This window comes from Streptomyces sp. NPDC104381 (assembly GCF_055583745.1).
In genome coordinates this window covers 339,599-394,745 of record NZ_JBVJNK010000008.1, presented here as the reverse complement: position 1 = coordinate 394,745, position 55,147 = coordinate 339,599, and the positions used below count along the sequence as shown (strand labels likewise).

Here is a 55,147-nt window from a genome sequence, read left to right as displayed (position 1 = left end):
CACGTCCGCTTCGCGGTGACCAGCAGGCCGATTCCGGTGCGTACGGGGTCGAAGACCTTCCGGTCCTGGACGTGCACCTGCACCCCGCCCACCGTCTTCCCCTCGAACTTGGAGAACGTCGGCGCGAAGTACGCCTCGCGGAAGGCGACCCCGGGCAGCTCCAGAGCGTTCGCGGCGGCCGCCCACCGGTGGTCGACGCCCTCGGCGCCGAGCAGCTCGAACGGCCGTGTGGTGCCCCGGCCCTCGGAGAGGTTCGTCCCCTCGAACAGGCACGTCCCGGAGTAGACCACCGCCGTCTCCGGTGTCGGCATGTTGGGACTCGGCGGCACCCACGGCAGGCCGGTCGCGTCGAAGAAGTCGTCACGGCGCCACCCGGACATCTTGACGACGTCCAGCTCCACCGGCCGGTCGCCCAGGAACTCCGCGTTGAAGAGCAGCGCGAGCTCCGCCACCGTCATCCCGTGCGCCTGCGCGATCTCCCGGCGCCCCACGAAGGACGCGAAGGCACGGTCGAGCACGGGCCCCAGCGCCGCCCGGCCGGTGACCGGGTTCGGCCGGTCCAGGACGACGAACCGCTTGCCCGCGAGCGCGGCCGCCTCCATGCAGTCGTACAGGGTCCAGATGTACGTGTAGAAGCGCGCCCCGGCGTCCTGGATGTCGAAGACCACCGTGTCCACACCGGACGCCGTGAAGATGTCGGCCAGCGGCTGCCCGCTCTTCAGATACGTGTCGTAGACCGGCAGCCCGGTCGCCGGGTCGTCGTACCGCCCCTCCGAACCGCCGGCCTGCGCCGTCCCCCGGAAGCCGTGCTCCGGGCCGAAGACCGCGGTCAGGTCCACCCGGTCGTCCGGGTGCATCACGTCGACGATGTGCTCCACGTCGGTGGTGATGCCGGTCGGGTTGGTGACGATCCCCACCTTCTGCCCGGCCAGCAGCCGGTAGCCGTCGGCCGCCAGCCGTTCGAAGCCGGTACGCACCCCGCCCCGCCCGGCCCCGTGCCCCCGGCCGGCCGCGGCGGCCGTCCCCGGTGCGGCGGCGGTCGTCGCGAGGGCTCCCATCGCACCGCCGACCGCCAGCAAACCACGCCTGGACAGGGTCATCCTGCTACCTCCATGATCGCGTCGACCGTCATGGTCACGCACGCTAGCGCGGGTACCGGCCGTACGGAACGCCCATGACTGGGCAGATTCCCAGTCCTGCCCCGGACCCCTTCCCCGATCACATACCGACTGGTTAGTCTGCCGTGGAAGACGGCTGAGAGAGGCGGGACCGATGAGTACGGTGCAGGGCGCTGGCGTAGTGGTGACGGGAGCCGGAGGCGGCATCGGGGCCGCCCTCGCCCGGAGATTCGCCGCGGAGGGCGCCCGGGTCGTCGTCAACGATCTGGATGCCGCCCGGGTCGAGGCACTGGCCGAGGAGATCGGCGGCACGGTGGTGGCCGGCGACGCCTCCACCGTCGTGGACGCCGCACGCGACGCGCTCGGCGGCACGGTGGACGTCTACTGCGCCAACGCCGGCCTCGCCTCGGGCGGGGACGCCTTCGCCGAGGAGGACGTCTGGGCACGGGCCTGGGACGTCAACGTGATGGCGCACGTCCGCGCGGCGAAGGCGCTGCTGCCCGACTGGCTGGAGCGCGGCAGCGGCCGCTTCGTCTCCACCGCCTCGGCGGCCGGCCTGCTGACCATGATCGGCGCGGCCCCCTACAGCGTGACCAAGCACGGTGCCGTCGCGTTCGCCGAGTGGCTCTCGCTGACCTACCGGCACCGCGGGATCAAGGTCCACACGATCTGCCCCCAGGGCGTGCGTACGGACATGCTCACGGCGGCCGGCTCCGCGGGTGAGCTGGTGCTCGCCCCCACCGCGATCGAGCCGGAGGCCGTCGCCGAGGCCCTGTTCGACGCCATGGAGCAGGACCGCTTCCTGGTCCTGCCGCACCCCGAGGTGGGCGGCTACTACCGCGCCCGTGCCAAGGACCCCGACCAGTGGATCGGCAACATGAACCACCTGCAGCAGAAGTGGGAGGCGGCCGGAGCATGAACGGGTCGATCTACGCGGCGAAGCCCTGGACAGCCCTGCTCAGCGAGGCCCAGCTCGCCCCCGTCCACCCCGCCGAGACCGTGGTGCACGCCTTCCGCGCGGCCGTCGGCCGGGCCCCGGACCACACCGCCCTCGCCTACTTCGACGGGCGCCTCACCTACCGGGACGTGGACACGCTGTCCGACTCCGTCGCCGGCCACCTCGCCGCCGAGGGGCTGCGGCGCGGCGACCGGGTCGCGATCATGCTCCAGAACACCCCGCACTTCGTGCTGGCGCTGCTCGGGGCGTGGAAGGCCGGCGCGACCGTCGTCCCGCTCAACCCGATGTACAAGTCCGGTGAGGTCGGCCATGTGCTGAAGGACGCGGAGGTGACCGCGCTGATCTGCTCCGACCGGGCCTGGGAGGCCTATCTGCGGGCCACCGCCGAGGCCGCGCCGAGCGTGACGATCGCGCTCACGGCCTGCGAGCTCGACCTCCAGACCGCCGACGACCCGCGGGTGCTCGGCTTCGAGCGGCTCCCCGCGCCCGGCGCCGGCGCGTGGGCCCGCGACCTGGTGGAGGTGGCCCGGCGCGGACTGCCCGCCCCCGGCGACCGGGAGCTCACCGCGTCGGACACCGCCCTGATCAGCTACACCTCCGGGACCAGCGGCACCCCCAAGGGGGCCATGAACTCCCAGGGCAACATCATGGTCAACGCCGAGCGCCAGCGGGCCGGCCACCCCATCGAGGAGGGCTCGTCCTACTTCGCGCTCGCCCCGCTCTTCCACATCACCGGCATGGTGTGCCAGCTCGCCGCCTGTATCGCCAACGCGGGCACCCTGGTCCTCGCGTACCGCTTCGAGGCGAGCGTCGTCCTGGAGGCCTTCGCCGAGCACCGGCCCGCCTACACGGTGGGCCCGTCGACCGCCTTCATGGCGCTCGCCGCGCACCCGGACGTCACCCGGGAGCACTTCGCCTCCTTCAAGGTGATCTCCTCGGGCGGCGCCCCGCTGCCGCCCGCGCTGGTCGAGAAGTTCCGCGAGGGCTTCGGCCCCTACATCCGCAACGGCTACGGGCTCACCGAGTGCACCGCGCCCTGCGCCTCCGTACCGCCGGAGCACGAAGCGCCCGTCGACCCGGTCTCCGGGACCCTGTCCGTCGGCGTCCCCGGACCCGACACCGTGGTCCGCATCGTCGACGAGAGGGGCGACGACGTCCCCTTCGGCGAGCAGGGCGAGATAGCCGTACGCGGCCCCCAGGTCGTCTCCGGCTACTGGAACCTGCCCGAGGCCACCGAGGCCGCCTTCCCGGACGGGGAACTGCGCACCGGGGACATCGGCTTCATGGACGCCCAGGGCTGGCTCTACGTCGTCGACCGCAAGAAGGACATGATCAACGCCTCCGGCTTCAAGGTCTGGCCCCGCGAGGTGGAGGACGTCCTCTACACCCACCCCGCCGTCCGGGAGGCGGCCGTCGTGGGCGTCCCCGACGCCTACCGGGGGGAGACCGTACGGGCCTACGTCAGCCTGCGGCCCGGCGCGGAGACGGAGCCCGCCGAGCTCAGCGCGTACTGCAGGGAGCGGCTGGCCGCCTACAAGTACCCGCGCGAAGTCGAGATCCTGGCCGAGCTCCCGAAGACGGCGAGTGGGAAGATCCTCAGGCGGGAACTGCGTTCCCCCCGTTAGAACAGTTCACGCACGGTACGAGAGGGCAGGTGGCGGCAATGGCCAAGGCGACGGACGGGAACGGTACGCCCGTCCCCCAGAGGCTGCTGGCCGCCGCCACCCGGCTCTTCGCGGAACGCGGTTACGACCGTACCTCCGTCCAGGAGATCGTCGAGGCGGCGGGCGTCACCAAGGGGGCGCTCTACCACTACTTCGGCTCCAAGGAGGACCTGCTCCAGGAGGTCTACGCCCGGGTGCTGCGGCTCCAGCAGGAGCGGCTCGACGCCTATGCGAACGCCGAGGCGCCGATCGAGCGGCGGCTGCGTGACGCGGCGGCGGACGTGGTGGTCACCACCATCGACAACCTCGACGACGCCTCGATCTTCTTCCGCTCGATGCACCACCTGAGCCCGGAGAAGAACAAGCAGGTCCGGCTGGAGCGCCGCCGCTACCACGAGCGCTTCCGCGCCCTGATCGAGGAGGGCCAGAAGGCCGGGGTGTTCTCCACCGCGACCCCGGCCGACCTGGTCGTCGACTACCACTTCGGCTCGGTCCACCACCTGTCGACCTGGTACAGCCCGGAGGGCCCGCTCAGCCGCCAGGAGGTCGCCGACCACCTGGCCGACCTGCTGCTCAGGGCGCTGCGCCCCTGACGGCGTCGGCCCCGCCGCCGGACAACTGATCCAGGAGCGCCCTGGCCGCCGGATTGCGCGGTGCGGGGGCCCGGCCCACCAGCACCACCGTCCGCCCCGGATCCGGCTGACGGATGCTGACGCAGGGCAGTCCGGCCTCCTCCCCGATGCGGCGCGGAACGATCGCCACCCCGATGCCGGCCCTGACCAGGTCGACGAGCAGCCGGATCTGGGTGACGTCACACGTGATCCTGCGCTCCAGGCCGCAGTGGTCGGCGAGCCTGCGCACCGCGGTCTCCAGGCCGGTGCCCGCCCGGAAGTCCACGAACGGTTCGTCGGCGAGATCCTTGATCAGGGTGCGGCCGGCGCTCGCCAGCGGGTGGCCCGGCGCGGTGATCAGTACGAGCTCCTCGTGCCAGGTGGCGAACGCGCCGATGCCGTCGGGGAGTCCGGCGGCGTCCGGGGCGAGATAGGCGAGGTCCAGCTCACCGGCGCGGACGGCCTCGATCAGGTCGGGAGTCGTCGCCTCCCGCAGCGAGATCTGCACACCGGGGCGCAGCCGGTGGAAGGCGGCGAGTTCGGCGGCCAGGTCCACACAGGTCAGCGTCTGGATCGTGCCGACGCGCACTCGGCCGGTGTGCAGCCCCGACACGGCGGAGACCGCGTCCCGGGCGGCCTCCGTGCCCGCGAGCACCGCACGGGCCGCGGGGACGAGGGCCAGGCCAGCCTCGGTCGGAACGACGCGCCGGCCCGTCCGGTCGAACAGCTCGGCGCCCAGCTCGCGTTCCAGGTTCTTCACGGAGGTGCTCAGGGCCGACTGCACGATCAGCTCGGCGCGGGCGGCGGCGGTGAAGCTCCCGTGCGCGAGCACGGCCATGAAGTGCCGGAGCTGGCGTATTTCCACGTATCAACCATAGCGATGGCTGCCATCGAAACCATCTGTTGGACCGAACGGGCGCCGCGGAGGAGCCTGAGGACATGACAACTCCACCGCCCCGCTTCGCGATCCGGCCGCTCCGGCGCGCCCTGGCGTTCCTCCGCGCACTGGCCCTGACGGACCACCAGCCTTCGGGAGGCTACTGAGGTCCGGCCGGCTCGCCGGGAGCCGGCGCGCGCCTCCGACCGCACCCATTTGTCCGATATACGGACGGGCCTGTCCGAATTCCACTCTTGACGGTACGCGGCCATCCCCGCCAGCATCGGTCGCGCACCGCGCACCGCCCGCTCCAGGCCCCGGTCGTGCACGGCCGGGGACCCCCGCACGTTCCGTCAGTCCCCGAACGGAATCCGGAGCCCCCGATGAGCCCTGCCCGTCCCAGATCCCTCTCCGTCGCCGCGCTCGCCGTCGCGGCCCTCCTGGCGGCCGCCGCCCCCGCGGTCCAGGCCGCGCCCACCGCCGAGACCGCCCCCGCGCCCCTCGCCGCGGCGCCCGACATCCCGCTCGCCAACGTCAAGGCGCACCTCACCCAGCTCCAGTCGATCGCCACCGCCAACAGCGGCAACCGGGCCCATGGAAGGGCCGGTTACAAGGCGTCCGTCGACTACGTGAAGGCCAAGCTGGACGCCGCCGGATACACCACGGCGCTCCAGCAGTTCACCTCCGGCGGCGCCACCGGGTACAACCTGATCGCCGACTGGCCGGGCGGCGACCCGAACCAGGTCCTCATGGCCGGCTCCCACCTCGACTCGGTGACCTCCGGCGCCGGCATCAACGACAACGGATCGGGGTCGGCCGCCGTCCTGGAGACGGCCCTCGCGGTCTCCCGGGACCGGCTCACCCCCGGCAAACACCTGCGCTTCGCCTGGTGGGGCGCCGAGGAGCTGGGGCTCGTCGGATCCAAGTACTACGTCAACAACCTGGCCACGGCCGAGCGTTCCAAGCTCGCCGGCTACCTGAACTTCGACATGATCGGCTCGCCGAACCCCGGCTACTTCGTCTACGACGACGACCCGGTCATCGAGCAGACCTTCAAGGACTACTACGCGGGCCTGTCCATACCCACGGAGATAGAGACCGAGGGCGACGGCCGCTCCGACCACGCCCCGTTCAAGAACGCGGGAGTCCCCGTCGGCGGGCTCTTCTCCGGCGCGGACTACACCAAGACGAGCGCCCAGGCCCAGAAGTGGGGCGGCACGGCGGGCCAGGCCTTCGACCGCTGCTACCACGCGTCGTGCGACACGACGGCCAACATCAACGACACGGCGCTGGACCGCAACAGCGACGCGATCGCCCACGCCGTCTGGACCCTGTCCGCGGGCACCACCACCCCGCCGGCCGGGACCGTGTTCAGCAACGCCGCCGACGTCGCGATCCCCGACAACGGGGCCGCCGTCACCTCACCCGTCTCCGTCACCGGCCGTACGGGCAACGCCCCTTCGGCCCTCAAGGTGGCCGTCGACATCAAGCACACCTACCGCGGTGACCTCGTCGTCGACCTGCTCGCGCCCGACGGCACCGCCTACCGGCTGAAGAACTCCAGCGGGAGCGACTCGGCCGACAACGTGATCGCGACCTACACCGTCAACGCGTCGGGCGAGACCGCCAACGGCACCTGGAAGCTCCAGGTACGGGACGTCGCCGCGCAGGACACCGGCTACATCGACAGCTGGGGGCTCACCTTCTGACCGGGCCGGGGAGGCGGCCGGCCGGCCGCCTCCCCGGACGGGATCAGAGGTACTTCTTGATCTCGCGCCGCGCCAGCGAGCGCTGGTGCACCTCGTCCGGCCCGTCCGCCAGCCGCAGCGTCCGCGCCGACGACCAGAGTTCGGCCAGCGGGAAGTCCTGGCTGACCCCGCCGGCGCCGTACAGCTGCACCGCCTGGTCGAGGATGTCGCAGACGGCGCGCGGAGTGGCGATCTTGATCGACTGGATCTCGGTGTGCGCCCCCCGGTTGCCCACGGTGTCCATCAGCCAGGCGGTCTTCAGCACCAGCAGCCGCAGCTGCTCCACCGTCACCCGGGCGTCCGCGATCCAGTTCTGTACGACGCCCTGCCGGGCCAGCGGCTTGCCGAAGGCCGTACGGGCCACCGCCCGGCGGCACATCAGCTCGATCGCGCGCTCGGCCATCCCGATCAGCCGCATGCAGTGGTGGATCCGGCCCGGGCCCAGCCGCGCCTGGGCGATGGCGAAGCCGCCGCCCTCCTCGCCGATCAGGTTCGCCGCGGGCACGCGCACATCGGTGAACACGACCTCGGCGTGGCCGCCGTGCGAGTGGTCCTCATAGCCGTACACCTGCATCGCACGGCGCACCTCCAGGCCCGGGGTGTCGCGCGGGACCAGGATCATGGACTGCTGGCGGCGGATGTCCTCACCGTCCGGGTCCGTCTTGCCCATCACGATGAAGACGGCGCAGTCCGGGTTCATCGCCCCGGAGATGTACCACTTGCGCCCGTTGATGACGTAGGAGTCGCCGTCCCTGTCGATCCGGGTCTCGATGTTCGTCGCGTCCGACGAGGCCACCTCGGGCTCCGTCATCGCGAACGCCGAGCGGATCTCGCCGGCCAGCAGCGGCTCCAGCCACTGCTTCCTCTGCTCCTCCGAGCCGAACTGGGAGAGCACCTCCATGTTCCCGGTGTCCGGCGCCGCGCAGTTCAGCGCGGTCGGCGCCAGGTGCGGGCTGCGGCCGGTGATCTCGGCCAGCGGGGCGTACTGGAGGTTCGTCAGCCCCGCTCCGTAGGCCGCGTCCGGGAGGAAGAGGTTCCACAGGCCCTGGCGGCGCGCCTCCGCCTTCAGGTCCTCCACGATCTGCGGGGTGTCCCACGGCGAGGCGAGCCGCGCGCGCTGCTCCTCGGCGACCTCCTCGGCCGGATACACGTGCTCGTCCATGAACGTGAGCAGCTTGGTGCGCAGCTCTTCGGTACGGGCGTCGAATGCGAAGTCCACGGAGTGATCAGCCTTCCTGGAGGGTGGTGAGGCCGTGCGCGATGAAGACGGGGACCAGGTCGCCGATGCGGTCGAAGCCGGCGCCGACGGTCTGTCCCAGCGTGTAGCGGTAGTGGATGCCCTCCAGGATCACGGCGAGCTTGAACCACGCGAAGGCCGTGTACCAGGAGATGGCGGAGGTGTCGCGTCCCGACCGGGCGGCGTACCGCTCGATCAGCTCGGCGGGAGAGGGGTGGCCCGCGGCGTTGCTGGTGGTGGAGACGGGCGACTCGGGCAGACCCAGGTCGGAGCTGTACATCGCGAGCAGACCGAGGTCGGTCAGCGGGTCGCCGAGCGTGGACATCTCCCAGTCCAGGACCGCCCTGATCCGGTCGTCCTCGCCGATCAGCACGTTGTCCAGGCGGTAGTCGCCGTGCACGACGGTGGGCGCGGGGGAGACGGGCAGCTCCCGGCCGAGCGCCGCGTGCAGCTCGTCGATGCCGGCCAGCTCACGGTTGCGGGAGGCGTCCAGCTGCTTGCCCCAGCGCCGCAGCTGCCGGTCCAGGAAGCCCTCCGGCCGGCCGAAGTCGCCGAGGCCGACGGCCGCGGGGTCCACGGCGTGCAGGTCCACCAGGGTGTCCACCAGGCCCAGGACGGCCGCCCTGGTGCGCTCGGCGCCCAGCGGGGCGAGCTGGCCGGCGGTGCGGTACGGCGTCCCCTCGACGTACTCCATGACGTAGAACGGGGCGCCGATGACCGCGTCGTCCTCGCAGAGCAGCAGCGTCTCCGGCACCGGGACCGCCGTGGGGTGCAGCGCGCTGATCACCCGGTGCTCGCGCTTCATGTCGTGCGCGGTGGCCAGCACATGGCCCAGCGGGGGCCTGCGCACGACCCACTTCCCGGAGCCGTCGGTGACGATGTAGGTGAGGTTCGAGCGGCCGCCCTCGATGACGCGGGCCTCCAGCGGGCCGTTCACCAGCCCCGGCCGCTCACGGTCGAGATGGCCGCGCAGCAGGTCGAGATCGAGACCTGGCGGGTGGACTGGGCTCATGGGGCGCACCTCCGGGGCGTGGAACGGTCGGGACCATGATGCCGACCAGTCGGTATGTCGTCCAGTGTCCGCCCGGAATCCGAGAAGTGATCTCCGGCTCCCCGGTCAGTCGTCCCAGCCCTGCGCCGCCACGAAGGCGTCGCCGTGCGTGGCGGACCAGCGGCCCAGCGCCTCGATCGGCTCCAGCAGCGTCCGGCCGAGCGCGGTCAGGGAGTACTCCACGCGCGGGGGCGCCTCGGCGTACGCCCGGCGCTCCACCAGCGCGTACTCCTCCAGTCTGCGCAGCGTCTCGGTCAGCACCTTGGAACTGATGCCACCGATCTCCGCGCGGAGTTCGCCGGGCCGGCGCGGGCCCGCCCCGAGCGCGTACAGCACCACCGGATTCCAGGTGTTGCCCAGCAGATCGAAGCCGAGCCGCGCCCGGCAGTCGGCCAGCAGCCGGTCCATGACATCCCCTTCCCCGCCCGTCGGGCACCGAACGGTGCGCGACGGAACACCTAACGTCCCCTGCGGTACGACGCTACGTGACGGACGTTCAGGGGAGAGGGACATGGACATCGGCATCATCGGGACGGGCTCCATGGCGGAAGCACTGGGCGGGCGGTGGGCCGCGGCGGGCCACCGCGTGCTCTTCGGGGGCCGCTCCCCGGACCGGGCCAGGGCCCTCGCGGACCGCACCGGCCAGAGCGCCGGCACCCTCCGGGACGCGGCCGGCTTCGGTGACGCGGTCCTGCTCGCCGTGCCGTACGACGCCGTGGCGGGCGTCCTGGCGGAGCTCGGCGCGGCCGGCGGAGCGCTGCGGGGCCGGCTGCTCGTCGACTGCACCAACGCCGTCGGCCCCGGCTTCCGGCTCACCACCGGCACGGGGCCGGGCGCCGCCCGTACGATCGCCGACGCCACCGGGGCGCGGGTCGTCAAGGCCTTCAACCACCTGCCCGACGCGGTGTGGCGGCTGCCCCCGCCCGCCTTCGCCGAAGGCCCGGTCGCCGTCCCGCTGTGCGGGGACGACCCGGCGGCCCTGGAGACGGTCGCGACCCTGGTCCGGGACCTCGGATGCGTCCCCCTGCCCGTGGGCGGGCTGGACCGGGCCCCGTATCTGGAGGCGGCCACGGCGTTCCTCATCGGCCTCTGGCACTCCGGCCACGACCCCCGGTCGCTGCTGCCGCCCTTCGAGGTGGTCACGGCCCCGTCCCCGGGCTGAGTTGCGGGGACCCCGGCCCGCCCCGATCGTCGGAGGATGAAGGCGATCAGCTACAGCAGCTACGGCTCGGCCGACGTCCTGGAGTACGGCGAGCGGCCCGACCCCAAGGTGGGACCCGACTCGGTCCTGGTGAAGGTGCGGGCCGCGGCCGTGAACCCCGTCGACTGGAAGGCCCGCGAGGGCTACCTCCAGGCCGGACTGGAGGCCGTGTTCCCCGTCATCCCCGGCTGGGACGTCTCCGGTGTCGTGGTCCAGCCCGGCGCCGCCGTGGACGAGTTCGCGGTGGGGGACGAGGTCATCGGCTACGTACGCGAGGACTTCCTCTCGCGGGGCACCTTCGCCGAGTACGTCGCCGCCCCCGTGCGGACCCTGGCCCGCAAACCGCTGAGCCTCAGCTTCGAGGAGGCGGCGGGCCTTCCGCTGTGCGGCCTCACCGCGTACCAGGTGCTGCACCGCGTCCTGGGGGTCCAGGAGGGCGAGACCGTCCTCGTCCACGCCGCCGCGGGAGGGGTCGGTTCGCTCGGGGTGCAGCTCGCCCGGCACGCGGGCTGCCGCGTCGTCGGCACCGCGGGCCCCCGCAACCACGACTACGTACGCCGGCTCGGCGGCGAACCCGTGGAGTACGGCGAGGGGCTGGCCGCCCGGCTCCGGGAGCTGGTCCCCGAGGGCTTCGACGCCGCCTTCGACACCGTCGGCGGGGAGGCGCTGCGGATCTCCGCCGAGACCCTCGCGCCCGGCGGCCGGCTCGCCTCCATCGCCGACGCCGAGGTCTTCTCCTACGGCGGGCGCTACGCCTTCGTACGGCCCGACGCCACGGACCTCGCCCACCTCGCCGGACTCGCCGAGCAGGGCATCGTCTCCGTCCACGTGGACCGGGTCTTCCCCCTGGAGGAGGCCGCCGACGCCTACCGGCTCAACCAGGAGGGACGCACCCGGGGCAAGATCGTCGTCGCCGTGCCCTGGGACAACTGAGCGGCCACCCGCCGCCCGCGCGGCCGGGTCAGAACAGCGTCGCCACGGCGAACACCGCGAGCGCGACCGTGCACCCGGCCGCCGTCAGCGCGTGGCGCGGCGCCAGCGCGGCGGGCGGCCGGGCCGATCCCATGCCCGTCACCCGGCGGTGGGCCACCGCGAGGAAGCCGAGCCAGGCCAGCAGGCTCAGGGCCACCGCGACCACCCCGGCCGTGGTCGCCCCGGCGTGCAGGGCCTGCCGGAACGCGAGCAGGGCCACCACCGTGCACGACAGGGTGGTGCGGCGCCAGGCCAGCCGGGTCCGCTCGGGCTGGAGACCGGGATCGCGTCCGGCGGCGGCGGTCACCGGCCCTCCCAGCCGAACAGGACGACCACCACCATCGCGACGGCCACCACCGCGACCACCAGGCTGAGCAGCGCGGGGAAGCGCGACACCGGCAGATCCTGCCCGCGCCGCATCGCCCGCTCGCACCGCACCCAGTGGTTCACCGCCCGCAGCGCGCAGAGCACCCCGGCGGCCAGCAGCCCGAGGGCCAGGCCGGCGCGGACGCCCCAGGCCAGCTCCGGCAGGAACTGGTCGACGGCGAAACCGCCGCCGATGAGCGCGAGAGCCGTCCGGATCCAGGCGAGGAACGTGCGCTCGTTGGCGAGGGAGAAGCGGTAGTCCGGGGTGTCGCCCTCCTCGCGGATCCGCTCCGGGGCGAACCACAGCCGCAGACCGCGTACGAACGCACTCACGCGGTGGCCCCCGCCACGTCGCCCGCGCGGTACGCCCGCAGCCGGTGGTACGTCTCCAGCCCGTCCGGCACCCACGTCCAGTCGCCGAGCCGGGCCTCCAGCTCGGCGTCGGTGAGGAAGGTGTGCCAGGCGACCTCCTCGGCCTGGGGCCGCACGGGCGGCTCGCAGCGCACTTCGTACACGTACGACCACCAGCTGTGCGCGGGACTCTCGTAGAGGAACTTGAAGAGCGGTGTGGGGCGGGGGAGGCCGGAGACCCCCAGCTCCTCCTCGGCCTCCCGGAGCGCCGCCACGTCGTACGGCTCGCCCGCGCCCACGACCCCGCCGACGAACATGTCGTGGTGCGAGGGGAAGACCAGCTTCGTGGCCGTCCTGCGGTGCACGAACAGCCGGCCCGCCGGGTCCCTGGCCTCGATGAAGACGCAGCGGTGGCGCAGTCCGCGCGCGGTGGCCTCGCCACGTGGCGCCTGCCCGACGACCTCGTCGTGCGCGTCGACGATGTCCAGGATCTCGTCAGCCGGAGTCATGCGGTCCATCCAACATCAACCGGTCGGCGGCCGTTGACCCGTGCCTCTCCTTGCCCTCCGGCATCGCCGGGTGCAGCCCCAGCAGCACGATCCCGGCCACGATCGCCGCCAGCCCGGCGGCCTGCCAGGCCAGGGCCCCGGTATCGGTGCGCACCTGGTCGCCGAGGAAACCGATCCCGCAGAGGATCCCCGCCAGCGGCTGCGCGGCGGTCAGCGCCGGCAGGGACATCCTCAACGGCCCCGCCTCGAACGCGCTCTGGACCAGGATCAGCCCGGTCACCCCCAGGACGAGCACGGTGTACGGCTGCCAGCCCGTCAGCAGCGCCGACCAGCCGCCGTCGGCCAGCCGCTCCCCGCTGATCCTGGTCAGCGCGTCCTGGAGCCCGTACAGCAGCCCGGCCGCCAGACCCAGCAGGACGGGCGTCCCCCGGGTCCTGGGATGCCGGGCGCAGGCGGTCAGGACCACGGCGAGTCCCGCCACCGCCCCGATCACCAGCCAGTGCCGCAGGGGAGCCGTCACCGCCTCACCGCCGCGCGGCTCACCGGCCAGCAGGAACGCGGTGACGCCGCCCGCCAGGAGACAGAGACCGCCCCAGCCCTGCCGGCCCAGCGACTGGCCCGTGCGATGCCGCGACAGGGCCATCGCGAAGAGCAGATTGGTCGCCAGGAGCGGCTCCACGACCGACACCTCGCCCTGGCCGAGCGCAAGGGCCCCGAGGGCCATCCCGCAGACCATCAGCCCGAGCCCGGCCAGCCAGCTCGGCACCCGCATCAGGTCGAGCAGCAGCCGGGGCGAGAGGAAGTCGCTCAGGGGCGCGCGCCGGGCGGCGTCCTGCTGGAGGACGAATCCGAAGCCCAGGCAGCAGGCGGCGCCCACGGACAGCAGGAGTACCAGCACCGACACGGTCCGACGATAGCCCGGCGGACGTACGGGATCGGTGAGGGCGAGGCCGACCGGACGGTTGACGTGGGCGCGGCCCGTACCGAAGATCTGACCCACAAGTAACTTCGCCCGGCCGCCGCCGCCCGCACCGCCCCGAAGGATGGAACCCATGGCGTACGACGCTGATGTGATCGTGATCGGGGCGGGGCTCGCCGGACTGGCGGCCACCGCCGAGCTCGCCGAGGCGGGCCGCACGGTGATCCTCCTCGACCAGGAGCCCGAGCAGTCCATCGGCGGCCAGGCGCACTGGTCCTTCGGCGGGCTCTTCCTCGTCGACTCGCCCGAGCAGCGCCGGCTGCGGATCAAGGACAGCCACGAACTGGCCCTCCAGGACTGGTACGGCACCGCCGGCTTCGACCGCGACGAGGACCACTGGCCCCGGAAGTGGGCCGAGGCGTACGTCGACTTCGCGGCCGGGGAGAAGCGGTCCTGGCTGCGCGCCCAGGGGCTGCGGCTCTTCCCCGTCGTCGGCTGGGCCGAACGCGGCGGCTACGACGCCAACGGCCACGGCAACTCCGTCCCCCGCTTCCACATCACCTGGGGCACCGGGCCCGGAGTCGTCGCCCCCTTCGAGCGGCGGGTCCGCGAGGGCGTCGCCAAGGGGCTCGTCCAACTGCGCTTCCGCCACCGGGTGACCGGCCTCGGCCGCTCGGCCGGAGCGGTCGACACGGTCAGCGGGGAGATCCTCCGGGAGAGCGGCGCCGAGCGGGGCACGGCGAGCAGCCGCGAGGCCACGGGCGCCTTCGAGCTCCGCGCCCAGGCCGTGATCGTCACCTCCGGCGGCATCGGGGGCAACCACGACCTGGTGCGCGCCCAGTGGCCCGAGCGCCTCGGCACCCCGCCGGAGAAGATGCTCTCCGGGGTCCCCGCCCACGTCGACGGGCTGATGCTGGGCATCGCGGAGAAGGCCGGCGCCCGTCACATCAACCGCGACCGGATGTGGCACTACACCGAGGGCATCGAGAACTGGAACCCGATCTGGGACAAGCACGGCATCCGGATCCTGCCCGGCCCCTCCTCCCTCTGGCTGGACGCCCGCGGCAAGAGGCTCCCCGTGCCGCTCTTCCCTGGCTTCGACACGCTGGGCACCCTCGAACACATCATGCGGTCCGGCCACGACTACACCTGGTTCGTCCTCGACCGGAAGATCATCGGCAAGGAGTTCGCCCTCTCCGGCTCCGAGCAGAACCCGGACCTGACCGGAAAGTCGGTGCGCGACGTGATCGGCCGGGCCCGCGCCGACGTCCCCGGGCCCGTGCAGGCGTTCATGGACAAGGGCGTGGACTTCGTCGTCGAGAAGGACCTCGGCGCACTCGTACGCGGGATGAACGCGCTCACCGGGGAGTCCCTCATCGACGAGGAGGCCCTGCGCCGCGAGATCACGGCCCGGGACCGCGAGATCGCCAACCCCTTCACCAAGGACCTCCAGGTCACGGCGATCAACGGCGCCCGGTCCTACCTGGGCGACAAGCTGATCCGCACCGCGAAGCCGCACCGCATCCTCGACCCGGCCGCGGGCCCGCTCATCGCCGTACGGCTGAACATCCTGACCCGCAAGTCGCTGGGCGGGCTGGAGACGGACCTCTCCTCCCGCGTCCTCACCGAGGACGGCACCCCGCTGCCCGGGGTGTACGCGGCGGGGGAGGCGGCGGGCTTCGGCGGCGGCGGGGTGCACGGCTACCGGTCCCTGGAGGGCACGTTCCTCGGCGGCTGCATCTTCTCCGGCCGGACGGCCGGGCGGGCGGCGGCGAAGGCCCTGGGCTGAGCCGGCCGGTCACCTCTCCGGGGCGGGACCCGGCCGCTCGGCCCTCCGGGGCCGAGGAGCGGCCGGTCACTCCAGCCGCTCCACCACCCGGAAGCGCTCCGCCACGATCATCGTGTCGTCGTCCACGGTGAACGCCGGGTCCCCGAGCGCCTCCCGCATCTCCTCGCTGTGCCAGAACGCCTCGTGCCCCGCCCGCCACCCGGCCACCGAGGTGTACCCCTCGCCCTCGTCCAGCGCGTGCCGCAGCCCGACCGACCCCAGCGGCAGCACCCGTACCTCCGTCAGCTCGACCACGGCGACCTCCCGCCCGTCGGAGTCGATGAGCGCGGACCGCTCGCCCACCGGCGGGAGCTCCTCCCGCTCCGCCTCGTACTCCGCCAGCAGACCGGAGGTGGAGACCTTCTCGCCGGAGAGCACCGCCGCGACCAGCCGGTCGCGCAGCGGCCCGGGGAACGCGAGGAGGAAGGGTTTGAGCGGTTCACGGTTCTCCATGGGGGCAGTGTGGCACGCGTCACCTCGGCCCCACCCGCCACACCCGTCACCACCCTACGAACTGGGCGAATGGTCCAGGCCCGCCCTTCCGGAGGTCAACCGTGCGTTAAGTGACAGGAGTTGAGGACAGGTCGGCCTTGACTCGGAGCATTGCCTACCGCTTTGCTGTGCGCGATCGTTTGCTCGCACACAGCATCGATATGTGCTCGCGTCATGTCGAAATGGAAAAGGAAGCCTGCGGATGTCTCCGCCTCCGCCGCCCCTGGGCCGTTCCCGCCGTAAGGGCGGACGCTCGGACCACGCCTTCGACCCGGCGCTCGACGACAGCGAACTCATCGACGTAAGAGGACAGTTCGCCCAGGGACGCTGGACCAGGGCCCGCTCCCTGCTCGTCGCCACGGGCACCGACTGGGACCTGCGGGGCCACCGCCTCCTCGCCCTCGCCGCCGTACCGTCCGCCGTCGGCTGGGCGCGGGACTGGCTGCTCGCCGAACCGGACAGCGGCGACGCCACGACACTGCTCGCCTGCGCCGCGGTCGTCCGGGCCCAGCGCCCCAAGGCCACGGCGGACGAGCGCGACCGGGCGCGCGAGGCATGCCTGGCCGCGGCCGCGCGGGACCCGGCCGATCCCACCCCCTGGCTGGCGCTGATGACGCTGGAGCGCACGCACGGCACCCACCGGGCCACCGCCCGGCACTTCGAGGAGATCCGCGCCCGCCACCCCGAACACCACCACGCCCACCACCTGATGACGGCCGGCCTCGCCGAGGCGCGCCCCGAGAGCGACCCGCTCCACGAGGTGTACGACTTCGCCGCCTGGGCCGCCGAACAGGCACCGGCCGACTCCCCGCTCGCCGTCCTCCCCGTCGTCGCCCACGCCGAGCGGTACCGCGTCCTGGTCGCCGCCGGCGTCGTCCCCGACGACCCCGCCGCCTCGGGCCACTGGTCGGGGCGCCGGGCCAGGCAGGTGATGAAGGCCGCCTTCGACTGGTGGCTCGAATGGGAGCGCGAGGACCACCCCCGCCACAGCGTGGACCTCAACTTCCTCGCCCACGCGAAGATCAGCGAGGGCCGCCCCGCCGAGGCCGCCGCGATCTTCCACCGCATCGGCCTCCACGCCACCGAAGCCCCGTGGTCGTACGCCGGCCGCGACCCGTACCCCGACTTCCTCGCCGCGCGCACCCTCGCGCTCGGCGCCCCCTGACGCACGCAGATATCGACGAAGGGACCACCCCCGCCATGTCGACGGGCAGAACAGATACGAGCGAGACCGGCACCACCGGGACGGCCGGCGCCGGCGGGATCAACACCTACAAGGGCGAGGAACGCGCCCTGCGCGCGGACCGGCTCGGTACCCCCGGCCTGCTCCTGTCCGTCCTCGCCGCGAGCGCCCCCCTGATGGTCGTGGCGGGGGTGATGCCCACCGTCTTCGGGGTGATGGGCATCGTCGGGCAGCCCCTGCTCTACGTCATCCTCGGCATCGTCCTGATGCTGTTCGGCGTCGGTTACGCGGAGATGAGCCGGCACGTCCACAACGCCGGCGCCTTCTACGCGTACATCGCCCGCGGCCTCGGCCCCACGGCCGGCGCGGGCGCCTCGCTCGTCGCGCTGGTCGCCTACAGCGCCATGCAGGTCGGCATCTACGGCATCCTCGGCTTCGAGGTGTCGGGCCTCTTCGCGACGTACCTCGACATCGATCTCCAGTGGTGGATCCCCGCGCTGTTCGCGGTGGTCGTCGTCGGCGTACTGGGCTGGCTGAAGATCGACCTCAACGCCAAGGTGCTCGGGGTGCTGCTCGTCATCGAGTGCGCCCTCGTCGTGATCTTCGACATCGCCGCCGTCGGCAAGCCCGGCCCCGAGGGCCTCTCGCTGCACGCCTTCAACCCCGAGACCCTCACCGGAGCGGGCCTCGGCACCGCGCTCTGCTTCTGCATCGCCGCCTTCGTCGGCTTCGAGCAGGCCCCGGTCTACGCCGAGGAGACCAGCCGCCCGCAGATCGTCGTGTCCCGGGTGATGTTCCTGGCCGTCGGCTACGCCGCCCTGTTCCTCGCCATCAGCTCCTGGGCCCTGACCGTCGCCGCCGGGCCCTCGTCCATCGCGGACACCTCACTCAAGGAGGGCCCCGGGATGCTCTTCGGCCTCACCGAGGAGCGGCTCGGCGCCACGTTCACCGACGTCCTGCACGTCCTGTTCGTCACCGGCATGTTCGCCGCGCTGCTCAGCTTCCACAACGTGGTCGCCCGCTACGCGTTCGCGATGGGCCGCGAAGGGCTGCTGCCCGCCGGGTTCGGACGCACCAACAAGGCGAGCGGGGCCCCCGCCACCGGCTCCATGCTCCAGTCGGCGCTCTCCGTGGTGATCGTGCTCGCCTTCGCCGCCACCGACGACAACCCGGTCGGCGACCCCACCGCGCCCGTCCTGCACCTGTTCACCTGGATGGGCAACGTCGGAGCCCTCGGCGTCATCGTGCTGATGGCCGCGGCCTCCTTCGCCGTCATCGCGTTCTTCGTACGGCGCGGCGCCGGCCGGGCCCAGGCACCCAGGCTCGTCGCCTCCGGGCTCGCCGGCCTCGCCCTGCTGTCCATCGCCGTCTTCACCGTCCGGGACTTCGACGTCCTGGTCGGCTCCGGCCCCGGCTCGGTGCTGAACTGGCTGCTGCCCGGCGTCATCGTCCTGGCCCTCGCCGGCGGCCTGCTCTACGGGGCGGTGCTGCGCCGCACCAGGCCCGAGGTCCACGCCCGGATCGGCCTGGGCAACGAGGCGTTCCAGCTGGAGAAGGCGGCGGAGGGCGGCACGGACCCGCGCTGACCCCGCCCTTCTTACCGAAGAGTGACGCGCACCCGCGGCCCCTGGTGACGGACGGCCGCGGGTGTTCGAATGGGCGGGTGAACAGTCCCCCTCCCGACGAGAGCGGCACGCCCGTCGGCCGCCGTCTGGTCCTGACCATGCTCGGCCTCGGCGCCGCCGGGGTGGCGGCCGCCCCCGTTCTCCAGCGCGCGCTGGAGAACGGCCTGGGCGCCGTCGCCGACAAGGACCCCACCGGTCTCACCGGCCTGCTGCCCAACGGCGGCGGCTTCCGCTACTACTCGGTCACCACCTCCGTGCCCGAGAGGACCGCCGCCGACTACCGCCTCACCGTGGACGGCATGGTCGACCGCCCGGCGACGTACACGCTCGCCTCCCTGAAGGCGCTGCCGCAGACCCGGATGGTGCGCGACGTCCAGTGCGTCACCGGCTGGCGGGTGCCCGAAACCCCCTTCGAGGGCGTCAGGCTCTCGGCGCTGCTGGACGCGGCAGGGGTACGGCCCGGGGCGAAGGCGATCCGCTTCACCTGCTTCGACGGCGCCTACAGCGAGAGCCTCACGCTCGACCAGGCCCGCCGCCCGGACGTCCTGGTCGCCACGCGCATGCAGGACAAGCCGCTGGCCCACGCCCACGGCGGCCCGGTCCGGCTCTACGTGGCACCCATGTACTTCTACAAGTCGGCGAAATGGCTCTCCGGGATCACCGTCACCGACTCCGTGCGCCCCGGATACTGGGAGGAGCTCGGATATGACGTCGACGCCTGGGTGGGCCGTTCCAACGGACGGGACGACGCCCCTACTGCCTGAACACGGCCCGAAGGTCCGGCGCTTCACCACGGCGGAGCGCTGGGTGCACCGCACCACGGCCTGGCTGACCCTGCTCTGCGTCGCCACGGCCGCCTTTCTGTACGTCCCCCAGCTCGCCGAACTCGTCGGCCGCCGGCACCTCGTGGTCACCGTGCACGAATGGTCCGGGCTGCTCGTCCCCGTACCGCTGCTGGCCGGGCTGGTCTCCCGGGCCCTGCGCGCCGACCTCTCCCGCCTCAACCGGTTCGGGCCGCACGACCGGCAGTGGCTGAAGGCCGCCCTGCGCCGCGACCGCACACCCGGCTCCCGGCCGGCCGGGAAGTTCAACGCCGGCCAGAAGCTCTACGCCGGCTGGATCGCGGGCGCCGTGCTCGTGATGCTGGGCACCGGGCTGCTGATGTGGTTCACCGGCCTCGCCCCGCTGGTGTGGCGTACGGGCGCGACCTTCGTCCACGACTGGCTGGCCCTCGCGATCGGCGTCGTCCTCGCCGGACACATGGCGAAGGCGCTCGCCGACCCGGAGGCACGCTGTGGCATGCGCACCGGGTCGGTCGAGCGCCCCTGGGCCCGTTCCGAGCACCCGCTGTGGCGGGAGCCGGAGGAGTGAGACCGGCTACAACACGAGCGAGAGCAGCAGGATGAAGGCCAGCGAGACGACGGAGATGATCGTCTCCATCACCGACCAGGTCTTGATCGTCTGCGGCACGTCCATGCCGAAGTACTCCTTCACCAGCCAGAACCCGGCGTCGTTCACATGGCTGAAGAAGAGCGAACCCGCGCCCACCGCGAGGACGAGCAGCGCCACGTGCGAGGTCGACAGGTCGGCGGCCAGCGGGGCGACCAGACCGGCCGCCGAGATGGTGGCCACCGTCGCCGAGCCCGTCGCGAGGCGGATCGCGACGGCGATCAGCCAGCCGAGCAGCAGGGCGGGGATCGACCAGTTCTGGGAGAACTCCAGGATCATCTGGCCCACACCGGCGTCGATCAGGGTCTGCTTGAACCCGCCGCCCGCGCCCACGATCAGGAGGATGCCCGCGATCGGGGCGAGCGACTTCTCGACGGTGCCGGAGAGCCGGCCCTTGGTGAACCCGGCCGCCCGGCCCAGGGTGAACATGCCGACGAGGACGGCCGCCAGCAGCGCGATCAGCGGCGAGCCGATGACGTCGGTGACCCGCTGGACGTGGTTCTCGGGGTCGTCCACCACGATGTCGACGAGCGCCTTGACCAGCATCAGCACGACGGGCAGCAGGATCGTCGCCAGGGTCGCGCCGAAGCGCGGCCGGCGCTCCAGGTCCTCGGAGGGACGCTGCGGGACCATCTTCTCCGGCGCCTCGATGTCCACCCAGCGGGCGGCGTAACGGGAGAAGACGGGACCCGCGATGATCACGGTCGGGATGGCGACCAGCACACCGAGGGCCAGCGTGATGCCCAGGTTGGCGCCGAGGGCGTCGATCGCGACCAGCGGGCCGGGGTGCGGGGGAATCAGCCCGTGCATCACCGAGAGACCGGCGAGCGCGGGGATGCCGATCCGCATCAGCGAGTAGTTGCCGCGCTTGGCGACCAGCAGCACCACCGGGATCATCAGCACGATCCCGACCTCGAAGAACAGCGGAAGCCCGATGATCGAGGCGATCAGCACCATCGCCCACGGCATCGCGCGCCCGCTCGCCTTCGCGAGGATCGTGTCGACGATCTGGTCCGCGCCTCCGGAGTCGGCGAGCAGCTTGCCCAGGATGGCGCCCAGCGCGATCAGGACACCGACACTCGCGACGGTCGAACCGAGACCCGCGGTGAAGCTGGCGATGGTCTTCGCGGGGTTGGCCCCGGCGAAGGAGCCGAGCGCCAGCGAGCCGATGGTCAACGCGAGGAACGCGTGCATCTTGAACTTGGTGATGAGCAGGACGATGACGGCGATGCCCGCCAGTACGGCGATGCCCAGCTGTGCGTTACCGGCCGAAGTGATCGGTTCGACGGCGTCCGCTGCCAGCATCTCGACGCTGAGACTGGTCACGGTGGTGATCCTTAGTTCGCGAGCCGGCGCAGCGCGGCGACGGCCCGGTCGGTGATTTCCTGGGGGGTGCCGGACACGTCGACGGCGACGCCCGCCTCGTCCTCCTGCAGCGGCTGCAGGGTGGCGAACTGGGAGTCGAGCAGCGCGGTCGGCATGAAGTGGCCCTTGCGGTCCGCCATGCGGTGTTCGATGAGGGACCGGTCGCCGGTCAGATGCAGGAAGACGGCGCCAGGAGCCTCGGCCCGCAGCCGGTCGCGGTACGCGCGCTTGAGCGCCGAACTGCTGACGACACCGCCGAGCCCCGCCCGGCCGTGCGCCCACTGCCCGATCGCGTCCAGCCAGGGCCAGCGGTCGTCGTCGTCCAGAGGCGTGCCGGCGGACATCTTGGCGATGTTGGCCGGCGGGTGGAAGTCGTCGCCCTCGGCATAGGGGACGCCCAGTGCGTCGGCGAGCAGGGGGCCGATCGTGGTCTTGCCGGTCCCTGCTACGCCCATCACCACGACGACGTGGGGGGTGCTCATTGGTGCCTCGCTGTCTTCATCGACATCGGTCCGCGACATCGGTCCGTCGCGCTACTGAAACCCATTACATACGACTTATTCAAGTGGCTGTGACATAAACGTCGTACTTTTTGTTCCCACACCCCGCCCCGTAGGGTTGTGCGCATGACCACACCTGCCCAGGGGCTCCATACGCACGTGCTGGACACCCTGGGTCTGGAGATCACGGCGGGCGACCGCCCGCCCGGCCTGGTGCTGCGCACCGACGAGCTCGCCCGGCGCTTCGACGTCTCGCGCACGGTCGTACGCGAAGTGGTCCGCGTCCTGGAGTCCATGCACCTGGTCGAGTCCCGGCGCCGGGTCGGCGTGACCGTACGGCCCACCGAGGAGTGGAACGTCTACGACCCCCAGGTCATCCGCTGGAGGCTCGCCGGCTCCGACCGGCCCCGGCAGCTGCGCTCCCTCACCGTCCTGCGGTCCGCCGTCGAACCCGTCGCCGCGGGCCTCGCCGCCCGCCACGCGACCGCCGAGCAGTGCGCCGCGCTCACGGAGTGCGCCCTCGGCATGGTCGCGACCTCCCGCGGCCAGCAGCTGGAGGGGTACCTCCGGCACGACACCGCCTTCCACCGGATCGTGCTGAACGCCTCGGGCAACGAGATGTTCGCGCGGCTCGGCGACGTCGTCGCCGAGGTCCTCGCGGGCCGCACCCACCACCAGGTGATGTTCGAGGACCCGGACCCCGCCGCCGTCACCCTCCACGTCAGGCTCGCCGAAGCGGTACGCGAGGGGGACGCCGAGGAGGCGGAACGGCTGACCAAGGAGATCGCGGTCGGCGCGCTGCACGAACTGGACGTACTCGCCCCATGAGCGGCCGCCCGCCCGGGTACGGTGGGCGGGTTCGATCTTCGCAGAGCACGGGGCAGTCGGAATGGGAGACCACGGCATGGCGCAGCAGGTACAAGGGGTCATCGCACCGGGGAAGAACGAGCCGGTCCGCGTCGAGACGATCCTGGTGCCGGATCCCGGCCCGGGCGAGGCCGTGGTCAAGATCCAGGCGTGCGGCGTCTGCCACACCGACCTGCACTACAAGCAGGGCGGCATCAACGACGACTTCCCGTTCCTGCTCGGCCACGAGGCCGCGGGTGTCGTGGAGTCCGTCGGCGACGGCGTCACCGACGTCGAGCCGGGCGACTTCGTCGTCCTCAACTGGCGTGCGGTGTGCGGCCAGTGCCGCGCCTGTCTGCGCGGCCGACCCTGGTACTGCTTCGACACCCACAACGCCAAGCAGAAGATGACCCTTCTGGACGGCACGGAGCTCTCCCCGGCGCTCGGCATCGGCGCGTTCGCGGAGAAGACCCTCGTCGCCGCCGGACAGTGCACCAAGGTGGACCCCGAGGTCTCCCCGGCCGTCGCCGGACTGCTCGGCTGCGGCGTCATGGCCGGCATCGGCGCCGCCATCAACACCGGCCAGGTCGGCCGGGGCGACTCCGTCGCGGTCATCGGCTGCGGAGGCGTCGGCGACGCCGCGATCGCCGGTGCCCGGCTCGCCGGAGCGGCGAAGATCATCGCGGTCGACATCGACGACCGCAAGCTGGAGACGGCGAAGAAGATGGGCGCCACCCACACCGTCAACTCCCGCTCCGACGACCCGGTCGAGGCCATCCGCGCACTCACCGGCGGCAACGGCGCGGACGTCGTGATCGAGGCGGTCGGCCGCCCGGAGACGTACAAGCAGGCGTTCTACGCCCGCGATCTCGCCGGCACCGTCGTCCTGGTCGGCGTGCCCACCCCCGAGATGCAGCTCGAACTCCCGCTCCTGGACGTCTTCGGCCGCGGCGGCTCGCTCAAGTCCTCCTGGTACGGCGACTGTCTGCCCTCGCGCGACTTCCCGATGCTCATCGACCTGCACCAGCAGGGCCGCCTCGACCTGGGCGCCTTCGTCACCGAGACCATCCAGCTCGGCGAGATCGAGCAGGCCTTCGCCCGCATGCACGACGGCGACGTCCTGCGCTCGGTGGTGGTGTTCTGATGACCGCCCGCATCGACCACCTCGTCACCTCCGGCACCTTCGCCCTCGACGGCGGCGAGTGGGACGTCGACAACAACGTCTGGATCGTCGGCGACGACACCGAGGCCGTCGTCATCGACGCCGCCCACGACGCCGCGGCGATCCGGGCCGCGCTCGGCGGCCGTACGCTGCGCGCGATCATCTGCACCCACGCGCACAACGACCACATCGACGCGGCCCCCGCCCTCGCCGACGCGACCGGGGCGCCGATCCTGCTGCACCCCGACGACCTGGAGCTGTGGCGGCAGACCCACCCGGACCGCGCCCCCGACGCCGAACTGGCCGACGGCCAGGAGCTGGAGATCGCCGGAACGCGCCTGACGGTCCTGCACACCCCGGGCCACGCCCCCGGAGCGGTCTGCCTGTACGCCCCCGAGCTGGCCACCGTCTTCACCGGCGACACCCTCTTCCAGGGCGGCCCCGGAGCGACCGGACGGTCCTTCTCGCACTTCCCGACGATCATCGACTCCATCAGGGACCGGCTCTTCGCCCTTCCCCCGGAGACCGAGGTCCGCACCGGACACGGGGACTCCACCACCATCGGCGCGGAGGCCCCGCAGCTGGAGGACTGGATCAACCGCGGCCACTGACCGCGGCGGGGTTCACCGGCCCGGCCACGCGGAGAGCCGCAGCCCGCTCTCGAAGCGGCGCGGCCCACCCGTGACCGGGTCGGTGAACTCCAGCACCCTCGCGAGCAGTTGCAGCGGACGCCCGTACTCCACGCGCTCCGGCTCGGGCTCCACCACCGGATAGACCGGATCGTTGACCAACGGCAGCCCCAGCGCGTTCATATGGACCCGCAGCTGATGGGTGCGGCCGGTCGCGGGCAATAGCCGGTAACGGCCCACGGCGCCCCGGTGCTCCAGCAGCTCGACCCGGCTCTCGCTGTTCGCGGGCCCCGGCTCCTCGCGTGCCGCGATGACCCCGCGCTCCTTCACGATCCGGCTCCGCACCGTGCGGGGGAGCGCGAGCCCCGGATCGTACGGGGCCACCGCCTCGTACTCCTTGCGCACCAGCCGGTCCCGGAACAGCGTCTGGTACGCGCCACGGTCCCCGGCCCGTACGACGCAGAGCACCAGGCCCGCCGTCAGCCGGTCCAGCCGGTGCGCGGGCTGCAGCTCCGGCAGGCCCAGCTCGTCGCGGAGCCGGGCGACCAGGGTCTGGGTGACGTGCCGGCCGCGCGGGGTGGTGGCCAGGAAGTGCGGCTTGTCCGCGATCACCAGGCGGTCGTCGCGGTGGACGACGCCGACGGGAAAGGGCACCGGCTCCTCGGGGGCGAAGTCACGATGGAACCAGAGGTGGCGTCCGGCGGTGTACGGCTCGTCCGCCCGCACCGCACGGCCGTCCGCCCCGACGAATCGGCCCTCGGCCAGCATGGCGTCCACCCGCCCCGCGCCGACCGCCCCCGCGAACCGGTCCAGCAGATGGTCCCGCACGGTGGGCCACGCCCCCGCCGGATCCGCGGGGAACCGCACCCGCACCGGATCGACGCCCGCGCGCTGGGGGAGCGGGGCGGCGGGGGGCTTCGCCCGGCCTCTCATCGCGCATCGGTCCTTGTCTCCGGAGCGGCCCGGAACGCGGGAAAATGCGAGAACCCCCAGGGTGACCTGGGGGTTCTCCGCTGGTGTCCGAGGGGGGACTTGAACCCCCACGCCCGATAAAGGGCACTAGCACCTCAAGCTAGCGCGTCTGCCATTCCGCCACCCGGACAAGGTGTCTGTCTCGCGGGCTCCTGGCCCGTTCCGACGTGGAAAACCATAGCAAACATTCGAGGGTGCTCGATCACGCCCCTGGTCATGTGAAAGGCGCATGACGGGGACCGGGCGGTCTTGGGCGCGCGGGGTCGGGCGCGCGAGGATGAGGGGGAGCACCACCGCGACAGTGGAAGGAAGCAGCGTGAGCGAGACCAGCACGGCCCGGGCCGGCATCGGCGAGACCGCCGAGAATGAGGTCGTGGACCTCTGTCGTGACCTGATCCGGATCGACACCAGCAATTACGGCGACCACTCGGGCCCGGGGGAGCGGGCCGCCGCCGAGTACATCGCGGAGAAGCTCGCCGAGGTCGGGCTCGAACCGAAGATCTTCGAGTCCCACAAGGGCCGCGCCTCCACGGTGGCCCGGATCGAGGGCGAGGACCCCTCCAAGCCGGCCCTGCTGATCCACGGGCACACCGACGTCGTGCCGGCCAACGCGGCGGACTGGACGCACGACCCGTTCTCCGGCGAGATCGCGGACGGCTGCGTGTGGGGCCGGGGCGCCGTCGACATGAAGGACATGGACGCGATGACCCTCGCGGTCGTCCGCGACCGCATGCGCAGCGGCCGCAAGCCCCCGCGCGACATCGTGCTGGCCTTCCTGGCCGACGAGGAGGCCGGCGGCACGTTCGGCGCCCGGTATCTCGTCGACAACCACCGGGACCTCTTCGACGGCGTCACCGAGGCGATCGGTGAGGTCGGCGGCTTCTCCTTCACCGTCAACGAGGACCTGCGCCTCTACCTGGTGGAGACCGCGCAGAAGGGCATGCACTGGATGCGGCTCACCGTGGACGGCACCGCCGGGCACGGCTCGATGACCAACAGCGACAACGCCATCACCGAGCTCTGCGAGGCCGTCGGCCGGCTGGGGCGGCACAAGTGGCCGGTCAGGGTCACCAAGACCGTGCGGTCCTTCCTCGACGAGCTGTCCGACGCCCTGGGCACCCCGCTCGACCCCGAGGACATGGAGGCGACGCTCGCCAAGCTCGGCGGGATCGCCAAGATGGTCGGCGCCACCCTGCAGAACTCCGCCGCTCCCACCATGCTCGGCGCCGGCTACAAGGTGAACGTGATCCCCGGACAGGCCACCGCGCACGTGGACGGCCGCTTCCTGCCCGGTTACGAGGAGGAGTTCCTGGCCGACCTCGACCGGATCCTCGGCCCGCGTGTGAAGCGCGAGGACGTGCACGGCGACAAGGCGCTGGAGACCAGCTTCGACGGGTCCCTGGTGGACGCGATCCAGCTCGCGCTCAAGGCCGAGGACCCGATCGCCCGCGCCGTCCCGTACATGCTGTCCGGCGGCACCGACGCGAAGTCCTTCGACGACCTCGGCATCCGCTGCTTCGGCTTCGCCCCGCTGAAGCTGCCGCCGGAGCTCGACTTCGCGGGCATGTTCCACGGAGTGGACGAGCGGGTGCCGGTGGACGGCCTGAAGTTCGGTGCCCGGGTGCTCGACCGGTTCATCGACCACTCCTGAGCCCCTCCGACGACCGATTCGCCAGCCTGTACGTATCTCACCGGAAAGGGTGAAAGCGATCTCCGACTCGTAGCCCCCGCACTCCCTCCTCGTTACACGTGATGCGGTCCGCGGCTGGGACCGCACTTGTCAACCAGGAGGAATCATGATCAAGAAGGTCGTCGCAATCGCGGCTGCTACCGGTGGTCTCGTGCTCGCGGGTGCGGGTATGGCTTCCGCCGACGCCGGAGCCCAGGGTGCCGCCATCGGCAGCCCCGGCGTGCTCTCGGGCAACGTCGTCCAGGTGCCGGTCCACGTTCCGGTGAACGTGTGCGGCAACACGATCTCCGTGATCGGGCTGCTGAACCCCGCCTTCGGCAACACCTGCGTCAACGCGTGACGATGCGCGTCAACCCGTAAGGGTGTGAGTCCGGTCGGCCTCGGGGTGCGCGCCATGCACCCCGGGGCCGCTGGGCATATCGGCCCCGCACACGGCTGTGTCCGGGGCATTTCGGTAGGCAGAAGGCAGGAAGACAACCTATGCGACAGGTCACACGTAAAGGCCTGATCACCATGGCAGCGGCGGGCGGAGTGCTCGCGCTCGGTGGCGGCTACGCGCACGCCGACGCGGGCGCGGCCGGCGCCGCTTCGAGTTCACCGGGAGTGCTCTCCGGGAACTCGATCCAGGTCCCGATCGACGTACCCGTCAACGCGTGCGGAAACTCCGTGGACGTCGGCGGTCTGCTCAACCCCACGAGCGGAAACGACTGCGGAAACGGGTCCTCGGACTCCGGTCACGCGCACAGCTCCGACGGCGGTTCCTCGTCCGGCCACGGCTCCGGGAGCCAGGCGTCCGGGCACGAGGAGGCCCGTGACAGCGGGGCGGGGACCGGCAGGCACCGCGCCTCGGGCACCTCGGCCCAGGCCGTGACGAAGGGTTCCCCCGGGATCCTCTCCGGCAACCAGGTGCAGGCGCCGGTGGAGATCCCCCTGAACGTCTGCGGCAACAGCGTCACCGTCGGCGGCCTGCTCAACCCGGTCTTCGGCAACACCTGCGAGAACGACACGGAGACGGTCCCGCCTCCCGTCGTGCCGCAGACCCCGCACACCCCGGAGAAGCCGGTCACGCCGCACGCCCCTCCGGCACCCGAGCCCCAGCTCGTGGTGGGCGAGCAGCTCGCCCACACCGGTGCGGGCGGGCTCGACCTGCTCGTCCCGGCGAGCGCCGGCCTGCTCCTCGCGGGCGCGGGCACGGTCCTGTACCGACGCTCGCGCAGCGCCGCATAACGGCATCGCGACATCGGTGCGACGAGCGGGTTCCGCGTACGCGGGGCCCGCTCCGTGCTACCAGGTGGGCCGGAGCTGGCGGATGATGCGGCGGCGCAGCCGCACCCGGCGGCTGCCGTCACGGCGCAGCGTCAGCCGGTCCAACTCCCAGTGCCCGTACTCGGCATGGTCGGTCAGCAGTCGGGCCGCCTCCTTGCGGGACACCCCGCGCGGCACGTACACGTCGATGAATTCGTATTCCGGCATCGCATCTATTGTGCGGGCAGACCCCCGGTACGGATAGCGTCTGTCCTATGTCTGATGCTGCGCAGCCCACCGCTGCCGAGGTACGCGCCGCCGCCGATGCAGTCAAAACCGCGCTCGACCGCCACCTCCAGGCAGTCGAACGCCGTACCGGGGACGACGACCCCGCCGTCTACGACGCGTTCAACGCACTGGCCGCCGCGGCCGAGGTCTACGACGAACTGCTCTACGACCGCCACGACGAGGTCACCCCCTTCGAGATCCCGGCCGCCCAGGACACCCTCCCGCCCTACGCCGGTCCGGAGGAGCCCCACGCCGTCAGCGTGCTGATCAGGCGCGACTACGCCGTGGCGGAGCCCGCGCGACTCCTCGCCCAGGCGGAGCGGCTCGCCGACCTCGATCCGGACGGCCAGGTGCCCGCCTCCGCGACCGCCGGAGCGGGGGTGCATGCCGCGCTCGGCGTGGTGTTCGGCGAGTACGAGGCGGACGAGATCGCTTCCCGGCACAAGGAGTTCGGCCTGGAGGAGGGGGACTCCACCCTCTGGGTCTCCGCCGTGGAGGAGCTTCCCGAACCGGGGGAGTGGCTCGGGGCGCCCTTCGACGAGGCGGATCCGGCGATGGTGGTCTGCCGCTTCGACGTGAGCGCGGTCTTCGACGAGGAGGACGAGCTGGACGGCGACGGCGACCCGGAGGACGTCGCACCGGACCGCGCCTGATCCCACCGCCCGACGGCCCCGGCGCGCAGCGCACCGGGGCCGTCGGCGTGCTCCCGCGCGTCGCGCGCCGGGGCGGGTACGGCTACGAGGCGTCCGGCGTGGGCAGCGCCTCCAGCAGGGGGCGCAGCCGGGTCGTCCGCTCCTGGGCCGGGACCTCGGCGACGGAGCGCGGCAGGGCCTGGTCCACGCCGTGCACCACGGACAGGTGGCGCTCACCCCGGCTGAACGCCGTGTACACCCAGGGCCTGCTGAGCTGCTGGGCGGCGTCCCCGGGCAGGACGACCACCGCGGCGGGCCAGCGCATCCCGGCCGCCTGGTGGGCGCTGAGCGCCCAGCCGTGGCGCACGGAGGTCTCCACCCGCTCCTGCGGTACGACGACGGGGGTGCCCGCGCAGTCCAGGTGCAGGCCCTCGGCGTCGGCCGAGACGACCGAGCCCGGAACCGCCCTGCCGGGGGCGGGGACATGGACCACGCGGTCGCCGGGGTCGAAGCCCCCGAACCGGCCCGGCCCCGGGTTGAGCCGCTGCTTGAGCGCCGCGTTCAGCGCGGTGGTCCCGGCCGGGCCGCCGTGCCCCACCGTGATCACCTGGGTGTCGGAGCTGGGTACGCCGATGGCGCGCGGCACCGAGTCGGCCACCAGCTGCACCGTGCGGTGGACGGCCTCGCCCGGGTCCCGGACGGGCACGATCACCACTTCCCTGCCGGGCGCCTCGACCTGGGTGAGCTCGCCGATCCCGATGCCGGAGACCAGCTCGCCGATCGGTCCGGGGTCCGGCGTGCGCGAGACCACGTGCGGGCAGGAACGCGCCGCGATCACGTCGGCGAACACCCGCCCCGCGCCGGCCGATCCCAGCACCCCGGGGTCGCCGCTCAGGATCAGCCGGGTCCCGTCGGCGAGGGACTCCACCAGCATCGCCGCCGTCTCCACATCGAGCTGCGGGGCGTCCAGCACCACCAGGACGTCGAGGGCGAACGCGCCGTCCGCGTCCCGGCCGGGCCCGTCCTCGCCGGAGAGCAGGGCGGAGAGCGTGACGGCGGACCCCGGGTCGCCCACCGCGGCCGCCAGCCTGCGCCGCCCGTCCGCGCTGTGGGTGGTGCCCAGGGCCCGCAGCCCGAGGCCGTGCGCCGCGGCGATGAGTGCGGCCGGCTCCGCCCGGGCCGTCTCGCCGCCGCTGTGGGCGACCAGGCCCGCGGTCGCGGCGGCCCGGATCAGCTCGCCCGCGGAGGGGGACGGGGCGGCGGAAGCGGCGTCCGTCCAGTCGGCGCCCTTCTCGCAGGAGTTGACCAGCCGGGCCAGCCCGTCGGCGAGGCTCTCCTCGGCCAGGGCGTACCGGTCGAGGCCGAGCAGGACCCGTAGGGGCTCCCGGTCGGCCCGGGGCGTGTCGTCGGACGGCTCCCCGGCGTCCTCCGCCCCGTCGGGCTCCTGGGCGTCCTCCTCGGCCTCGTCGTCCTGGAAGACCAGTACGACGCCCTCGGCGACGGCGTGCTGGACGGCCTCCGCCGGGTCGGTCACCGCGAAGCCGGCCAGCGCCGTGCGGACCTCGTCGGCGTCCATCGCGGTGTGCCCCCGCAGCGCGGCCCGCTCCAGCAGCCAGCCCACCAGGGCCGCCGTGCGCCGCTCGTCGTCCGGGCCGCACCCGGCGCCCAGCAGCGCCCGCGCGAAGCCGTCCGCCTGCTCGGGCCGCACCCCGGGCACCGACAGCAGCTGCCACGGGTCCTCCCGGAGGATCTCGGCGGCCCCCTCGCCGAGCACCGTCGCCGCCGGGCGCGCCAGGGCCTCGGGGGCCCCGCCTGCGGCGAGCACCTCCGCGACCGAGGCGGCGGCCTCGGACGACGCGACGCGCGGGGCCGGCCGCTCGGGGGCCGGGGAGGGGCGGACGGGCGCGGCGTCGGGGGCCGCCCGGCGGGGCGCGGGCGCCGACGCCGGTGAGTCGAAGAACGCGGTGCCCGGCTTCTCGCCGCTCTCCACCGCGCGCACCGCGGCGAGCAGATCCGCGGCCGGGCCGCTGAGCTTGGTGCCGGCCGCGATCGGCCCTTCCTTCTCGGCCTTGCGCCGCTCGATCCGCTCGCGCAGCTCACGCTGTGCGGCCAGCTCCGCCTCGGCCTCCGACAGCGCGGGCGCCGCGGGCGCCTCTGGGTCCCCGGGAGCCTGCTCCGGGTCCGGTGCGTCCGCCGCGCCGTCGTCCGTCCCCTCCGCCCGCCCCGCGCCGCCCTCGTCGGGGGCGCCGGGCGCGTCGGCGGCCTGGGGGCCGGAGTCCTCGACGGCCTCGTGGTCCTCGGCCGCGGGGTCCGGGGTCTCTCCCCGGGGGTGCGCAGTCACAGCGTGCTCCAGTCCTGGTCGGGATAGCGGTGCACGGGCGCCGACACATCGTCGAGCGCCTGGCAGATCTCGTCAGGAAGACTAAGCGCCTCCACCGACAACGCCTCGGTCAGCTGCCGCGCGTTGCGCGCGCCGACGACCGGGGCCACCACACCCGGCCGGTCCCGCACCCAGGCGAGCGCGACCTGGAGCGGGGTGGTGGCGAGGCCGTCGGCCGCCGTGGCCACCGCGTCCACGATCCTGCCCGCGGCCTCGTCGAGGTACGGCTCGACGAACGGCGCCAGCTGCTCGGACGCCCCCCGCGAGTCGGACGGCGTGCCCGTGCGGTACTTGCCGGTCAGCACCCCGCGGCCCAGCGGGGACGAGGGCAGCAGCCCCACCCCGAGGTCGAGCGCCGCGGGCAGCACCTCCCGCTCGACGCCCCGCTGGAGCAGCGAGTACTCCATCTGCGTACAGGCCAGCCGGGTGCGCAGCCCGGGCGCGGCGAGCTGCCAGGTGGCCGCCTTGGCCAGCTGCCAGCCGCTGAAGTTGGACACCCCGGCGTACCGGACGCGCCCCGAGGACACGGCGAGGTCCAGCGCCTGCAGGGTCTCCTCCAGCGGTGTCACCGGATCGAAGGCGTGGATCTGCCAGAGATCGACGTAATCCGTCCCGAGCCGTCGCAGGGAGGCGTCCAGGGCGGCGAGCAGGTGGCCGCGCGAACCGTCGAAGCGCCGGTACGGGTCGGGCACGCTGCCCGCCTTGGTGGCGATGACCAGATCCCGCCGTGGCACCAGGCTGTCCAGAAGGTGCCCCAGCAGGTGCTCGGCCTCCCCGCCGCCGTAGACGTCGGCGGTGTCGACGAGGGTGCCGCCCGCGTCCCAGAAGGCCTTGAGCTGGTCGGCGGCGTCGTGTTCGTCGGTGTCCCGGCCCCAGGTGAGGGTGCCCAGCCCGATCCGGGACACTCGAAGGCCGGTACGGCCGAGATGCCTCTGCTCCATGGGCGCTGAGATTACTGGCCAAGGCCCCACGGGGTGGAGGCCTGTGGACAACCGCCGTACCCGGGCGAGCCTGCCGGATTCCGCCGCCCCGCGCTAGAGTCCCCGGCACAGGAACGTTACTGATCAGTAGAGGAGCGTGGGTATGCGGCTCGGCATCAATCTCGGTTACTGGGGTGCGGGGATGGACGACGACAACCTCGCCGTCGCCCAGGAGGCCGACCGGCTCGGCTACGACGTCTGCTGGGCGGCCGAGGCCTACGGCTCCGACGTGCCGACGGTGCTGGCCTGGGTCGCGGCCCGCACCGAGTCCATCGACGTGGGCTCCGCGATCATGCAGATCCCGGCCCGTCAGCCCGCCATGACGGCGATGACCGCGGCGACCCTCGACTCGCTCTCCGGCGGCCGCTTCCGGCTCGGCCTCGGCGTCTCGGGACCGCAGGTCTCCGAGGGCTGGTACGGCGTCAAGTTCGACAAGCCGCTGGCCCGCACCCGCGAGTACGTCGAGATCGTGCGCAAGGCGATGTCCCGGGAGCGCCTGTCGTACGACGGCGACCACTGGACGCTGCCGCTGCCCGGCGGCCCGGGCAAGCCCATCAAGCTGACCGTCCACCCGCAGCGCGAGCACATCCCGCTCTACATCGCCGCGATCGGCCCGAAGAACCTGGAGCAGACCGGCGAGATCGCCGACGGAGCCCTGCTGATCTTCCCCTCCGCCGACCACCTGGAGGAGACCGCGGTGAAGCACCTGCGGGCCGGGCGCGAGAAGGCCGGGAAGACCATGGACGGCTTCGACGTCTGCCCCACGGTTCCGCTCGCCGTCGGCGACGACGTCAACGGCCTCGCCGACATGTTCCGCCCGTACACCGCGCTGTACGTCGGAGGCATGGGCAGCCGCAAGCAGAACTTCTACAACCAGCTCGCCCAGCGCATGGGCTACGAGAAGGAGGCCGCCGAGATCCAGGACAAGTACCTGTCCGGCGACAAGGCCGGCGCCGCGGCCGCGGTGCCGCACCAGCTCATCGACCAGACCACGCTGCTCGGCCCGGTCGAGCGGATCGCCGACCGGATGCAGGCGTACGCCGCCGCCGGCGTCACCACGCTGACCCTCGCACCGGCGGGCTTCACGCTCGACGAGCGGCTCGCGGCCCTGCGCGCCGGGACCGACGCCCTGGAGCGCTCCGGCCTCGCCGCGTGACGGCACGGACGCACGCGTAGCACCGGCGCAGCACTACGGCCGTGGTGGGGGCTCGGGGGTCCTCCCCGCCACGGCCGTCACACGGAACAACGCGCCCCGGCGCCCCGGGTTACGCCCCGTGACCCTCCCGGGGCTCCGGGGCAGGTCCGGGCGGTGCCGGGCGCCCGTTCGGCCCTGCCCGGCCCCGCTCGTGTTGCCTACCCACGCGTACCGAATTTGACTGTGCCTCTGCGGACACCGGTGCGAAAGGTGGCAGTGATGCTCTCGGCAAAGAGTCTGTTCCAGGAGATCCTCGACGACGACGAGGCGTTCCGGCTGTTCTGCTCGATCGCCGCGGGCGGGGAGTCGCAGGGCGGCTGGGAGAACGGACGCATCGCCGCGCTCGTCCCCCCGGCACTGCGTGAGCTGGCACCCAAGGTCGCCCGGCACGGCGCCGACGAGGACAAGCACGGCCGGATCTTCAACGCCCTGCTGAAGCAGCGCGGACTCCAGCCCGCGACGGTGCCGTACGAGACCGACTACACCCTCCTGCTGGAGCGCCACGGCATCGGCCTCGCCCACGACCGGCTCAGCCGCGAGGAGCCGCTCACCGAGCACGAGATCATCGTCTACCTGTCCCACAGCAGGGTCACCGAACAGCGGGCCTCCGAACAGATGCGGCTCCTGCTCAAGCACTTCGCCGGCCACCCCGCCCTCGGCCGCGCCGTGAAGATGATCTCGCGGGACGAGGACAACCACCTCGCCTACTGCCACGAGGAGCTCCTCCGCTTCGCCCGGGCCGGACACGGCCGGACCATCCAGTCCGTCCTGCGGGAGTGCGCCCACGCCGAGATCCGCGTCTACCGTGACGTCAGCCTGGCCGTGATGGGCCACATGGGCGCCCTGCTGGGGTGGTCCCGCGCCAAGTCCGCCCTGCTCGTCGCGGGCATCCACGCGATGTACGCGTACGAGCGGGCACTGGGCTGGCGGCGCATGGTCAGTCTCGAACAGCCCGCCCTGCGCGACGCGCTGGGCGGCCCCGCCGTACCCGAGACCGAGTACGCCTGAGCCGGGTGCGTCCTACAGCCAGCCGCGGCGCTTGAACTGCCGGTACAGCCCGAAGACCGCGAGGCCCATCAGCACGACCACCGCCGGATAGGTCCACGCCCAGTCGAGCTCGGGCATGTGGCGGAAGTTCATCCCGTAGATCCCGGCCACCATCGTCGGTACGGCGGCCATGGCGGCCCACGCCGAGATCTTCCGCATGTCGTCGTTCTGCCGGACACCCACCTGCGCCAGGTGAGCCGACAGGATGTCCGAGAGCAGCCGGTCGAGCCCCTCCACGTGCTCGACGGCACGCGTCAGATGGTCGTCCACGTCCCGGAAGAACGGCTGCGCGTCGGCGTCGACGAACGGCACGCCCGCGCTCGACAGCCGCGCCATCGGCCCGCTCAGCGGATTGGTCGCCCGGCGGAACTCGAGCACCTGCCGCTTGAAGGTGTAGATGCTCGCCGCCGTGTTCGTGGCGTCCGCCGCCCCGACCGGGGCGAAGACCTGGGCCTCCAGCTCCTCCAGGTCGACCTGGAGCTCCGCGGCGACCTCGATGTAGTGGTCCACGACCGCGTCACTCACCGCGTAGAGCACCGACGTCGGCCCGTGCCTGAGCACCTCGGGCTCGGCCTCCAGCCGGCGGCGTACGGCCGCGAGGGGAGCGCCCTCGCCGTGGCGCACCGTCACCACGAACGAATCCCCTATGAACAGCATCAGCTCACCGGCGCTCACCGTGTCGCTCTTCTGCTCGTAGACCACCGGCTTGATGACCACGAAGAGGGAGTCGTCGTAGATCTCCAGCTTGGGCCGCTGGTGGGCGCGCAGGGCGTCCTCGACCGCCAGCGGGTGCAGCGCGAACTCGCTGCTCACCAGGTCGAACTCCTTCTCCGTCGGCTCGTGCAGCCCGATCCAGACGAAGGCGTCCCCTGCGGCACGGGCCTCGTCGAGGGCATCGGAGAAGTCGGCGGGACCCTCGGTCCTGCGCCCGTCCCGGTAAATTCCGCAGTCGACGATCACCCCGCGCATTCTTCCCTGCCGCGAAGAGTTCACGCACCTCTACGCTGGCAGGTATGCCCACGCTCATCCTCGTACGCCACGGACGCTCCACCGCCAACACCTCCGGGGTGCTCGCCGGCCGGACCCCCGGCGTCTCCCTCGACGAACGCGGTGCCGAACAGGCCGCCGCACTGCCCGGCCGGCTGTCGGCCCTCACCCTCACGGCGGCCGTCAGCAGCCCGCTGCAGCGCTGCCGCGAGACGCTCCAGCCGCTCCTCGACGCCCGCCCCGGGCTCCCGCTGCACACCGAGGAGCGGATCAGCGAGTGCGACTACGGGGACTGGTCGGGCCGCAAGCTCGCCGAGCTCTCCGACGAACCGCTGATGAGGGTCGTCCAGCAGCACCCCTCCGCCGCCGCCTTCCCCGGCGGCGAGTCCATGCGGGCCATGCAGGCCCGGGCCGTCGAGGCCGTACGGGACTGGAACGCCCGGATCGAGGCGGAGCACGGCGAGGACGCCACGTATCTGATGTGCTCGCACGGCGACATCATCAAGGCCCTCGTCGCCGACGCGCTCGGCATGCACCTCGACCTCTTCCAGCGCCTCCACGCCGACCCCTGCTCCGTCACCGCGATCCGCTACACCTCGCTGCGCCCGTTCCTCCTCCGGCTCGGCGACACCGGCGACTTCGCGTCACTGGCACCGCGCGAACAGGCCATCGGGGCCGACGCGGCGGGGGACACGGCAACGGATGCGGCCGTCGGGGGCGGCGCTGGGGCACCGTGATCGCTCCGCGCAGTAGGGTGGACGCGCCGTAGAGGCCCCGTGGGACGTCCCGCGAGGCCCCGGGGCCGCCCCCATCCGCCATCACATTCTCAAGGGAGACAGGACGTGTCCCGTCAGGTGTTCCTCTACGACCCACCGGACCGCTTCGTGGCCGGTACGGTCGGGTTGCCTGGCCGCCGTACGTTTTTCCTGCAGGCATCCTCGCGGGGACGGGTCACCAGCGTGGCCCTGGAGAAGACCCAGGTCGCCGCGCTGGCCGAACGGATCGACGAACTCCTCGACGAGGTCGTCCGGCGGACCGGCGGCAACTCACCGGTGCCCGCCGTGGCACCCATGGACGTCACCGACACCGCGCCGCTCGACGCCCCCGTCGAGGAGGAGTTCAGGGTCGGCACGATGGCGCTCGCCTGGGACGGCGAGGAGCAGCGCATGATCGTCGAGGCGCAGGCCCTCGTCGAACTGGACGCCGACTCCGAGGACGACCTCGCCGAGGCCGAGGAAAGGCTTCTTCAGGACGAGGAGAACGGCCCGCCGATGCTCCGCGTCCGGCTGAGCGGTGCCCAGGCGCGGGCGTTCGCCAAGCGCGCGCTGGACGTCGTGAACGCCGGCCGCCCGCCGTGCCCGCTGTGCAGCCTCCCCCTCGACCCGGAAGGACACGTATGCCCGCGCCAGAACGGATACCGTCGCGGGGCCTGACGGAGGCGGAGCTGCGCACCCTGCTCGCCGAGGGGGAGCTCACCGTCCTCGGCCAGGTCAGGGGCGCGTCGAACGCCGTGCTGTACTGCACGGTCGCGTACGAGGGCGAGGAACGCCCCTGCGTCTACAAGCCGGTCGCCGGGGAGCAGCCGCTCTGGGACTTCCCGGACGGCACCCTCGCCCAGCGCGAGGTCGCCGCGTACGAGATCTCCGAGGCCACCGGCTGGGGGCTCGTGCCGCCCACGGTGCTCAGGGAGGGCCCGTACGGCGAGGGCATGTGCCAGCTGTGGATCGAGGCCCAGCCCGAGAACGAGGCCGCCGACGCCACCGCCGCCTCCGCCCACGGGCTGCCGCCGCTGCTCGCGCTCGTCGAGGACGACGAGCCGGGGGACGGCTGGAAGGCCGTCGGCTTCGCCGAGGTGGGGGAGGGCAGGACCGCCCTGTTGGTGCACGCCGACGACCCCAGGCTGCGCCGGCTCGCGGTCCTGGACGCGGTGATCAACAACGGCGACCGCAAGGGCGGTCACCTGCTGCCCGCGGAGGGCGGCCGGCTGTACGGCATCGACCACGGCGTCACCTTCAACGCGGACGACAAGCTGCGCACGCTGCTCTGGGGATGGGCGGGCGAGCCGCTGACGGAGGAGGCCACCGAGGTCCTCGACCGGCTCTCCGCCGGCCTGGAGCCGGGGGCGGCGCTCGCCACCCGGTTGGGGGAACTGATCACCGAGGCCGAGACCGAGGCCCTGCGCGGCCGGGTGGAGAGCCTCCGCAAGTCCGGCCGCCACCCCGGTCCGAGCGGGGACTGGCCGCCGATCCCGTGGCCCCCGGTGTGAGCACCCGGGCCGGCCGCCCCGGCCCGGGCGGAGGCTCCTAGAGGAGAACCGCCCCACGCGCAAGACCGCCTCTTCGGCCATGATCTGCCATCCGGTTCGTATCCGGATGCATCGTCCGGTTACGCTCATGACATGCATGCCTGGCCCGCTTCTGAGGTCCCCGCCCTGCCTGGCAAGGGCCGCGACCTTCGGATCCACGACACCGCGACCGGCGGACGGATCACCCTTGACCCCGGTCCCGTCGCCCGCATCTACGTCTGCGGCATCACGCCGTACGACGCGACCCACATGGGTCATGCGGCGACCTACAACGCGTTCGACCTCGTTCAGCGCGTGTGGCTCGACACCAAGCGGCAGGTTCACTACGTCCAGAACGTGACCGACGTGGATGATCCGCTGCTGGAGCGGGCCGTACGCGACGGTCAGGACTGGACCGAGCTCGCGGAGCGCGAGACGGCACTCTTCCGGGAGGACATGACCGCCCTGCGCATGCTCCCGCCGAAGCACTACATCGGGGCGGTCGAGGCGATACCCGGCATCGTGCCGCTCGTGGAACGCCTCCGCGACGCGGGCGCCGCCTACGAACTCGAGGGCGACATCTACTTCTCCGTCGAGTGCGACCCGCACTTCGGCGCGGTCTCCGGCCTCGACGCCGAGGCCATGCGGCTGCTCTCCGCCGAGCGCGGTGGTGACCCGGAGCGTCCGGGCAAGAAGAACCCGCTCGACCCGATGCTCTGGATGGCCGCCCGTGAGGGCGAGCCGAGCTGGGACGGCGGCAGCCTCGGCGCCGGCAGGCCCGGCTGGCACATCGAATGCGTGGCCATCGCGCTGGACCACCTGGGCATGAGCTTCGACATCCAGGGCGGCGGCTCGGACCTCGCCTTCCCGCACCACGAGATGGGCGCCTCGCACGCCCAGGTGCTGACCGGCGAGTACCCCTTCGCCCGTGCCTACGTCCACGCCGGCATGGTCGCCCTGAACGGCGAGAAGATGTCCAAGTCCAAGGGCAACCTCGTCTTCGTCTCGGCGCTCCGCCGGGACGACGTGGACCCCGCGGCGATCAGGCTCGCCCTGCTCGCCCACCACTACCGGTCCGACTGGGAGTGGACGGACCAGGTGCTCGCCGACGCCGTCGAGCGTCTCGCCCGCTGGCGCGCGGCCGTCTCCCGGCCCGACGGACTCCCCGCCGACGCCCTGGTCGAGGAAGTGCGGGCGGCCCTGGCCGACGACCTGGACGCCCCGGCCGCACTCGCCGCCGTGGACCGCTGGGCCGAGCGGCAGAGCGCCGGCGGCGGTTCCGACGAGGGCGCCCCCGGCCTCGTCTCCCGCACCGTCGACGCCCTGCTGGGCGTGGCTCTCTGACCCGTCCTCACCGATCACGCCGGACGGCCCCGGACTCCGCGAGCAGTCGCGAGGTCCGGGGCCGTCCGGCGTGCGGGGGTGTCAGTCCTCCGGGGTCTCCTCGTCCGGCCCCGTGGACGGCGGATCCTCCGGCGTGGAGGAGCCCCCGTCGGTGTCCTTCGGCCGGCCCTTCTCCGGGCGCTGCGGCTTCGGTGGCCTCGTACGGCCGCCGGAGGTGTCCCGCAGATACGGCACGTCGCCGCTCTCCGTGGCGTGACCGCCCGGCGCCTGGCCGGGGCCGCCGACGTCCCGGCGCCTCAGATACCGCTCGAACTCACGGGCGATGGCCTCGCCGGACGCCTCGGGGAGCTCGGCGGTGTCCCGCGCCTCCTCCAGCGTCTGCACGTACTCCGCGACCTCGCTGTCCTCGGCGGCCAGCTGATCGACCCCGAGCTGCCAGGCGCGGGCGTCCTCGGGCAGCTCGCCCAGCGGGATCCGCAGACCGAGCAGATCCTCCAGGCGGTTCAGGAGAGCCAGCGTCGCCTTCGGGTTCGGCGGTTGCGACACGTAGTGCGGCACCGCGGCCCACAGGCTCACCGCGGGCACGCCGGCGTGCGTGCACGCCTCCTGGAGGATGCCCACGATGCCGGTCGGCCCCTCGTAACGGGTCTCCTCCAGGTCCATGGTCCGTGCCAGGTCGGGATCCGATGTGACCCCGCTGACCGGCACCGGCCTGGTGTGCGGGGTGTCGCCGAGCAGCGCCCCCAGGATGACGACCATCTCGACGCCCAGCTCATGGGCGAAGCCCAGGATCTCGTTGCAGTACGAACGCCAGCGCATGGAGGGTTCGATGCCACGGATCAGGACCAGGTCACGGGGCTTCTCGCCGCCGACCCTGACCACGGAGAGCCGCGTGGTGGGCCAGGTGATCCGGCGCGTCCCGCCCTCCATGAACACCGTGGGCCGGTTGACCTGGAAGTCGTAGTAGTCCTCGGCGTCGAGCGCCGCGAAGACCTCGCCCTTCCACTCCCGGTCCAGATGCGCGACCGCTGTGGAGGCGGCGTCACCGGCGTCGTTCCAGCCCTCGAACGCGGCCACCATGACCGGGTCGATCAGCTCGGGTACCCCCTCGAGCTCGATCACCCAGGCCTCCTTCCGAAGTTCCCTTGTGTACGGACCAACCTTACGGCTTCCGCCCTCTTCCGCCGCAGTCGTTTGCGCCCGGAGCTGAAGCGTGCCACCCCATGATTCATCCGAGCTGTCCTGGCCGGAAGTGAGCGGAAACTGATCAAACCTCGCCAGGAGGCTGGACCTCGGGACCTGCGGGAGGCTATACATCGGATGATCGTGCAGAGATCCGATGTTATTCCCCTGGGGGCGCACATGAGTCTGACCGTCATGGACCTCGAGGTCGACGACATCCGGTTCCCCACCTCGGAACAGCTGGACGGCTCGGACGCCATGAACCCCGATCCCGACTACTCCGCCGCCTACGTCGTCCTGCGGACGGACGGCGACGGTGCGGAGGGACACGGCTTCTGCTTCACCATCGGCCGCGGCAACGACGTCATGGCCGCCGCCATCGAAGGGCTCAGCTCCTTCGTGGTGGGCCGCCCCGCCCCGCGTACCGCCGCGGACCTCGCGGCCCTGTACCGCTCGCTCACGCACGACTCCCAGCTGCGCTGGCTCGGCCCCGAGAAGGGCGTGGCGCACATGGCCGCCGGAGCCGTCCTCAACGCGGCCTGGGACCTCGCGGCGAAGCTGGCGGGGAAGCCCGTCTGGGAGTTCCTCGCGGGGATGACCCCGGAGGAGCTCGTCTCCCTCGTCGACTTCCGCTACCTCACGGACGCCCTCACCCCGCAGGAGGCGCTCGGTATCCTGCGCGCCGCCGAGCCGGGCCGGGCCGAACGCACCGGACGGCTGCTGGCCGAGGGCTATCCGGCGTACACCACCTCGCCCGGCTGGCTGGGCTACGACGACGACAAGCTCGTACGCCTCGCCGAGGAGGCCGTCGCGGACGGCTTCACCCAGATCAAGCTGAAGGTCGGCGCCGACCTGGACGACGACGTCCGCAGACTCGCGCTCGCCCGCCGGGCCGTCGGCCCCGGCATCCGGATCGCCGTCGACGCCAACCAGCGCTGGGACGTGGCCGGGGCGGTGGAGTGGATGACCGCGCTCGCCCCGTACGACCCGTACTGGATCGAGGAACCGACCAGCCCCGACGACGTCCTCGGCCACGCCGCCGTGCGCGCCGGGCAGCCCGTCAAGGTCGCCACCGGCGAACACGCCGCCAACCGGGTCGTGTTCAAGCAGCTGCTCCAGGCCGGCGCGGTCGACTTCGTCCAGATCGACGCCGCCCGCGTCGCCGGGGTCAACGAGAACCTCGCGATCCTGCTGCTCGCCGCCAAGTACGGCGTGCCGGTCTGCCCGCACGCCGGGGGAGTCGGACTGTGCGAACTGGTCCAGCACCTCGCGATGTTCGACTACGTCGCGGTCTCCGGCAGCGTGGAGGACCGCGTCATCGAGTACGTCGACCATCTCCACGAACACTTCGCCGACCCGGCCGTCGTCGAGAACGGCCGCTACGTCGCCCCCCGCGAACCGGGCTTCTCGGCCCGGATGCTCCCCGCCTCGCTCGCCGGCCACCGCTACCCGCAGGGTCCCGACCGGCAGGCCCGCCGCACACCCGAGGAGACCGGCCGATGACCGTGACACAGGATTTCGACGGAATGTCCGCCCTGGTGACAGGAGGCGCCTCCGGTATCGGAGCCGCCGTGGCGGCCCTGCTGCTCGCCCGGGGGGCGCGTGTCGCCGTACTCGACCGCGACCCCGAGGGCGCCCCAGGGGGAACGCTCGCCCTGCGGGCCGACGTCACGGACGACGACGCCGTACGGGCGGCCGTCGAGCGGGCCGCCGCCGAGCTGGGCGGCCTGCACACCCTGGTCTCCAACGCGGGGATCGGCTCGATCGGCACGGTGGAGGACAACCCCGACGCGGAGTGGGCGCGCGTACTCGACATCAACGTGCTCGGCATGGTCCGCACCGCCCGCCACGCGCTGCCCCATCTGCGCCGTGCCGCCGCCGGACGCCCGGGGGCCGTGTCGGTCACCCAGACCTGTTCCATCGCCGCGACCGCCGGTCTGCCGCAGCGGGCGCTCTACAGCGCGAGCAAGGGAGCCGTGCTCGCCCTCACCCTCGCGATGGCCGCCGACCACGTCCGCGAAGGGATCAGGGTCAACTGCGTCAACCCCGGCACCGCGGACACCCCCTGGATCGGCCGGCTGCTCGACCGGGCCGACGACCCGGCCGCGGAGCGCGCCGCGCTCGACGCCCGCCAGCCCCTGGGGCGGCTGGTCTCCGCCGATGAGGTGGCCGCCGCCGTCGTCTACCTGGCGAGCCCGGCGGCCGCGTCCGTCACGGGCACCGCGCTCGCGGTCGACGGGGGGATGCAGGGCCTGCGGCTGCGTCCCGCCGACCCCTCGCGGGGCTGAACCGCCGCGCTCTCACAGGGTCGAGCGCAGCCAGGACTCCACACTCGCGATGTGCACCGTCGCCCAGGACCGGGCCGCCTCGGCGTCCCGGTCCCGCAGGGCGGCCAGGATCGCGCGGTGCTCGTGCAGGGTGCGGCTGACCGCGTCCTCCTGGGTCAGCCCGCGCCACACCCTGGCCCGGGTGGTCGGGCCGGACAGCCCGTCCAGCAGGGAGCAGAGCACCGAATTGCCCGAGGCCCGGACGATCCCGCGGTGGAACTCCAGATCGGCGGCGACCAGCGCCTCCACCGAGGGATCGGGCCCCAGCGCGTCCAGCTGGGCACCGAGCGCGTCCAGTTCCTCCTCCTCGATACGCGGTGCCGCCATCGCCGTGGCCGCCGGCTCCAGGATCCGGCGGACCGCGAAGAACTCCAGCACCGTGTCGTCGCGGTGGAAGTCCACCACGAAGCTGAGCGCCTCCAGGAGCAACTGCGGGTCCAGACTGGTGACGTAGGTGCCGTCGCCCTGACGGACGTCCAGGATCCGGATCAGCGACAGCGCACGCACCGCCTCGCGCAGCGAGTTGCGTGACAGACCCAGCTCCGCCGCGAGTTCGCTCTCCTTGGGGAGCCGGTCACCCGGGGCCAGGGCACCTGAGACGATCATTCCCTTGATTTTCTCGATCGCTTCGTCGGTGACGGCCATGTGGGGCCTCCTCGCGCACAAGACATCCGATGTATGGACATCATTATGCGGCCACCGGACGCGCCCACCGCCCCCTGCCCGTCACCTCAGTCCCAGAGGGTGGTGGGCGCCTCCCGCCGTACGACCGGCGCGATCTCCTCGGCGAACCGCTGGAGCGTCTCCAGCTGTTCGCCGTGCGGGAGCCCGAAGCCGTCCACGGTGATCGACTGGAGGTCGTGCCGGTACACCGCGTGGAAGCCGAGGATCTTGTCGATGATCTGCTGCGGGGACCCGATGAGCTGGGGCCCGTCGGCGATCGCGTCCTCGATCGTGCGGAACGGGGTGTTGTAGCCGGCCCTGCCCTCCAGGTGCGGCTTGAAGGTCTGGGCGACCTTGGCCTCGTACAGCTCCTTGTAGCGTCCGACGGCCCGCGCCGTGGTGTCCGCGATCAGCAGGCCCCCCGACCCCGCCGCCACCCGGGCGTCCGCCGGGTCGTGCCCGTACGCCTCGAACCGCTCGCGGTAGTGGGCGATCAGCCGCGCGTAAGCCTCGCGGGGCTGGATCGCGTTGGCCGTGAACAGCGGGTCGCCGTGCCGGGCCGCCAGCTCGGGGGAGTTGAGGCTGGTCGCCGAGCCGTGCCAGACGCGCGGGGGACCGGCGTACGGACGCGGCACGGTCGTCACGTCCTTCAGCGGCGGACGGAACTCGCCCTCCCAGTCGACCCCCTCCTCGCTCCACAGCCGCCGCAGCAGCTCGTACTTCTCCTTCTGCAGGTCCCACTGCCGCTCCTCGTCCAGCCCGAACAGGCTGAAGTGACCGGCCTCCGCGCCCTTCCCCACGACGAGCTCCAGCCGGCCGCGCGCGATCTGGTCCAGCGTCGCGAACTCCTCCGCCACCCGCACCGGATCGAGGATCGCGACGACCGTGACCCCGGTGAGCAGCCGGATGGTGGAGGTCCTCGCGGCCAGCGCGCCCAGGACCACGCCCGGGCTGGACGAGAGGAACGGCCCGGCGTGCCGCTCCCCGATCGCGTACGCGTCGAAGCCGAGCCGCTCCGCCGCCGCACCGGTCTCCAGCACCTCGCCGAACCGGTCGGCGGCCGAGGGGAGTTCACCGGTCAACGGATGCGGGGCGTGCCCGACGAGGGAGAGTACGGAGAACTTCAAGGTGGCCTTCCTTCGGTGCGGGGCGGTGTGGTGGGCGTTACGCGGCGGCGAGACCGAGGTGGCCGCGCAGGGTCCGGGCCGTGTACCCGGTGCGGAAGAGCCCGCGCCGCTGGAGGACGGGCACCAGCCCGGCCACGATCGCGTCCAGGTCGTCGGGGAGCACCGCCGGCCGCAGCCGGAACCCGTCGGCGCCGCCGTCGAGGAACCACTCCTGGAGCAGGTCGGCCAGGCCCTCCGGAGTGCCGGTGAAGACGGCCGCGTCCGAGGTGAACGGTTCACCGGCGGCCTCCTCCAGACCGGCCAGCCGCGCCTCGGCCGCCTCCTTGCCGTCACCCAGGACGACGTTCAGGTCGGCGAAGACCCGCACCGCCCCGGGCGGCCGGCCCGCCTCCTCGCGCAGCGATTCGACCTCCTTGCGTACGGCGACCAGCCCCGCGGTGTCCGCCGGGGTCACGAAGACCACATCGCCGTGCGCGGCGGCCAGCCGGTAGGGGACCGTGGCGTGGGCGAGCAGCGCCAGCGGCGGCCTGCCCTGCGGCGCGGGCACGGAGTCCCAGGCGGCGGTCGCCTCGATCAGGAACTCACCGGCCCGCGCGAAGAGTTCGGCCACCCGCCGGTCGCCCTCGGGAGTGCCGAGGACCGTCAGCAGCCGTGCGTGCTCGGGGTTGCTCGTGGTGGCCCGGGGCCGCACCCCCGCCCGCCCCGCGCTCAGATGGTCCAGCGTCGCGATCCGCGTCGCCCAGGCGGTGGGGTCGCCCGTCGTCGGGCCCAGCGGGACCAGCCCGATCCGTTCGGTGACCTGCGCCGCCAGGGCGAGCAGCAGTGCGGAGTCGAGCCGCCCCGGGCCGTCCTCCACCGTGACGAAGTCGAGCAGTCCGGCCTCGGCGCCGCGCACCAGCCGGGCGTACGCGTCGGGCGTGAAGGGCCTGGAGGGCGCGGCCGGATGCGAACCGTCGCCGTTCAGGGCCACTGACAGATGGAATCCCCGGTGTTCGGACATCCCTCCACTGTCCCCGCGTCGTATTGCACCCGTATGGCGGGCACATGGCACGTCTCCCGGGCCGCGCATGCCGCAGGGGCGGCCTCCCCGACCGGGAGACCGCCCCTGCTGCCGTGTGCGCCGGCGCCGTCAGCGCCCGTCGGCCAGCATGTCCTCGACCCGGGCCCGGATGTCGTCCGTCGCCAGGCCCCGGATGGTCAGCGTCGTCCGGCGGCGCAGCACGTCGTCCGCCGTCTCGGCCCATTCGCGGTCGCGCGCGTAGGCCACCTGCGCCCAGATCTCCGGGGCGTCGGGGTGGATGCGCTCGGCCAGCGCCGGGTTCTCGTTCGCCAGGCGCGCGATGTCGAAGGAGAGCGAGCCGTAGTGGGTCGCGAGGTGCCGGGCCGTGTCGGCGGGCATCCGCGGCCCCGGCGTACCGCCGTCGACCAGCAGCCGGTGCGCGACCGCGTTCGGGTTGGCGATACCGGGCAGCGGCACCTTCTTCGGCAGCCGCGCCATCGGCTCCATGTCCTCGCCCAGCGGGTGCCCGGGCAGCTCGGCCAGCTTGTTCATCACCGTACGGCCGATGTGGCGGAACGTCGTCCACTTGCCGCCCGCCACCGACAGCATCCCGCCGCGGCCCTCCGTCACGACCGTCTCGCGCTTTGCCTTGGAGGTGTCGCCGGGCCCGCCGGGCAGCACCCGCAGCCCCGCGAAGGAGTACGTGATCAGATCGCGGGAGAGCTGCTGGTCCCGTACGGAGAACGCCGCCTCGTCGAGGATCTGCGCCGTGTCCTTCTCGGTGACCGCGACATCGGCCGGGTCGCCCTCGTACTCCTCGTCGGTCGTCCCGAGGAGCAGCATGTCCTCCCAGGGCAGGGCGAACGTGATCCGGTACTTGTCGATCGGGGTGGCCAGCGCCGCCTTCCACGGGCGGGTCCGCTTGAGGACCAGGTGGGCGCCCTTCGACAGGCGTATGGAAGGCGCGGCGGCCGGATCCTCCAGCTTCCGGAGGTGGTCGACCCAGGGGCCGGTCGCGTTCAGCACCAGGCGGGCGTTCACGCCGAACTCGGTGCCGTCCTGACGGTCCTCCAGCTCGGCTCCGGTGACGCGGCCCTCGGTGAACCGCAGCCCGGTCACCGCGGCGTGGTTGAGGACGACGGCCCCGGCGTCGACGGCCGCGCGGACCGTCATCAGCGCCATCCTGGCGTCGTTCATCTGGTCGTCGCCGTAGACCGCGACGGCCTTCAGGTTGTCCGTACGCAGCTCGGGTACGTCGCGCTGCGCCCTGGCCGGGCTGATCACGTGCCCGACGCCGTCACCGAACGCGGACAGCGCCGAGTAGGCGAACACGCCCGCGCCGAGCTTGGCGGCGCCGTGCGGCCCGCCCTTGTAGACGGGCAGGTAGAAGGTGAGCGGGTTCGCCAGGTGCGGGGCGACCTGACGGGAGACCGCGCGCCGCTCGAAGTGGTTCTCGGCGACCAGCTTCACCGCGCCGGTCTGGAGGTAGCGCAGACCGCCGTGGAGCAGCTTGGAGGAGGCCGAGGAGGTGGCGCCGGCGAAGTCGCCGGCGTCCACCAGGGCCACCCGCAGTCCGGACTGCGCGGCATGCCAGGCGGTGGAGATGCCCAGGATGCCGCCGCCGATCACCAGGAGGTCGTACGTCGCCTTGGACAGCTGCTCCCGGGTCTCGGCGCGGCTCGGGAGGGAGCCGGAGGCCGGATGCGTCCCGAGGGCGGGGACGCTCTGCAGGGTGGTCATGTCGATTGCTCCTCAGCTCTCTTCGTCCTCGATCCAGCCCATGGTCCGTTCGACGGCCTTGAGCCAGCTCTTGTACTCGCGGTCACGGGTGGCCGCGTCCATGCGGGGTGTCCACTCGGCGGCACGGCGCCAGTTGGCGCGCAGCGCGTCGGTGTCCGGCCAGAAGCCGACGGCGAGGCCGGCGGCGTAGGCCGCGCCGAGGCAGGTGGTCTCGGCGACCATCGGGCGCACCACGGGGGCGTCCAGGAAGTCGGAGAGCGTCTGCATCAGCAGGTTGTTGGAGGTCATTCCGCCGTCGACCTTGAGCGCGGTCAGCTCGACGCCGGAGTCCTTGGTCATGGCGTCGCTGATCTCGCGGGTCTGCCAGGCGGTGGCCTCGAGCACGGCCCGGGCGATGTGCGCCTTGGTCACGTAGCGGGTGAGACCCGCGATGACACCGCGGGCGTCGGGGCGCCAGTAGGGGGCGAACAGCCCGGAGAACGCGGGCACGAAGTACGCCCCGCCGTTGTCCTCGACGGAGGACGCCAGCGTCTCGATCTCGGCGGCGGACTTGATCAGCCCCATCTGGTCGCGCATCCACTGGACGAGCGATCCGGTGACGGCGATGGAGCCCTCCAGGGCGTACACCGCCTTCTGGTCCCCGATCCGGTAGCCGACGGTGGTCAGCAGCCCGTTGTACGAGTTCACCGGGGTGTCGCCGGTGTTCATCAGCATGAAGGTGCCGGTGCCGTACGTGGACTTGGCCTCGCCCTGGGCGAAACAGGTCTGGCCGAACAGCGCGGCCTGCTGGTCGCCGAGCGCGGAGGCCACCGGGACGCCGTCGAGGACGCCGCCCTTGGCCGCCCCGTACACCTCGGCGGAGGAGCGGATCTCCGGCAGCAGCGCCGACGGGATGTCGATCGACTGGAGGATCTTGTCGTCCCACTGCATCGTGTGCAGGTTCATCAGCAGGGTGCGCGAGGCGTTGGTGACGTCGGTGACGTGGACGCCGCCGTCGGTGCCGCCGGTGAGGTTCCAGATGACCCAGGAGTCCATCGTCCCGAAGAGGATGTCGCCGCGCTCGGCTCGCTCACGCAGCCCCTCGACGTTGTCGAGCAGCCAGCGGACCTTGGGTCCGGCGAAGTACGACGCGAGCGGCAGCCCGGTCTCGCGGCGGAAGCGGTCCTGGCCCACGTTGCGGCCGAGCTCCTTGCAGAGCGCGTCGGTGCGGGTGTCCTGCCAGACGAGGGCGTTGTAGACCGGCTCACCGGTGTGCCTGTCCCAGAGCAGGGTGGTCTCGCGCTGGTTGGTGATGCCGATCGCCTTGACGTCGGCGGAGGTGATCCCGGCCTTGACGACGGCCCCGGCGACGACCTCCTGGACGTTCTCCCAGATCTCCTTGGCGTCGTGTTCGACCCAGCCCGGCTTCGGGAAGATCTGCTCGTGTTCCTTCTGGTCGACGGAGACGATCCGGCCGTCCTTGTCGAAGACGATGCAGCGGCTGGACGTGGTGCCCTGGTCGATGGCCGCGATGAACGGCCCGGTGGTGTGTGCGTCGGTCACGGTTGGCTCCCGGAAGTCTGTGTGGTCTGGAGGGTCGGGCTCAGGCGAAGGCGAGGTTGTAGAGCCCACCGGCGAGTGCGCCCCCGATGAGCGGTCCTACCACCGGTACCCAGGCGTAGCCCCAGTCCGACCCGCCCTTGTTGGGCAGCGGCAGCAGCGCGTGCACGATGCGCGGACCGAGGTCGCGCACCGGGTTGATCGCGTAGCCGGTCGGACCGCCGAGCGACAGACCGATGCCGACGACCACCAGCGAGGTGATCAGGGCACCGAGCGCGCCGAGGCCGTTGCCCTCGTCGTTGAGGCCCTGGGTGAGGATCGCCAGGATCAGTACGAAGGTGGCGATGATCTCCGTGACCACGTTCTGCACCATGTGCCGGATCTCCGGGCCCGTGGTGAAGATGCCGAGCACGGGGCCGGCCTTCGGGGCGGTCGACTGGTCGACCATGCCCTCCTCGGCCGGCTGGTTCTCCACGATCCCGGGATCGGTGAGGTGGGCGTGGAACTGGCCGTAGTAGACGGCCCAGACCAGCACCGCGCCGATCATGGCGCCGAGCAGTTCGGAGGCGAGGTAGAGCGGCACGTCGCTCCACGCGGTGCCGCCCTGGATCGCGAGGCCGATCGTGACCGCGGGATTGAGGTGGGCGCCGGACACGCCGGAGGCGATGTAGGCGCCGGTCAGCACGGCGAAGCCCCACCCGAAGGTGATGGCCAGCCAGCCGGCGTTCTGCGCCTTGGAGCGCTTGAGCGTGACGGCGGCACAGACACCGCCGCCGAGCAGGATGAGTATGGCGGTACCGATGGTCTCGCCGATGAAGATGTCGGAGCTGGACACCCGCGACTCCTTTGTCCTTCGTCCAGGGGAAGGCGAAACACCGGGTCCCTCCGGTGGATCGCGCCCCAGGTGGGTACCCATCGAACACGGGTACGTCACCTGTAGGGCTTGACCGGCCCTCGGCACTGTCACACTCTAACGCGTATTGCCGTTAAGTGTTCGGCAATGCCGACCGGTGAGCGGCAATGTTTCTCCCCGTCGGGGGGTGCGTCAAGGGGTCTGTGATGTGCGACTCGATCGTTACCGACGCCGCGGGGGCCTCAGAAGCGTCCGGCGCCCAGGTCCCGGGAGACGGCGCGGGCGCAGTCCCGTACGGCGGCGACGAGCTCCGGCCGCAGCCGGCCGTCGGTGCACACGCGCTCCACGGCGCCCGTCACGGCCACCGCGCCGACCGGCATCCTGCGCCGGTCGTGGATGGGCGCGGCCACCGCGGCCACGCCCTCCCAGGTCTCCTCGACGTCGGCCGCCCAGCCCTGCGCCCGGATCAGGTCGAGCAGCTCCTCGAACTCCTCCTCGCCCGTGACGGTGCGGGGCGTGAACGAGCGCCGCTCCATCTCGGTGGCCTCGCTGTGCGCCACCGGGTCGTACGCGGACAGGACCTTGCCCAGGGCCGTGGAGTGCAGCGGCTGCATGGCGCCGACCTCCAGCACCTGGCGGCTGTCGTCGGGCCGGAAGACGTGGTGGATGACCAGCACCCCGTGCTGGTGCAGCACCCCGAGGTGGACGCTCTCGCCGCTGGAGCGGGCCAGGTCGTCGGTCCACACCAGCGCGCGGGCCCGCAGCTCGTGCACGTCGAGGTAGCTGTTGCCCAGGCGCAGCAGCTCGGCGCCCAGCTGGTAGCGGCCGGACGCGCTGTCCTGCTCGACGAAGCCCTCGTGCTGGAGGGTCCGCAGAATGCCGTGCGCGGTACCTTTGGCCAGGCCCAGGGACGACGAGATGTCGGACAGGCCGAGACGGCGCTCACCCCCCGCCAGCAGACGCAGCATCGCGGCTGCCCGCTCGAGCGACTGGATGTTCTTCGCCATCGCGCCGTACTCCTCCACCTCGGTTCGACAATGCTGAACACTATCGGTCGATGCCGACCTGTGTCCGGTGGCGCGAGAATTATGCGTCACTCCGTGTGCGGGCCCGTTCCCCGCACAGCATGCAGTCCGCGTCGTGGGACACGACGACCGGCCCGGGCGCCTCCCGGCTACGCTGGCCGCGTGCCCCCTCCGCAGAAGGGCGCAAAGCCGACAGCCGTCGCATCCCTGGGAGAACATCCATGGCCTCGTTGCCGACCCCCTCCGCTGACAGCCGGAACCGAGCCACAGCGCTCCGTGAGGCGCTCGCCACCCGGGTGGTGGTGGCCGACGGTGCCATGGGCACCATGCTCCAGGCCCAGGACCCCACCCTCGAGGACTTCGAGAACCTCGAAGGCTGCAACGAGATCCTGAACGTCACCCGCCCCGACATCGTCCGTTCGGTCCACGAGGAGTACTTCTCCGTCGGCGTGGACTGCGTGGAGACCAACACCTTCGGGGCCAACGCCTCCGCCCTGGGCGAGTACGACATCCCCGGCCGGATCCACGAGCTGTCCGAGTCCGGCGCGGCCATCGCCCGCGAGGTCGCCGACCGGTTCACCGAGTCCACCGGACAGCAGCGCTGGGTGCTCGGTTCCATCGGCCCCGGCACCAAGCTGCCCACCCTGGGCCACGCCCCGTACACGGTCCTGCGCGACGGCTTCCAGCAGAACGCCGAGGGCCTGATCGCCGGTGGCGCCGACGCGCTCATCATCGAGACCACGCAGGACCTCCTGCAGACCAAGGCCGCCGTGCTGGGCGCCCGGCGCGCCCTGGAGGCGATGGGCAGCGACCTGCTGGTCCTCTGCTCCCTGGCCTTCGAGACCACCGGCACCATGCTCCTCGGCTCCGAGATCGGCGCCGCGCTGACCGCGCTCGAACCGCTCGGCGTCGACATGATCGGCCTGAACTGCTCGACCGGCCCCGCCGAGATGAGCGAGCACCTGCGCTACCTCACGCGCCACTCCCGCATCCCGCTGCTCTGCATGCCGAACGCCGGGCTGCCCGTGCTCACCAAGGACGGCGCGCACTTCCCGCTCGACGCCGAGGGCCTGGCCGACGCCCAGGAGACCTTCGTCCAGGAGTACGGCCTCTCGCTCGTCGGCGGCTGCTGCGGTACGACGCCGGAACACCTGCGCCAGCTCGTGGACCGCGTCCGCGGCGCGGAGCCGGCGTCCCGCGCCCCGCGTCCCGAGCCGGGCGCCGCCTCGCTCTACCAGACCGTCCCGTTCCGCCAGGACACCTCGTACCTGGCGATCGGCGAGCGTACGAACGCCAACGGATCGAAGAAGTTCCGCGAGGCCATGCTCGACGCGCGCTGGGACGACTGCGTGGAGATGGCCCGCGACCAGATCCGCGAGGGCGCGCACATGCTCGACCTCTGCGTCGACTACGTCGGGCGCGACGGCGTCGCCGACATGGAGGAGCTGGCCGGCCGCTTCGCCACCGCCTCCACCCTGCCGATCGTCCTCGACTCCACCGAGGTGCCCGTCCTGCGCGCCGGTCTGGAGAAGCTGGGCGGCCGGGCCGTACTGAACTCCGTCAACTACGAGGACGGCGACGGCCCCGAGTCCCGCTTCGCCAAGGTCGCCGGGCTGGCCGCCGAACACGGCGCCGCGCTGATCGCGCTGACCATCGACGAGGAGGGCCAGGCCCGCACCGTCGAGCACAAGGTGGCCATCGCCGAGCGGCTCATCGAGGACCTCACCACCAACTGGGGCATCCACGAGTCGGACATCCTCATCGACTGTCTGACCTTCACCATCTGCACCGGCCAGGAGGAGTCCCGCAAGGACGGCATCGCCACCATCGGCGCCATCCGCGAGCTCAAGCGCCGACACCCCGACGTGCAGACCACGCTGGGCCTCTCCAACATCTCCTTCGGCCTCAACCCGGCCGCCCGCGTCGTCCTGAACTCCGTCTTCCTGGACGAGTGCGTGAAGGCCGGACTGGACTCCGCGATCGTGCACGCCTCCAAGATCCTGCCGATCGCCCGGCTGGAGGAGGAGCAGGTCAAGGTCGCCCTCGACCTGATCCACGACCGCCGGGAGGAGGGCTACGACCCGCTGCAGCGGCTCATGGAGCTCTTCGAGGGCGTCAACATGAAGTCCATGAAGCAGGGCAAGGCCGAGGAACTCCTCGCCCTGCCGCTGGACGAGCGGCTCCAGCGCCGCATCATCGACGGCGAGAAGAACGGCCTGGAGGTGGACCTCGACGAGGCGTTGCTGACCACGCCCGCCCTGGAGATCGTCAACGACACCCTGCTGGCCGGCATGAAGGTCGTCGGCGAGCTGTTCGGCTCCGGTCAGATGCAGCTGCCCTTCGTCCTCCAGTCCGCGGAGGTCATGAAGAGCGCGGTGGCCTACCTCGAACCGCACATGGAGAAGACCGACGACGACGGCAAGGGCACCATCGTGCTCGCCACCGTCCGCGGGGACGTCCACGACATCGGCAAGAACCTCGTCGACATCATCCTCTCCAACAACGGCTTCAACGTGGTCAACCTGGGCATCAAGCAGCCGGTCTCCGCGATCCTGGACGCCGCCGAGGAGCACCGCGCCGACGTCATCGGCATGTCGGGCCTCCTGGTGAAGTCCACCGTGATCATGAAGGAGAACCTGGAGGAGCTGAACCAGCGCAAGATGGCCGCCGACTACCCGGTGATCCTCGGCGGCGCCGCCCTGACCCGGGCCTACGTCGAACAGGACCTGCACGAGATCTACGAGGGCGAGGTCCGCTACGCCCGCGACGCGTTCGAGGGCCTGCGGCTGATGGACGCCCTGATCGCGGTCAAGCGCGGAGTCCCCGGCGCCGCCCTCCCCGAGCTGAAGCAGCGCAGGGTGCCCAAGCGGGACGCCCCCGTGGCCGAGGTCGTGGAGCCCGAGGACGGCGTGCGGTCCGACGTCTCGGTCACCAACCCGGTCCCGGAGCCGCCGTTCTGGGGCACCCGGGTCGTCAAGGGCATCCAGCTCAAGGAGTACGCGTCCTGGCTCGACGAGGGCGCGCTCTTCAAGGGGCAGTGGGGCCTCAAGCAGGCCCGCGCCGGCGACGGACCGACGTACGAGGAGCTCGTGGAGCGGGAGGGCCGCCCCCACCTGCGCGGCTGGCTCGACAAGCTGCACACCGAGAACCTCCTGGAAGCCGCCGTCGTCTACGGCTACTTCCCCTGCGTCTCCAAGGGCGACGACCTGATCCTGCTGCACGAGGACGGCTCGGAGCGCACCCGCTTCACCTTCCCGCGCCAGCGCCGCGGCCGCCGCCTCTGCCTCGCGGACTTCTTCCGCCCCGAGGAGTCGGGGGAGACCGACGTGATCGGCCTCCAGGTCGTCACCGTCGGCTCGAAGATCGGTGGAGCCACCGCCGAGCTCTTCGAGTCGAACTCCTACCGCGACTACCTGGAGCTGCACGGGCTGTCCGTACAGCTGGCCGAGGCGCTCGCCGAGTACTGGCACGCACGGGTCCGCAGCGAGCTCGGCTTCGCCGGCGAGGACCCGTCCGACGTCGAGGACATGTTCGCGCTGAAGTACCGCGGGGCGCGCTTCTCGCTGGGTTACGGGGCCTGCCCCGACCTGGAGGACCGGGCGAAGATCGCCGAACTCCTGGAGCCCGAGCGGATCGGTGTGAAGCTCTCCGAGGAGTTCCAGCTGCACCCCGAGCAGTCCACCGACGCGATCGTCATCCACCACCCGGAGGCGAAGTACTTCAACGCGCGGTAAGGCGCCGTTCGACGCGCGGTGACGCTCCACTTCGCGCGCCGGACGCCCACGAGTCGTAGACTGGTCGGTCCAGTGCAGGCCGGTCGCCGTTCCCACCGGGAAGGCGGCCGGCCTTCTCGTCCCTCATGGACCCCATGGAGGTGTGCCGGATGACCAGTACGGTCCCCGCGTCCCTGACCCGTACGGCCGAAGGGTCGGCGCTGCAAGCCGTCCTTCTCGACATGGACGGCACACTGGTCGACACCGAAGGAT

Annotated in this window: 53 protein-coding genes and 1 tRNA gene (2 of these 54 cut by a window edge); 28 read left to right on the top strand and 26 right to left on the bottom strand. The window is 72.2% G+C overall.

Annotated features, from left to right (window positions below):
• Positions 1-1,100: the 5' portion of an exo-beta-N-acetylmuramidase NamZ family protein gene (locus ACZ607_RS28520; protein ID WP_469739132.1), read on the bottom strand. Its footprint begins 169 nt before the window's first position; 1,100 of the gene's 1,269 nt are visible here — the first part of the coding sequence; the start codon lies at positions 1,098-1,100; its stop codon lies beyond the left edge, outside the window.
• A 172-nt stretch (positions 1,101-1,272) separates the two neighbouring features.
• Between ACZ607_RS28520 and ACZ607_RS28515 the strand changes: the two genes are divergently transcribed.
• The 3 genes from ACZ607_RS28515 to ACZ607_RS28505 are packed head-to-tail and all read left to right on the top strand — an operon-like array spanning position 1,273 to position 4,333.
• A complete protein-coding gene (locus ACZ607_RS28515) occupies positions 1,273-2,037 on the top strand; it encodes an SDR family oxidoreductase (RefSeq protein ID WP_469739130.1) in 765 nt (254 codons plus the stop codon).
• Positions 2,034-3,701 carry an AMP-binding protein gene (locus tag ACZ607_RS28510; RefSeq protein ID WP_469739129.1) on the top strand — a complete coding sequence of 556 codons (1,668 nt, stop codon included), beginning with the start codon at positions 2,034-2,036 and terminating at the stop codon, positions 3,699-3,701. Before ACZ607_RS28515 ends, ACZ607_RS28510 begins: the two co-directional genes overlap by 4 nt.
• Positions 3,702-3,739: 38 nt before the next feature.
• Complete coding sequence (locus ACZ607_RS28505; protein ID WP_469739127.1) at positions 3,740-4,333, top strand: TetR/AcrR family transcriptional regulator; 594 nt, start codon at positions 3,740-3,742, stop codon at positions 4,331-4,333.
• Here ACZ607_RS28505 and ACZ607_RS28500 read toward each other — a convergent pair.
• Entirely contained in the window at positions 4,314-5,216 is a 903-nt protein-coding gene (locus ACZ607_RS28500) for a LysR family transcriptional regulator (protein WP_469739125.1), read from the bottom strand. The genes ACZ607_RS28505 and ACZ607_RS28500 overlap by 20 nt on opposite strands.
• 395 nt (positions 5,217-5,611) lie before the next feature.
• Between ACZ607_RS28500 and ACZ607_RS28495 the strand changes: the two genes are divergently transcribed.
• Entirely contained in the window at positions 5,612-6,937 is a 1,326-nt protein-coding gene (locus tag ACZ607_RS28495) for a M28 family metallopeptidase (RefSeq protein WP_469739123.1), read from the top strand.
• Positions 6,938-6,980: 43 nt separating this feature from the next.
• Here ACZ607_RS28495 and ACZ607_RS28490 read toward each other — a convergent pair whose 3' ends face one another.
• From ACZ607_RS28490 to ACZ607_RS28480, 3 genes are all read right to left on the bottom strand, one after another.
• Positions 6,981-8,195, bottom strand: coding sequence for an acyl-CoA dehydrogenase family protein (locus ACZ607_RS28490; RefSeq protein WP_469739121.1), 1,215 nt, complete (start codon positions 8,193-8,195; stop codon positions 6,981-6,983).
• Between the two features lie 7 nt (positions 8,196-8,202).
• Positions 8,203-9,225 carry a phosphotransferase family protein gene (locus ACZ607_RS28485; protein ID WP_469739119.1) on the bottom strand — a complete coding sequence of 341 codons (1,023 nt, stop codon included), beginning with the start codon at positions 9,223-9,225 and terminating at the stop codon, positions 8,203-8,205.
• 105 nt (positions 9,226-9,330) lie between these two features.
• Positions 9,331-9,672 carry a winged helix-turn-helix transcriptional regulator gene (locus tag ACZ607_RS28480; protein WP_469739117.1) on the bottom strand — a complete coding sequence of 114 codons (342 nt, stop codon included), beginning with the start codon at positions 9,670-9,672 and terminating at the stop codon, positions 9,331-9,333.
• A gap of 103 nt (positions 9,673-9,775) precedes the next feature.
• Between ACZ607_RS28480 and ACZ607_RS28475 the strand changes: the two genes are divergently transcribed.
• Positions 9,776-10,426: an NADPH-dependent F420 reductase gene (locus ACZ607_RS28475; protein WP_469739115.1), complete on the top strand. Its 651-nt coding sequence runs from the start codon at positions 9,776-9,778 to the stop codon at positions 10,424-10,426.
• 36 nt (positions 10,427-10,462) lie between these two features.
• Positions 10,463-11,398 (top strand): NADP-dependent oxidoreductase, encoded by a 936-nt coding sequence (locus ACZ607_RS28470; RefSeq protein ID WP_469739113.1) that lies wholly within the window; start codon positions 10,463-10,465, stop codon positions 11,396-11,398.
• A 28-nt stretch (positions 11,399-11,426) separates the two neighbouring features.
• Here the strand turns inward: ACZ607_RS28470 and ACZ607_RS28465 are convergent, their stop codons facing one another.
• From ACZ607_RS28465 to ACZ607_RS28450, 4 genes are read right to left on the bottom strand one after another with little or no spacing between them, the layout of a single operon-like run.
• Entirely contained in the window at positions 11,427-11,744 is a 318-nt protein-coding gene (locus ACZ607_RS28465) for a DUF202 domain-containing protein (RefSeq protein WP_469739111.1), read from the bottom strand.
• Positions 11,741-12,136, bottom strand: coding sequence for a YidH family protein (locus ACZ607_RS28460; RefSeq protein ID WP_469739109.1), 396 nt, complete (start codon positions 12,134-12,136; stop codon positions 11,741-11,743). The genes ACZ607_RS28465 and ACZ607_RS28460 overlap by 4 nt, the downstream gene beginning before the upstream one ends.
• Complete coding sequence (locus tag ACZ607_RS28455; protein WP_469739107.1) at positions 12,133-12,663, bottom strand: NUDIX hydrolase; 531 nt, start codon at positions 12,661-12,663, stop codon at positions 12,133-12,135. Before ACZ607_RS28455 ends, ACZ607_RS28460 begins: the two co-directional genes overlap by 4 nt.
• The gene (locus ACZ607_RS28450; protein WP_469739387.1) at positions 12,650-13,567 is read right to left on the bottom strand and encodes a DMT family transporter; all 918 of its coding nucleotides are present in this window, start codon (positions 13,565-13,567) and stop codon (positions 12,650-12,652) included. The genes ACZ607_RS28455 and ACZ607_RS28450 overlap by 14 nt, the downstream gene beginning before the upstream one ends.
• A gap of 148 nt (positions 13,568-13,715) precedes the next feature.
• Between ACZ607_RS28450 and ACZ607_RS28445 the strand changes: the two genes are divergently transcribed.
• Positions 13,716-15,371 (top strand): FAD-binding dehydrogenase, encoded by a 1,656-nt coding sequence (locus ACZ607_RS28445; RefSeq protein ID WP_469739105.1) that lies wholly within the window; start codon positions 13,716-13,718, stop codon positions 15,369-15,371.
• A 66-nt stretch (positions 15,372-15,437) separates the two neighbouring features.
• On the opposite strand, the gene ACZ607_RS28440 is transcribed toward ACZ607_RS28445, so the two are convergent.
• Positions 15,438-15,863, bottom strand: coding sequence for an ASCH domain-containing protein (locus ACZ607_RS28440; RefSeq protein ID WP_469739103.1), 426 nt, complete (start codon positions 15,861-15,863; stop codon positions 15,438-15,440).
• Between the two features lie 241 nt (positions 15,864-16,104).
• Here ACZ607_RS28440 and ACZ607_RS28435 point away from each other — a divergent pair, with 241 nt between their 5' ends.
• The 4 genes from ACZ607_RS28435 (at position 16,105) to ACZ607_RS28420 (ending at position 20,081) form a co-directional block, all read left to right on the top strand.
• The gene (locus tag ACZ607_RS28435) at positions 16,105-17,067 is read left to right on the top strand and encodes a hypothetical protein (protein ID WP_469739101.1); all 963 of its coding nucleotides are present in this window, start codon (positions 16,105-16,107) and stop codon (positions 17,065-17,067) included.
• Between the two features lie 35 nt (positions 17,068-17,102).
• Positions 17,103-18,671: an APC family permease gene (locus ACZ607_RS28430; RefSeq protein WP_469739099.1), complete on the top strand. Its 1,569-nt coding sequence runs from the start codon at positions 17,103-17,105 to the stop codon at positions 18,669-18,671.
• Between the two features lie 137 nt (positions 18,672-18,808).
• Positions 18,809-19,474: a molybdopterin-dependent oxidoreductase gene (locus ACZ607_RS28425; RefSeq protein ID WP_469739384.1), complete on the top strand. Its 666-nt coding sequence runs from the start codon at positions 18,809-18,811 to the stop codon at positions 19,472-19,474.
• A complete protein-coding gene (locus tag ACZ607_RS28420; RefSeq protein ID WP_469739097.1) occupies positions 19,416-20,081 on the top strand; it encodes a cytochrome b/b6 domain-containing protein in 666 nt (221 codons plus the stop codon). Before ACZ607_RS28425 ends, ACZ607_RS28420 begins: the two co-directional genes overlap by 59 nt.
• 6 nt (positions 20,082-20,087) lie before the next feature.
• Here ACZ607_RS28420 and ACZ607_RS28415 read toward each other — a convergent pair whose 3' ends face one another.
• Complete coding sequence (locus ACZ607_RS28415) at positions 20,088-21,485, bottom strand: GntP family permease (RefSeq protein WP_469739096.1); 1,398 nt, start codon at positions 21,483-21,485, stop codon at positions 20,088-20,090.
• Between the two features lie 11 nt (positions 21,486-21,496).
• Entirely contained in the window at positions 21,497-22,006 is a 510-nt protein-coding gene (locus ACZ607_RS28410) for a gluconokinase (RefSeq protein ID WP_469739094.1), read from the bottom strand.
• Positions 22,007-22,150: 144 nt separating this feature from the next.
• On the opposite strand from ACZ607_RS28410, the gene ACZ607_RS28405 reads away from it, so the two are divergent.
• The 3 genes from ACZ607_RS28405 (at position 22,151) to ACZ607_RS28395 (ending at position 24,643) form a co-directional block, all read left to right on the top strand.
• Positions 22,151-22,852: a FadR/GntR family transcriptional regulator gene (locus tag ACZ607_RS28405; RefSeq protein ID WP_469739092.1), complete on the top strand. Its 702-nt coding sequence runs from the start codon at positions 22,151-22,153 to the stop codon at positions 22,850-22,852.
• A 76-nt stretch (positions 22,853-22,928) separates the two neighbouring features.
• On the top strand, positions 22,929-24,014 hold the full coding sequence (locus ACZ607_RS28400; RefSeq protein ID WP_387388709.1) for an S-(hydroxymethyl)mycothiol dehydrogenase: 1,086 nt from the start codon (positions 22,929-22,931) through the stop codon (positions 24,012-24,014).
• Positions 24,014-24,643: an MBL fold metallo-hydrolase gene (locus ACZ607_RS28395; protein ID WP_382989483.1), complete on the top strand. Its 630-nt coding sequence runs from the start codon at positions 24,014-24,016 to the stop codon at positions 24,641-24,643. The genes ACZ607_RS28400 and ACZ607_RS28395 overlap by 1 nt, the downstream gene beginning before the upstream one ends.
• A 12-nt stretch (positions 24,644-24,655) precedes the next feature.
• Here ACZ607_RS28395 and ACZ607_RS28390 read toward each other — a convergent pair whose 3' ends face one another.
• On the bottom strand, positions 24,656-25,594 hold the full coding sequence (locus ACZ607_RS28390; protein WP_469739089.1) for a pseudouridine synthase: 939 nt from the start codon (positions 25,592-25,594) through the stop codon (positions 24,656-24,658).
• A gap of 81 nt (positions 25,595-25,675) precedes the next feature.
• A tRNA-Leu gene (locus tag ACZ607_RS28385) sits at positions 25,676-25,763 on the bottom strand.
• A 186-nt stretch (positions 25,764-25,949) separates the two neighbouring features.
• Here ACZ607_RS28385 and ACZ607_RS28380 point away from each other — a divergent pair.
• The 3 genes from ACZ607_RS28380 to ACZ607_RS28370 all read left to right on the top strand — a co-directional run bounded on the left by ACZ607_RS28380 (position 25,950) and on the right by ACZ607_RS28370 (position 28,550).
• Complete coding sequence (locus ACZ607_RS28380; RefSeq protein WP_469739087.1) at positions 25,950-27,284, top strand: M20/M25/M40 family metallo-hydrolase; 1,335 nt, start codon at positions 25,950-25,952, stop codon at positions 27,282-27,284.
• Positions 27,285-27,429: 145 nt separating this feature from the next.
• Complete coding sequence (gene chpH / locus ACZ607_RS28375) at positions 27,430-27,663, top strand: chaplin ChpH (protein WP_014157166.1); 234 nt, start codon at positions 27,430-27,432, stop codon at positions 27,661-27,663.
• A 140-nt stretch (positions 27,664-27,803) separates the two neighbouring features.
• Complete coding sequence (locus tag ACZ607_RS28370; RefSeq protein WP_469739085.1) at positions 27,804-28,550, top strand: chaplin; 747 nt, start codon at positions 27,804-27,806, stop codon at positions 28,548-28,550.
• Positions 28,551-28,607: 57 nt separating this feature from the next.
• On the opposite strand, the gene ACZ607_RS28365 is transcribed toward ACZ607_RS28370, so the two are convergent.
• A complete protein-coding gene (locus ACZ607_RS28365) occupies positions 28,608-28,796 on the bottom strand; it encodes a DUF5703 family protein (protein WP_053930948.1) in 189 nt (62 codons plus the stop codon).
• Between the two features lie 47 nt (positions 28,797-28,843).
• Between ACZ607_RS28365 and ACZ607_RS28360 the strand changes: the two genes are divergently transcribed.
• On the top strand, positions 28,844-29,509 hold the full coding sequence (locus ACZ607_RS28360) for a hypothetical protein (RefSeq protein ID WP_469739083.1): 666 nt from the start codon (positions 28,844-28,846) through the stop codon (positions 29,507-29,509).
• Between the two features lie 82 nt (positions 29,510-29,591).
• Here the strand turns inward: ACZ607_RS28360 and ACZ607_RS28355 are convergent, their stop codons facing one another.
• Both ACZ607_RS28355 and ACZ607_RS28350 read right to left on the bottom strand, forming a co-directional pair.
• Positions 29,592-31,829, bottom strand: coding sequence for a helix-hairpin-helix domain-containing protein (locus ACZ607_RS28355; RefSeq protein WP_469739082.1), 2,238 nt, complete (start codon positions 31,827-31,829; stop codon positions 29,592-29,594).
• Positions 31,826-32,809 carry an aldo/keto reductase gene (locus tag ACZ607_RS28350; RefSeq protein ID WP_469739081.1) on the bottom strand — a complete coding sequence of 328 codons (984 nt, stop codon included), beginning with the start codon at positions 32,807-32,809 and terminating at the stop codon, positions 31,826-31,828. Before ACZ607_RS28350 ends, ACZ607_RS28355 begins: the two co-directional genes overlap by 4 nt.
• A 142-nt stretch (positions 32,810-32,951) precedes the next feature.
• Here ACZ607_RS28350 and ACZ607_RS28345 point away from each other — a divergent pair, with 142 nt between their 5' ends.
• Positions 32,952-34,004: an LLM class F420-dependent oxidoreductase gene (locus ACZ607_RS28345; protein ID WP_099177995.1), complete on the top strand. Its 1,053-nt coding sequence runs from the start codon at positions 32,952-32,954 to the stop codon at positions 34,002-34,004.
• A 258-nt stretch (positions 34,005-34,262) separates the two neighbouring features.
• A complete protein-coding gene (locus ACZ607_RS28340; protein ID WP_469739079.1) occupies positions 34,263-35,051 on the top strand; it encodes a ferritin-like domain-containing protein in 789 nt (262 codons plus the stop codon).
• A 12-nt stretch (positions 35,052-35,063) separates the two neighbouring features.
• Here the strand turns inward: ACZ607_RS28340 and corA are convergent, their stop codons facing one another.
• Complete coding sequence (corA, locus tag ACZ607_RS28335) at positions 35,064-36,059, bottom strand: magnesium/cobalt transporter CorA (RefSeq protein ID WP_469739077.1); 996 nt, start codon at positions 36,057-36,059, stop codon at positions 35,064-35,066.
• A 44-nt stretch (positions 36,060-36,103) separates the two neighbouring features.
• Between corA and ACZ607_RS28330 the strand changes: the two genes are divergently transcribed.
• From ACZ607_RS28330 to mshC, 4 genes are all read left to right on the top strand, one after another.
• Positions 36,104-36,814 carry a histidine phosphatase family protein gene (locus ACZ607_RS28330; protein WP_469739075.1) on the top strand — a complete coding sequence of 237 codons (711 nt, stop codon included), beginning with the start codon at positions 36,104-36,106 and terminating at the stop codon, positions 36,812-36,814.
• Between the two features lie 105 nt (positions 36,815-36,919).
• Positions 36,920-37,510 carry a DUF3090 domain-containing protein gene (locus ACZ607_RS28325; protein ID WP_033304581.1) on the top strand — a complete coding sequence of 197 codons (591 nt, stop codon included), beginning with the start codon at positions 36,920-36,922 and terminating at the stop codon, positions 37,508-37,510.
• Entirely contained in the window at positions 37,474-38,343 is an 870-nt protein-coding gene (locus ACZ607_RS28320; RefSeq protein WP_469739073.1) for an SCO1664 family protein, read from the top strand. Before ACZ607_RS28325 ends, ACZ607_RS28320 begins: the two co-directional genes overlap by 37 nt.
• 132 nt (positions 38,344-38,475) lie before the next feature.
• The gene (gene mshC, locus ACZ607_RS28315; RefSeq protein WP_469739071.1) at positions 38,476-39,705 is read left to right on the top strand and encodes a cysteine--1-D-myo-inosityl 2-amino-2-deoxy-alpha-D-glucopyranoside ligase; all 1,230 of its coding nucleotides are present in this window, start codon (positions 38,476-38,478) and stop codon (positions 39,703-39,705) included.
• A gap of 81 nt (positions 39,706-39,786) precedes the next feature.
• Here the strand turns inward: mshC and ACZ607_RS28310 are convergent, their stop codons facing one another.
• Positions 39,787-40,827 carry a PAC2 family protein gene (locus tag ACZ607_RS28310; RefSeq protein WP_469739069.1) on the bottom strand — a complete coding sequence of 347 codons (1,041 nt, stop codon included), beginning with the start codon at positions 40,825-40,827 and terminating at the stop codon, positions 39,787-39,789.
• A 240-nt stretch (positions 40,828-41,067) separates the two neighbouring features.
• Here ACZ607_RS28310 and ACZ607_RS28305 point away from each other — a divergent pair, with 240 nt between their 5' ends.
• Both ACZ607_RS28305 and ACZ607_RS28300 read left to right on the top strand, forming a co-directional pair.
• On the top strand, positions 41,068-42,390 hold the full coding sequence (locus tag ACZ607_RS28305) for an enolase C-terminal domain-like protein (RefSeq protein ID WP_469739067.1): 1,323 nt from the start codon (positions 41,068-41,070) through the stop codon (positions 42,388-42,390).
• The gene (locus tag ACZ607_RS28300) at positions 42,387-43,175 is read left to right on the top strand and encodes an SDR family NAD(P)-dependent oxidoreductase (RefSeq protein ID WP_469739065.1); all 789 of its coding nucleotides are present in this window, start codon (positions 42,387-42,389) and stop codon (positions 43,173-43,175) included. The genes ACZ607_RS28305 and ACZ607_RS28300 overlap by 4 nt, the downstream gene beginning before the upstream one ends.
• A gap of 12 nt (positions 43,176-43,187) precedes the next feature.
• Here the strand turns inward: ACZ607_RS28300 and ACZ607_RS28295 are convergent, their stop codons facing one another.
• The 7 genes from ACZ607_RS28295 to ACZ607_RS28265 form a co-directional block, all read right to left on the bottom strand.
• Positions 43,188-43,859 (bottom strand): FadR/GntR family transcriptional regulator, encoded by a 672-nt coding sequence (locus tag ACZ607_RS28295; protein WP_469739063.1) that lies wholly within the window; start codon positions 43,857-43,859, stop codon positions 43,188-43,190.
• An 86-nt stretch (positions 43,860-43,945) separates the two neighbouring features.
• Positions 43,946-45,004, bottom strand: a complete 1,059-nt coding sequence (locus ACZ607_RS28290; protein ID WP_469739061.1) for an LLM class flavin-dependent oxidoreductase — start codon at positions 45,002-45,004, stop codon at positions 43,946-43,948.
• 37 nt (positions 45,005-45,041) lie between these two features.
• Entirely contained in the window at positions 45,042-46,004 is a 963-nt protein-coding gene (locus ACZ607_RS28285) for an LLM class flavin-dependent oxidoreductase (protein WP_469739059.1), read from the bottom strand.
• 129 nt (positions 46,005-46,133) lie between these two features.
• Complete coding sequence (locus tag ACZ607_RS28280) at positions 46,134-47,744, bottom strand: glycerol-3-phosphate dehydrogenase/oxidase (RefSeq protein ID WP_469739057.1); 1,611 nt, start codon at positions 47,742-47,744, stop codon at positions 46,134-46,136.
• A gap of 12 nt (positions 47,745-47,756) precedes the next feature.
• Positions 47,757-49,286: a glycerol kinase GlpK gene (glpK, locus tag ACZ607_RS28275; RefSeq protein WP_469739055.1), complete on the bottom strand. Its 1,530-nt coding sequence runs from the start codon at positions 49,284-49,286 to the stop codon at positions 47,757-47,759.
• A gap of 40 nt (positions 49,287-49,326) precedes the next feature.
• Positions 49,327-50,118, bottom strand: coding sequence for an MIP/aquaporin family protein (locus ACZ607_RS28270; RefSeq protein WP_469739053.1), 792 nt, complete (start codon positions 50,116-50,118; stop codon positions 49,327-49,329).
• Between the two features lie 260 nt (positions 50,119-50,378).
• Positions 50,379-51,143 carry an IclR family transcriptional regulator gene (locus ACZ607_RS28265; protein WP_469739051.1) on the bottom strand — a complete coding sequence of 255 codons (765 nt, stop codon included), beginning with the start codon at positions 51,141-51,143 and terminating at the stop codon, positions 50,379-50,381.
• 239 nt (positions 51,144-51,382) lie between these two features.
• Between ACZ607_RS28265 and metH the strand changes: the two genes are divergently transcribed.
• Both metH and ACZ607_RS28255 read left to right on the top strand, forming a co-directional pair.
• Positions 51,383-54,895 (top strand): methionine synthase, encoded by a 3,513-nt coding sequence (gene metH, locus ACZ607_RS28260; protein ID WP_469739048.1) that lies wholly within the window; start codon positions 51,383-51,385, stop codon positions 54,893-54,895.
• Between the two features lie 149 nt (positions 54,896-55,044).
• Positions 55,045-55,147, top strand: the beginning of a protein-coding gene (locus ACZ607_RS28255) for an HAD family hydrolase (protein ID WP_469739046.1). Its footprint extends 596 nt past the window's final position; the window shows 103 of its 699 coding nt (coding positions 1-103); the start codon lies at positions 55,045-55,047; the stop codon falls past the right edge of the window.

Bases quoted from the DNA above. Each gene is read 5' to 3' on its own strand.
- ACZ607_RS28515 (WP_469739130.1), top strand. From the start codon at position 1,273: ATGAGTACGGTGCAGGGCGCTGGCGTAGTGGTGACGGGAGCCGGAGGC.
- ACZ607_RS28510 (WP_469739129.1), top strand. From the start codon at position 2,034: ATGAACGGGTCGATCTACGCGGCGAAGCCCTGGACAGCCCTGCTCAGC.
- ACZ607_RS28505 (WP_469739127.1), top strand. From the start codon at position 3,740: ATGGCCAAGGCGACGGACGGGAACGGTACGCCCGTCCCCCAGAGGCTG.
- ACZ607_RS28495 (WP_469739123.1), top strand. From the start codon at position 5,612: ATGAGCCCTGCCCGTCCCAGATCCCTCTCCGTCGCCGCGCTCGCCGTC.
- ACZ607_RS28485 (WP_469739119.1), bottom strand. From the start codon at position 9,225: ATGAGCCCAGTCCACCCGCCAGGTCTCGATCTCGACCTGCTGCGCGGC.
- ACZ607_RS28480 (WP_469739117.1), bottom strand. From the start codon at position 9,672: ATGGACCGGCTGCTGGCCGACTGCCGGGCGCGGCTCGGCTTCGATCTG.
- ACZ607_RS28475 (WP_469739115.1), top strand. From the start codon at position 9,776: ATGGACATCGGCATCATCGGGACGGGCTCCATGGCGGAAGCACTGGGC.
- ACZ607_RS28470 (WP_469739113.1), top strand. From the start codon at position 10,463: ATGAAGGCGATCAGCTACAGCAGCTACGGCTCGGCCGACGTCCTGGAG.
- ACZ607_RS28455 (WP_469739107.1), bottom strand. From the start codon at position 12,663: ATGACTCCGGCTGACGAGATCCTGGACATCGTCGACGCGCACGACGAG.
- ACZ607_RS28445 (WP_469739105.1), top strand. From the start codon at position 13,716: ATGGCGTACGACGCTGATGTGATCGTGATCGGGGCGGGGCTCGCCGGA.
- ACZ607_RS28440 (WP_469739103.1), bottom strand. From the start codon at position 15,863: ATGGAGAACCGTGAACCGCTCAAACCCTTCCTCCTCGCGTTCCCCGGG.
- ACZ607_RS28435 (WP_469739101.1), top strand. From the start codon at position 16,105: ATGTCTCCGCCTCCGCCGCCCCTGGGCCGTTCCCGCCGTAAGGGCGGA.
- ACZ607_RS28430 (WP_469739099.1), top strand. From the start codon at position 17,103: ATGTCGACGGGCAGAACAGATACGAGCGAGACCGGCACCACCGGGACG.
- ACZ607_RS28425 (WP_469739384.1), top strand. From the start codon at position 18,809: ATGCTCGGCCTCGGCGCCGCCGGGGTGGCGGCCGCCCCCGTTCTCCAG.
- ACZ607_RS28420 (WP_469739097.1), top strand. From the start codon at position 19,416: ATGACGTCGACGCCTGGGTGGGCCGTTCCAACGGACGGGACGACGCCC.
- ACZ607_RS28410 (WP_469739094.1), bottom strand. From the start codon at position 22,006: ATGAGCACCCCCCACGTCGTCGTGGTGATGGGCGTAGCAGGGACCGGC.
- ACZ607_RS28405 (WP_469739092.1), top strand. From the start codon at position 22,151: ATGACCACACCTGCCCAGGGGCTCCATACGCACGTGCTGGACACCCTG.
- ACZ607_RS28400 (WP_387388709.1), top strand. From the start codon at position 22,929: ATGGCGCAGCAGGTACAAGGGGTCATCGCACCGGGGAAGAACGAGCCG.
- ACZ607_RS28395 (WP_382989483.1), top strand. From the start codon at position 24,014: ATGACCGCCCGCATCGACCACCTCGTCACCTCCGGCACCTTCGCCCTC.
- ACZ607_RS28390 (WP_469739089.1), bottom strand. From the start codon at position 25,594: ATGAGAGGCCGGGCGAAGCCCCCCGCCGCCCCGCTCCCCCAGCGCGCG.
- chpH (WP_014157166.1), top strand. From the start codon at position 27,430: ATGATCAAGAAGGTCGTCGCAATCGCGGCTGCTACCGGTGGTCTCGTG.
- ACZ607_RS28370 (WP_469739085.1), top strand. From the start codon at position 27,804: ATGCGACAGGTCACACGTAAAGGCCTGATCACCATGGCAGCGGCGGGC.
- ACZ607_RS28365 (WP_053930948.1), bottom strand. From the start codon at position 28,796: ATGCCGGAATACGAATTCATCGACGTGTACGTGCCGCGCGGGGTGTCC.
- ACZ607_RS28360 (WP_469739083.1), top strand. From the start codon at position 28,844: ATGTCTGATGCTGCGCAGCCCACCGCTGCCGAGGTACGCGCCGCCGCC.
- ACZ607_RS28350 (WP_469739081.1), bottom strand. From the start codon at position 32,809: ATGGAGCAGAGGCATCTCGGCCGTACCGGCCTTCGAGTGTCCCGGATC.
- ACZ607_RS28345 (WP_099177995.1), top strand. From the start codon at position 32,952: ATGCGGCTCGGCATCAATCTCGGTTACTGGGGTGCGGGGATGGACGAC.
- ACZ607_RS28340 (WP_469739079.1), top strand. From the start codon at position 34,263: ATGCTCTCGGCAAAGAGTCTGTTCCAGGAGATCCTCGACGACGACGAG.
- corA (WP_469739077.1), bottom strand. From the start codon at position 36,059: ATGCGCGGGGTGATCGTCGACTGCGGAATTTACCGGGACGGGCGCAGG.
- ACZ607_RS28330 (WP_469739075.1), top strand. From the start codon at position 36,104: ATGCCCACGCTCATCCTCGTACGCCACGGACGCTCCACCGCCAACACC.
- ACZ607_RS28320 (WP_469739073.1), top strand. From the start codon at position 37,474: ATGCCCGCGCCAGAACGGATACCGTCGCGGGGCCTGACGGAGGCGGAG.
- mshC (WP_469739071.1), top strand. From the start codon at position 38,476: ATGCATGCCTGGCCCGCTTCTGAGGTCCCCGCCCTGCCTGGCAAGGGC.
- ACZ607_RS28305 (WP_469739067.1), top strand. From the start codon at position 41,068: ATGAGTCTGACCGTCATGGACCTCGAGGTCGACGACATCCGGTTCCCC.
- ACZ607_RS28300 (WP_469739065.1), top strand. From the start codon at position 42,387: ATGACCGTGACACAGGATTTCGACGGAATGTCCGCCCTGGTGACAGGA.
- ACZ607_RS28295 (WP_469739063.1), bottom strand. From the start codon at position 43,859: ATGGCCGTCACCGACGAAGCGATCGAGAAAATCAAGGGAATGATCGTC.
- ACZ607_RS28285 (WP_469739059.1), bottom strand. From the start codon at position 46,004: ATGTCCGAACACCGGGGATTCCATCTGTCAGTGGCCCTGAACGGCGAC.
- ACZ607_RS28280 (WP_469739057.1), bottom strand. From the start codon at position 47,744: ATGACCACCCTGCAGAGCGTCCCCGCCCTCGGGACGCATCCGGCCTCC.
- ACZ607_RS28265 (WP_469739051.1), bottom strand. From the start codon at position 51,143: ATGGCGAAGAACATCCAGTCGCTCGAGCGGGCAGCCGCGATGCTGCGT.
- metH (WP_469739048.1), top strand. From the start codon at position 51,383: ATGGCCTCGTTGCCGACCCCCTCCGCTGACAGCCGGAACCGAGCCACA.